The following is a 50,937-nucleotide window of genomic DNA, read 5'->3' as shown; positions in this document are numbered from 1 at the left end:
GCTCTTCCGATGGGGGGGGGGGCCGCCCCGGGGCGCCGCCGGGGGGCGCGGCCGGCCGCGCCGACCCGGCACCCGCGCGACGGGAACCACCCCCTGAGAGTCGCCGTGGCCGGAGGAGGCCCCGGGGGGCTCTACGCCGCCGCCCTCCTCAAACGCCTCGCCCCCGACCGGCAGGTCACCCTCTGGGAACGCAACGCCCCGGACGACACCTTCGGCTTCGGCGTCGTCCTCTCCGACGAGACCCTCGGCGGCATCGAGCACGCCGACCCCGTGGTCCATGCGGCCCTGGAGCGGGACTTCGTCCGCTGGGACGACATCGACATCGTCCACCGCGGCATCCGCCACACCTCCACGGGCCACGGCTTCGCCGCCCTCGGCCGCCACCGTCTGCTGGAGATCCTGCACGAGCGCTGCCGCGGCCTCGGCGTCGAACTGCGCTTCCGCAGCGAGGCCCCGCACCCGGACCGGCTGGCGCGGGAGTACGACCTCGTGGTCGCCGCGGACGGTGTGCACAGCACCACCCGCAGCGCCTATGCGGACGTCTTCCGCCCGCATCTCACCCCGCACCGCTGCCGCTACCTCTGGCTGGCCGCCGACCTCGCCTTCGACGCCTTCCGCTTCGAGATCGCCGAGACCGAGCACGGCGTGATGCAGCTGCACGCCTATCCGTTCGCGCCTGGCGCCTCCACGGTGATCGTCGAGATGCGCGAGGAGGTGTGGCGCGCGGCCGGGTTCGACACCATGTCCGAGGAGGAGTCCGTCGAGTGCTGCGCCAAGATCTTCGCCGACGCCCTCGGCGGCCGTCCGTTGCGCGGCAACAAGCCGGCCTGGACCGCCTTCCGCACCGTCGTCACCGAGCGGTGGTCGCACGGCAACGTCGTCCTGCTCGGCGACGCGGCCCACACCGCCCACTTCTCCATCGGCTCCGGCACCAAGCTCGCCGTCGAGGACGCGCTCGCCCTGGCCGCCTGCCTGGAGGAGCAGCCCTCACTCGAGGAGGCGCTGGCCGCGTACGAGAAGGAGCGGCGGCCCGTCGTCGCCTCCACCCAGCGCGCCGCCCGCGCCAGCCTGGAGTGGTTCGAGGACCTGGCCCGCTACCTGGACCAGCCGCCCCGCCGGTTCGCCTTCAACCTGCTCACCCGCAGCCGCCGGGTCACCCACGACAACCTGCGGCTGCGCGACGCCCACTTCACCGCGGCCGTCGAGCGCGAGTTCGGCTGCCCGCCCGGGACACCCCCGATGTTCACCCCGTTCCGGCTGCGCGGTCTGACCCTGCGCAACCGGGTCGTCGTCTCCCCGATGGACATGTACTCGGCCGTCGACGGCGTCCCCGGCGACTTCCATCTGGTCCACCTGGGCGCCCGGGCCATGGGCGGGGCCGGCCTGGTGATGACCGAGATGGTGTGCGTCAGCCCCGAGGGCCGCATCACCCCCGGCTGTGCCGGCCTGTACACAGGCCGGCAGACCGAGGCCTGGCGGCGGATCACGGAGTTCGTGCACACCGGGGCTCCGGGCACCGCGATCGGAGTCCAGCTCGGCCACAGCGGGCGCAAGGGCTCGACGAAGGTGATGTGGGAGGGCATGGACGAACCGCTGCCCGACGGCAACTGGCCGCTGGTGGCCGCCTCCCCGCTGCGGTACCGGCCGGAGAGCCAGATCCCGCGCGAGCTGTGCCGGGCGCACCTCACCGATCTGCGCGAACAGTTCACCGCCGCCGCCCGGTGCGCCGCCCGCGCCGGGTTCGACCTGCTCGAACTGCACTGCGCCCACGGCTATCTGCTCTCCGGCTTCCTCTCCCCGCTCACCAACCGCCGCACCGACGCCTACGGCGGCACCCTGGAGAGACGGCTGCGATTCCCGCTGGAGGTGTTCGACGCCGTACGCTCCGTGTGGCCCGGCGAACGGCCCATGACCGTACGCATCTCCGCCACCGACTGGGCCGAGGGCGGCACGAGCGCCGAGGAGGCCGTGGAGATCGCCCGGGCCTTCGCCGCGCACGGCGCCGACGCGATCGACGTGTCCACCGGGCAGGTAGTCGCGGACGAGCGACCGGAGTTCGGGCGGTCGTACCAGACGCCGTACGCCGACCGCATCCGGCACGAGGCCCGGGTCCCGGTGATCGCGGTCGGCGCCATCTCCTCATGGGACGACGTCAACTCGCTGATCCTGGCCGGGCGCACCGACCTGTGCGCCCTGGCCCGGCCCCATCTCTACGACCCGCACTGGACGCTGCACGCCGCGGCCGAGCAGGGCTACACCGGCCCCGGCGCGGTGTGGCCGGCGGCGTACCGGGCGGGCAGCCGCCGCCCGCGCACCGGCCGCACCGACGCCCCGCGGCCCCGGCTCACACTCGGGAGCTGAGCCGGTCCGCGTAACCCCAGGTCCGGCACATCGGCAGCAGCTCCGGGGCGATCTCGTCGTCCTTCGGCAGCTCACGGCCCTGCTGCACCGTGCCGGTGCGGATGTTCTCCCGCCAGTCGCCCAGGCCCCGGATCAGCCGGCCGTTGTCCTTCTTGCCGTAGTCGAGCATGCCCGGCTCGTAGTCCAGGCCGAGGAAGGTGCACAGCCGGCGCATCTCCCGCTCGGGGTCGGCGGTGATGTCCTCGTACCGCACGGTGCAGCCGTCGGCGCCGGAGCCGCGGGCCTCCTCCACGGCCGTCAGATAGGGCAGCACCTCGGCGACCGCCTTGTCGTACGGCCGCTTGACCGGGTCGCTCTCGTGCCACGACAGCGCTATCGAACCGGGGTGGCGCAGCAGGAAGACGAACCGCGCGTCGGGCCAGCAGTCCCGGACCCGCTGGAACATGAAGGCGTTGCCCGGTGTCTTCTCGACGATGAAGTCCTTGCCGGACCTGAGCAGTTCACGGTGCATCACGCGGTCCCACAGCAGATGCTCCAGATCGCCGCGCTCATGTCCGAGCGCCGACATCGCGGCCGCCGAGAGCTTGCTGCCGCAGGTGACCTCCATCCGGCCCAGATGCAGTTCGTGCAGGGCGTGCAGCCGGGAGTGCGCGCCCAGCATCATGCGCAGCAGGGTGGAGCCGGAGCGCACCGACGAGATGATGAAGACCGGTTGCCGCAGCAACCGCTCGGCCGGCAGATCCCCGGCCGACGGACACCGGTACGCGGCCGTCTCCGGCTCGGCGGGCGGGCCGGGTCTGGGCGGGCCCGGCCGGGGAGCCCTCCGCACCTGAAGGCCGGTGGTGGCGGTGAGCGCCCGGTTCAAGCTACGCATGAGACTCATGCGTCAGCACCGTAGGGGATATTTCTGAGAAGAGGATGGGAGAACCCCGCACGTTGCCCCGGGCGGGAAAAATGTGACTCAAGTCACAGGGTGGGCTGCTGCCTTGTGAAGGAGCGGATCACTGCTCGGGCACGCCCGCATAGCGCGCCCCGGCGTTCCGCAGCCGCTCGTGCAAAGCCCGGAACACCTGCGCCGAGCGGGCGCCCGGCCAGTCGGCGGGCAGCAGCCGCGCGGGCAGCCCGGGGTCGGTGTACGGCAGATGTCGCCAGGAGTCCAGGGCCAGCAGATAGTCCCGGTAGGCGTCCTCGGGCGGGGTGTCCGCCCGGCGCTCCCAGCCGCGCAGCACACGCGCGTGGCGGTCCAGGAACCGTTCGTGCTCCTTGGCGATCGCGGCCAGGTCCCACCAGCGCCCCACCGCCTCCGCGGTCGGCGTGAACCCCAGGTGGTCACCCCGGAAGAGGTCCACGTACCCGGCCAGCCCCAGCCGCCGCAGCGTGTGCCGGGTCTCCTCGTACAGCCGGGCCGGTGCGACCCAGACACCGGGCGCCGCGGTGCCGAAGCCGAGGCCGGCCAGCCGGGAGCGCAGCACATGCCGCTTCTGCCGCTCCGACTCCGGCACCGAGAACACCGCGAGCACCCAGCCCTCGTCCTCCGGCGGTGCGCCCGCGTAGATACGCCGGTCGCCGTCGTCCAGCAGCTGCCGCGCCTCGGGCGACAGCGCGTATCCGGCCGCGCCCTCGGCGGTGCGGGCGGGCAGCAGCAGGCCGCGCCGCTTCAGCCGGGACACCGACGAGCGCACCGACGGCGCGTCCACACCGACCGCGGCCAGCAGCCGGATCAGCTCGGCGACGGGCACCGGGCCCGCCGTGAACCGGCCGTACGCGCCGTAGAGCGTGACGATCAGGGACCTCGGGGCGTGCTGCACGTGCTGATCGGACACGTTGATCATCTTAGGTCGTCGGGGTCACCGCGGGTCCCCTCGGTGCGATCGGTGTGATCGGCGCCATGGGTGCGGTCGCCGTGCCGGGCGTGCTCGTCGTGCCCGGCGTGCCCGCTGCGCAGCCGGAACCGCTGCAGCTTGCCCGTGGCCGTGCGCGGCAGCGCGTCCAGGAACACGAACTCCCGGGGACACTTGTACGGAGCCAGCTCGGAGCGGACGAAGGCGCCCAGCGCCTCCGCGTCCCGCGCCGCGCCCTCCCGCAGCACCGTGTACGCCACCACAACCTGCCCGCGGCCGATGTCCGGCCGCCCGACCACCGCGGCCTCCACCACGTCCGGGTGGCGCAGCAGGGCGTCCTCCACCTCCGGGCCCGCGATGTTGTACCCGGCCGAGATGATCATGTCGTCGGCGCGGGCGACGTACCGGAACCGGCCGTCCGGATCGCGGACATAGGTGTCCCCGGTGATGTTCCAGCCGCCGCGCACGTACTCCCGCTGCCGCGGATCGGCGAGATAGCGGCAGCCGACCGGCCCGCGCACCGCCAGCAGCCCTGGCTCCCCGTCGGGCACCGGCACCCCGTCGGCGTCCTGCACGCGCGCGTGCCAGCCCGGCACCGGGAGGCCGGTCGTGCCCGGCCTGATGTGCTCGTCGGCGGCGGAGATGAAGATGTGCAGCAGTTCGGTGGCGCCGATGCCGTTGATGATGCGCAGCCCGGTGCGTTCGTGCCAGCGCCGCCAGGTGGCCGCCGGCAGGTTCTCGCCCGCCGAGACGCAGCGCCGCAGCGAGGTCACGTCGTGCCCGTCCAGCGACTCCAGCATCGCCCGGTACGCGGTCGGCGCGGTGAACAGCACCGACACCCGGTGCTCGGCGATCGCGGGCAGCAACTGCTTCGGCCCGGCCTGCTCCAGCAGCAGCGCGCTCGCCCCGGCCCGCATCGGGAAGACCACCAGTCCGCCGAGCCCGAAGGTGAAACCGAGCGGCGGACTGCCGGCGAACAGGTCGTCGGCGCGCGGCCGGAGCACCTGCGCGGAGAAGGTGTCGGCGATCGCCAGCACGTCCCGGTGGAAGTGCATGCACCCCTTGGGGCGGCCGGTGGTGCCGGAGGTGAAGGCGATCAGCGCCACGTCGTCGGCCGCGGTGTCGACCGCCGGGTACGGCCCGTCGGGCGCCGGACGGCGCAGCAGGTCGTCGGGGGAGTCGCCGCCGTAGGTGACGATCCGCAGTCCCGGCACGTCCGCCTTGGCGAGGTCGTCCACCGACCGGATGTCGCACAGGGCGTGCCCGACCCGGGCGATCTCGCACATCGCGCGCAGCTCGTGCGGGCGCTGCTGGGCCAGCACGGTGACGGCGACCGCGCCCGCCTTGAGCACCGCCAGCCAGCAGGCGGCCAGCCACGGGGTGGTGGGACCGCGCAGCAGCACCCGGTTGCCGGGCACCACCCCGAGGTCGGTGCTGAGCAGATGGGCCAACCGGTCGACACGGTCGCGCAGCTCGCCGTAGGTCCACGCGTCCCCGGAGGCGGTGCGGAAGACCGGGTGGCCGGGGGCGCCGTGGGTGAGCAGCTCGGCGGCGCAGTTCAGCCGTTCGGGGTACTGCAGCTCCGGCAGGTCGAAGCGCAGCGCGGGCCACTGCTCGGGCGGCGGGAGGTGATCGCGCGCGAAGGTGTCGACGTGGGCGGATCGGGTCGGGCCGGTCATGGCGGTTCGCCCCCTTGCCTGCGGTGGTGGGCTCTGGTGGGCTCGCACCAGGAGCGTATCGCCTTGGTGACGGCAGTCAATGGGACGCGATACGGTCGGGTGAACCGCGCGGAGAACGGGTCGGCGCCCCGCGCGGGGAACGGTCGGGTGGACCCGCGGAGAGAGGACCGGCGATGACCGCATTCTCGCTCGAACCGGCACAGACCGCCTGGTGTGCCGAGCTGCGTGCCCAGGCGGCGCAGCGGCTGCGCCCGCTCGCCGGCAAGGGCGAGCCGGGCCGCGTCAACCGGCCGCTGCTCGCCGAACTCGGCCGCCTGGGCCTCCTCGAGCGGCTCTTCGCCTCCGGCGCCCTGGACCTCTGCCTGATGCGCGAGTCCCTCGCCCAGGCCTGCACCGAGGCCGAGACGGCCCTCGCCCTCCAGGGCCTGGGCGCCCACCCGGTGCACGCCCACGGCACCCCCGCCCAGCGGGACCGCTGGCTGCCCGGCGTGAGCGACGGCACCGCGGTCGCCGCTTTCGCGCTGAGCGAGCCGGGCGCCGGATCGGACGCGGCGGCGCTGTCCCTCGCCGCCGAACCCGACGGCCCCGGCCGCTGGCGGCTCACCGGCGACAAGCGCTGGATCTCCAACGCCCCCGAGGCCGACTTCGCCACCGTCTTCGCCCGTACCACGGCCGGGGCCGGAGCCCGCGGCGTCACCGCCTTCCTGGTGCCCGCCGACCGGCCCGGCCTCACCGGGACGCCCCTGGAGATGCTCTCTCCGCACCCCATCGGTGCCCTCGCCTTCGACGCCGTCCCCGTCAGTGCCGACGACGTGCTCGGGGTACCCGACCGCGGCTTCCGGGTCGCCATGGACACCCTCAACCTGTTCCGGCCCAGCGTCGGCGCGTTCGCCGTGGGCATGGCGCAGGCCGCGCTCGACGCGACCCTCACGCACACCGCGCGCCGGGAGGCCTTCGGCGGCCGGCTGCGGGATCTGCAGGCCGTCTCCCACCAGGTAGCCGAGATGGCGCTGCGCACCGAGGCGGCCCGCCTGCTGGTCTATGCGGCCGCAACGGCGTACGACACCGGCGCCGCGGACGTGCCGAAACGAGCCGCGATGGCGAAGCTGCTGGCCACCGAGACCGCCCAGTACGTCGTCGACAGCGCCGTCCAGCTGCACGGCGCGCGGGCGCTGCAACGGGGCCATCTGCTGGAGCACCTCTACCGCGAGGTGCGCGCACCCCGCGTCTACGAGGGCGCCAGCGAGGTCCAGCGCGGCATCATCGCCAAGGAGTTGTACGCCTCCTTCGCCGAAGCCGAAGCCGAAGCCGACGACCCGGAGGACGCCGCGTGACCGCCGAGCGCATCAACCCGCCCGAGCTCGCCCCGCCCACCGGCTTCTCCCACGCCGTCACCGCCACCGGCACCCGCGTGGTCTTCCTGGCCGGCCAGACCGCCCTGGACACCGACGGCGAGGTCACCGGCGACACCCTGCCCGAGCAGTTCGCGCGCGCCCTCGGCAACCTGCTGACCGCCCTGCGCGCCGCCGGCGGCACCCCCGCCGACCTCGCCCGGGTCACCGTCTACGCCACCGACGTCGCCGCGTACCGCACCCATGCAGCCGAACTGGGCCGCATCTGGCGGGAGTCGGCGGGCCGCCGCTACCCCGCGATGGCGGTGGTGGAGGTCGTACGCCTGTGGGACGAGCGGGCACTGGTGGAACTCGACGGATTCGCCGTGCTGCCCTGACGCACGGGCCCCGGCGCCGCCAGCAGCGACCGGCGCGGACGCGCCACCGAAGGGGTGAGGATGACGGCCGCCGGCCCGGCCGCCGGGTACCAGTGGAAGCCCCCCCACCGACGAACCGACCGGGAGGCCCCCCACCATGCCCGTACGCCCCGCCCTCACCGCCCTCACCGCCCTCGCCGCCGCGCTGCTGCTGCCGGCCGCTCCGGCGGGTGCCGCATCCGCGGCGTCGTACGACACCGGGACGGTGACCGTCGACCCGACCGGCCACATCGCCGCGGACGGCACCGTCACCCTCTCCGGCACCTACCGGTGCGCCGGCGGCACCGGCCCGGTCTTCGTCAGCTCCTCCGTCGCCCAGGAGTCCGGCACCGTCCGCCACGGCATCGGCGGCACCCGCGCCGTCTGCGACGGCACCGCGCACCGCTGGGTCAACACCGGCCGGCCGTCCCCGGACACCGCCCTGCAGCCGGGGCCGGCCCGCGTGGAGGCCACCCTGATGGAGCTCCGCGGGCTCGGCGGCCTGCCGCTGCCCGGCTTCCACGCCCGCAACGCGCAGGACGTGACGCTCGTGGCGTACTGAGCAGCGCGGACGTCACCGGACCGGCCCCCCTCGTCGACGACGCAGGGGGCCGGTCCACGCGGAACATCACCCGGTAAGGTGACGCCCGCACGGGTTTGGCGCGAATCCCCACCTAATCCGCACGAAACCGATCGATCCTTGACGGATCGATTCCGCAGAAGGGCAGCAGGTGGCAGGACGTTCCGTGCGGGCGCGCGAGTGGCTGTTCACCACCCACCCGGCCCGTGCCGTCGTGATGGCCTTCGCCGCCGTGATCCTGCTCGGCACGGGGCTGCTCGCCCTCCCGGTCTCCGCCGCGGACGGCACGGCGACCGGGCTGGTCACCGCGCTGTTCACCGCCACGTCCGCGGTGTGCGTGACCGGGCTCGTGGTCGTGGACACCGGCACGTACTGGAGTGGCCTCGGCGAGGGCGTGATCCTGGCGCTGATCCAGATCGGCGGCTTCGGCATCATGACGATGGCGTCCCTGCTCGCCCTGCTGGTCTCCGGCAGGCTGCGCCTGCGCATGCAGCTCACCGCCCAGGCGGAGACCAAGAGCCTCGGCATCGGCGACGTCCGCCGGGTGCTCCTCGGCGTGGCCGGCACCACCCTCGCCGTGGAGCTCGCCGTCGGCGCCGTCCTCTCCCTGCGGCTGCGCTACGGCTACGGCGAGTCGATCGCCGACGCCGTGTACCTCGGCTACTTCCACGCCGTGTCGGCCTTCAACAACGCCGGGTTCGGACTGCACCCCGACAGCCTCACCCGCTACGCCGAGGACCCCTGGATCACGCTGCCCGTCGCCGCCGCCGTGATCCTCGGCGGTCTCGGCTTCCCCGTGCTGCTGGAGCTGCTGCGCCACCGGTACCGGCGCCGCAGCACCGGCCGCCGCAACTGGACGCTGCACACCAGGCTCACCCTGGTGACGACCCTCGCCCTGCTGGCCGTCGGTACCGTGCTGACCTGCGCGCTGGAGTGGACCAACGCCGGCACCCTCGGGCCGCAGGACTGGTCCGAGAAGCTGCTGAGCGGGTTCTTCCACTCGGCGATGTCGCGGACCGCGGGCTTCAACTCCCTCGACATCGGCGCGATGCACCCCTCCACGCTGCTGCTGACCTGCATGCTGATGTTCATCGGCGGCGGCAGCGCGGGCACCGCGGGCGGCATCAAGGTCGGCACCTTCGCGGTACTGGCCGTGGCGATCATCGCCGAGGTGCGCGGCGAACCCAACTCCGCGGTCCTGGGCCGCAGACTCGCCCCGCACGTGCTGCGCCAGGCGCTGACGGTGGCGCTGCTCGGCGTCGGCCTGGTGATGAGCGCCACGCTGGCCCTGCTCAGCCTGACCTCGCTGCCCTTCGAGGCGGTGCTCTTCGAGACCGTCTCCGCCTTCGGTACCGTCGGCCTGTCCACCGGCATCACCGCCGACTTCTCCGACGCCGGACAGCTGATCCTCGTCCTGCTGATGTTCGTCGGCAGGCTGGGCCCCGTCACCCTCGTCTCGGCGCTCGCCCTGCGCGAGCGCGTCCGCCGCTACGAACTGCCCGAGGAGCGACCCGTCATTGGTTGACCACCTGAACTCCCTGCGCCGGCTGCGCGGCAAGCGCCGCGCCGGGAAGAGCGCGCGGGCCGCCCGGCCGGCCGCCGACCAGCGGATCGCCGTCATCGGCCTGGGCCGGTTCGGCAGTTCGCTCGCCAACGAGCTGATGCACCACGGCTGGGACGTCCTGGGCATCGACACCGACCCGCGCCTGGTGCAGAAGTACAGCGACGGCCTGACCCACTCGGCGGTCGCCGACTCCACCGACCCCGAGGTGCTGCGCCAGCTCGGCGTCCACGAGTTCACCAGCGCCGTCGTCGGCATCGGCACCGACGTCGAGGCGTCGATCCTGGTCAGCTCCAATCTGCTGGACGCCGAGGTGCCCAACATCTGGGCCAAGGCCATCAGCCGCCAGCACGGGAAGATCCTGGAACGGCTCGGCGTCCACCACGTCGTCCTCCCCGAGCACGAGATGGGTGAACGCGTCGCCCACCTGGTCGCCGGCCGCATGCTGGACTTCATCGAGTTCGACGACGACTACGCCCTGGTCAAGACCATCGCCCCGGACCCGGTCACCGGCGTCCCGCTGGGCCGGAGCCAGGTCCGCAGCCGCTACGGCGTCACCGTCGTCGGCATCAAACGCCCCGGCGAGGCCTTCACCTACGCCAGCGCCGACACGGTGGTGCAGAAGGGTGACGTCATCGTGGTCACCGGCAAGACCCGCGCGGTGGAGACCTTCGCCGACCTGAGCTGAGCCGGACCGGCAGCCGCGTCACGGGCAGCCGCGTCACGGCAGCCCGTCGGTACGGCGGCGTCCCGGCCCCGGGGCGAACTCGACCAGGAGCAGCGCGGAGTCGTCGGCACCCGGCCGCCCGCTGAACGCCTGTACGTCCGCCCGCAGCAGCCGCAGCGCGGACTCCAGCCCCGGGGCCGCCAGCGCATCGCCCACCCGCTCCACCACCGGGTAGAACCGCCCTTCCGGGTCCCGGGCCTCGCTCAGCCCGTCGGTGTAGAAGAGCAGCCGCGCGCCCGCGGACAGCGGCACCCGCACGCTCGACGGCTCGGCGTCGGCGAGCGCCGTCAGACCGAAGGGCGGGGCCGGCGCACGGGGCTCGACGAGTTCCAGCGTGCCGTCGGCTCGGCGCAGCACCGGGGCCGGATGGCCGTAGTTGATCAGGACGACCTCCCCGGCGGGGCTCAGCTGCGCCAGCACCCCGGTCACGAAGCGGTCACCGTCGGTTCTGCGCTCCAGCGCGCTGTCGATGCGCTCGCCGACCTCCTCGAGCCGGTCCCGGTCCGCGGCGGCCTCGCGGAAGGCCGCCAGCACCGCGGCGGCGCCCCGTACCGCGCCCAGCCCCTTGCCCTGCACGTCGGCGATGATCAGCCGGACGCCGTACGGCGACGGGACCGCCTCGTACAGGTCCCCGCCGATCCGGGTGTCCTTGCCGGCCGAGGTGTAGCAGGCGGCGATGCGTGCCGGCCCGATCACCGCGGGTACCGGCGAGAACAGCACGTCCTCCAGGGTGTCCGCGACCGTCCGGACGTCCACCAGCTGCTGCTCCGTGCGCAGCCGCATTCTCGCCGCGTACACACCGGCGAGGGTGACGTAGACGATGGCGGCCAGGGCCACGTACACCCGGGTGTGCCCGATGAGCCCGGAGACCGCCCCGGTGGTCACGCACAGTGCGCCCGCGACCGCGCCCATGGCCACGACATGGCGTACGGTGCCGTGTGCCGCGGCCAGGGCGGGCCCCACCGCGTAGACGGGCAGCAGGCCCAGGCTGGGACCGACCGCGGCGTCGAGGACCGCCACGACGGCCATGACCGCGACCGGAAGCAGGTTCGCCGCGTCCGGACGACGGGGTCTGCGGAGTGCCATCCGGCCGCCTCCCTGGTTCCGGGGCGGACGCCTGTGTCCGTGTCCGGCGCAGGGCGTCCGTCGGGCCCGGCGCCGCCCGGTTGTCGCACCGCGTCGCCGCTACCAGCTTACGAACCCGGGGCCCCGCGCACGCGCCGGGACCGCGGGGGGCCGCTCGCCGCCTCGGCCGGCTGCCCGGCACGGTCCTGTACGGCGTACAAGGCGTCGCCGGTGTCCCGGTCGCCTCCGCTCGGCGCCCAGGGGGCGACCGGGCGGCGGAGGATTCCCGCCAACTGTTCGAACGAGAGGCACCATCGACTGTTCGCCCCCCGTTCAGCAACAGTCCCTAACGTCCCCGCATGCCAGACACATCCGACGCCGCGCCGGCAACGGTGCCGCGCCCCCGGGCGACCGCAGCCACGGGAACGACACTCGTCAGCTATGTGCTGCCGGTGTTCGACGAACAGGACGGGATACGGCGCTTCCACGACGAACTGGCCGCCGCCCTCCGCACCCGCCCGGAGCTGTCGTTCGAGCTGGTGTACGTCAACGACGGTTCGGCCGACGCCTCGTTGGCGATCCTGCGCGACCTGGCCAAGAACGACCCGCGCGTGCGCATAGTCGACCTCGCGCGCAACTTCGGGCACCAGATGGCCATCACCGCCGGACTGGACGAGGCCCGCGGTGACGCCGTGATCGTGATGGACACCGACCTGCAGGACCCGCCGCGGGTGAGCCTCGAACTGATCGACGCCTGGCGGGACGGCGCGGAGATCGTGCACGCACGGCGCCGCTCCCGCCGGGACACACGGTTCAAGCGGGCCACGGCCGCCGCCTACTACCGGGTGCTCCGGGCCTGCACGGAGGTCGACATCCCGCTGGACACCGGGGACTTCCGGCTGCTGGACCGGCGGGTCGCCGACGAGCTGCGCCGCTACCGGGAGCGCAGCCGGTTCGTGCGGGGCATCGTGGCCTCGATGGGCTTCACCCAGACCGAGGTGTTCTTCGACCGCGACGAACGGTTCGCGGGGGAGACCAAGTACCCCCTGCGGAAGATGGCGCGGCTGGCAGTCGACGGGATGACCGGCTTCTCCACGGTCCCGCTGAAGCTGATCACCCGGCTGGGGTTCGCCGTCCTGACCCTGTCCTTCGCGGGCATCGTCTACGCCCTGGCGATGAAGGTGTTCCGGCCGGACATCACCGTGTCCGGCTGGACGATGCTGATGGTCGTGGTGCTGTTCCTGGGCGGGGTGCAGATGCTGTCGCTCGGGGTGCTCGGCTCCTACATCGGGCGGACCTACAGCGAGGCGCAGGGCCGGCCCCTGTACATCGTCCGGCAGGTGGTGCGCCATGACGGCGACTGACACGCCCGCCCCGGCCGAGGAGCGCCCCCGCCCGCTGCGGCAGCTGGCCGGCTACACCCTCGTCGGCGGCACCGGCGTCGCCCTCGACCTGGCCGCCTTCGCGCTGCTCCACAACGTGCTCGGCTGGCACGAGCAGCTCGCCAACGGCGTCGGCACCACCCTCGGCATCACCAACAACTTCGTCCTCAACGCGGTGTTCACCTTCGACAGGCGCGACCGGCTGCTGCGGCGCTTCGTGCGCTTCTACGCCGTCGGGATGTGCGGCATCGCGCTCACCTTCGGGCTGCTCTGGCTCTTCGCCGGCCGGCTCGGGACCGACCCGAACCTGGTCAAGGCCGCCTCCCTGCCGCTGGTCCTGGCGGTGCAGTTCCTGCTCAACCGGAAGTGGAGTTTCGCGTGAACCTGGGCATCATCGGCGCCGGCGCCACCGGGCTGACCGCCGCCTACGACGCGGTCAGGGCCGGGCACTCCGTCACGGTCCTGGAGGCGGCCGACGAACTCGGCGGGCTGGCCGCGTCGCTGACCGTGCAGGGCACCCCGCTCGAGCGCTACTACCACCACATCTTCCGCTCCGACCACGCCATGATCGAGCTGATCGAGGAGCTCGGCCTGGGCGGATCCCTGCGCTTCCACAAACCCACCACCGGAATCTTCCGCGGCGGACGGCTGCGCCCCTTCAGCACGCCTGCACAGATGCTGCGCTTCCTGCCGCCGCTGCCCGCGCTGCGGTTCGCCGTCTCCTCCGCCGCGCTGAAGGCGGTCCGCAGAGGCGAGCGCTTCAACGACCGCACGGCGCTGCGCTGGCTGCGCCGCTGGGCCGGGCGGCGGGCCACCGAGGAGATCTGGGAGCCGCTGCTGCGCGGCAAGTTCGGCGACCGCGCCGAGGAGGTGTCCATGGCCTGGCTGTGGGCCCGGGTGCACTGCCGCACCTTCGAACTGGGTTATGTGCACGGCGGGTTCGAGCAGGTGTACGCGGCGCTCGCGGACGCGGTCGCGGCCCGCGGTGGCAAGATCGAGTTCGGCAAGCGGCTGGAGCGGATCCGGCAGGACGGCGACACCGTCACCGTGACCGCCGGGGACGGCTCCTCGTACGGCTTCGACCGGCTGATCGTCACCACCCCGCAGCCGGTCCTCGCGCGGGCCGCGGGCCTGCCGGACGACGACGTGCTGTGGCGCAACCAGTACCTGGGCGCCACCTGCTTCGTGCTGGAGCTGGACCGCAGCCTCGTCCCGTACTACTGGCTCAACGTCAACGACACCGACTTCCCGTTCCTCGCCGTCGTCGAGCACACCCGGATGGTGGACCGGGCCGAGTACGCCGGCCGGCACATCGTGTACGTCGGCAACTACGTACCCCGCGACGACTGGCGCTTCACCACCGACCCGGAGGACCTGCTGCGCGCGTACACGCCCTGGCTGCAGCGGCTGAACCCGGACTTCGACCCCTCCTGGATCACCGACTGGCACTTCTCCCGCGCCCCCTGCGCCCAGCCCGTGGTCACCCCGGAGTACCGGGCGCTGATCCCGCCGCACGAGACGGCGATGAGCAGGGTCACGCTGGCCACGATGGCGCAGGTCTACCCCCAGGACCGGGGCCAGAACTACGCGGTGGAGATGGCGCACCGGGTCACCGAGCGGCTCGGCCTGCGGTGACCCCGGCCCGCGGTGACCCGGTCTGCGGTGACCGGGGCGGCCTGCGGTGACCCGGCGTGCCGCGCGCGGTCACCGCAGGCGGCACAGCACCAGCCGGTCCACCGGCGCCGGCGGACAGTCGTAGCGCTCCTCGATCCGCCGGGCCAGCCCCCGGTCCACCCTGGCCGGCGGGAACCAGCCGCGGTCCAGCACCGCGTACTCCGGCGGGTCCTCGTCCAGACAGCGGGCGTTCTCGGCGTAGCTGTCGAGGGTGCCGACGTCCGGAAGATAGCGGGTGCGCTGCAGGAACGTCGGGATCGGGTAGCGGCACGGCGAGGCGTGCCCGACGAAGTACGCCACGTCGCCGAAGGCCAGGTACTGCACCGGTGCCCCGTCCGGCAGCCGCCGCCGCAACTCCGCCGCCGCCCCGGCCTTCGCCTCGGAGGTCCGCAGATAGTCCGCGTTGGTCGGACCCACCCGGCCGCGGTCCATCAGATGCGGGGAGGCCGGCCAGACGGTCACCGCGACCAGGGCCACAACGGCCGCCCCCGGCACGGCGGGCGGCAGCCGGAACCCGGCACCGCGGCGGGCCGCCCGCAGGTCGAGCAGGGCGGCGCCCACCGCGACGAGCCCGGCCGCCCACACCACCGCCGAGCGCTGCAGCGCCTGCGGCGCGGCGGAGTACAGCGGCGTGAGGACGGCCGCGGCGGCACCGGCCGCCAGGAAGCACACCGGTGCCCGCCCGTGCACCCCGTACCACCGGGCCACCGCCAGTCCCCACACCGCGGCCGCGGCCACCGGAAGCGCGGCGGCGTGGTAGACGAACCAGTTGCCCTGCACCACCACCGCGCCCAGTCCCACGGCGGCTGTCGCCACCGCCACCAACGCCCACCGGGCCCGCTCCCGCCGGTCCGGCAGGCAGACCAGCAGCAGAAGCAGCGCCGCGGGCAGCAGGAGCAGCACCGGGCTGAGCACCGCCCGGTCCGCGAGGAAGTCGACCGACCGGGCGAACAACTCCCCGGGCCGCACGCCCTGCCGGGACAGCGATCCCTGGTTGATCCGCGGCATGTCCCGGATCCACTGCCACTCCCGGGAACCCTGCCACAGGCTGAACCCGAGCAGCACCGCCCCGCACGCCCCCGTCGCCGCGGCGAGCAGCAGCGCACGCATCCGGTCGACGGCGAACAGCACCAGCAGCGCCATCAGCGCGGTCGCCGCGGTGGAGTACTTCATCAGCACCGCCAGGCCCAGCGGCACCGCCCCGAGCGCCACCGCGGGCAGCGGCCGCTCCACGGCGAGCACCGCGGCCACCGCCAGGACCGACAGCAGCGCGGCCGTCCACTCCGGCTGCAGGAAGTCGGTGCGCGGCGCCAGCGCGAGGACCAGGGCCACCACGGCGCCGGTCGGATCCGCATCCCGCCCCGGCAGCCCGCGCCGCCGCAGCGCCGCCCGCAGGGTCAGGCCGGTGGCGAGGCACAGCAGCACGCCGACGGCCCGCAGAATCGCCTCGCGGACCGCAGTCGGACCGGCCGTCAGCTGATCGAGGCCGTATATGAACCACCGGTAGAAATAGGGCCGGTGGGTGAAGATCTCCGACGGCGAGAAACCGGCCGTCTCACCGCTGCGCAGGCACGCCAGCAGATACCGGATGTCCCCGTGCAGCCGGGCCGTCATCACGGAGTACACCAGCAGCCCGGCCGCCGCCGTAGCGACGGTCACCCACGCAACAGGGGCCCGGCGTCCGGCCCGTGAGCGCGATATCAGCACCTTGGTCACGAGGGCGGACATTAACAGCAGACCGGGAATTGCCTTTCACAGTCGAGTGATTCATTTTCCGGACACCTTGAATTGTCCTGGAATTCGTGCGGAAATCCCCCGCCAGCACCCGGTGCATCAAGGATCCGACGCACGGTCGTCGCCGCGGATCCGGTGGCGGCACGGGGATGAGAGCCTGACCGAACATCGCCGGTCACCGTCCGGGTGACCGGCGCACCCGGCTAGCATCGGCCCCGTTGTGCGATCTAGGACTGGGGACGAACGAGAGTGACGGACGAGCGAGTTGTCATCGTGACCGGCGCCGGCTCGGGCATCGGCGAGGCCACCGCCAGACTGCTGCGCGAGGGCGGCCACCACGTGGTCGCCTCCGGACGCCGGGCCGAACCCCTGCTCCGGCTGGAGAAGGAGACCGGGGCCCTCGCCTGCCCCTCCGACGCGGGTGACCCCGCCGCCGTCGAGGGCCTCGTCCGCACCGCCCTCGACACCCACGGACGGCTCGACGGGCTGGTGCTCAACGCCGGCATCGGGCGCGGGGGAACGGCCGGGAACCTGTCGTCGGAGGACTGGGACGAGGTGATGCGCACCAACGTCACCGGGCCGATGCTGCTGCTGCGCCAGGCGATGCCGCACCTGCTGCGGACCCGCGGCGCGGTGGTCGGCGTCGCCTCGGTCTCCGCTCTGCGCAACGGCACGGCCAACGCGCCGTACGCCAGCTCCAAGGCCGCCCTGCTGCAGCTGTGCCGTTCCGTCGCCGTCGACTACGGGCGCCAGGGGGTGCGCGCCAACGTGGTGTGCCCCAGCTGGATCAGGACCGAGATGGCCGACCGCCGCATGGCGCGCTTCGCGCAGGAGGCCCACCTGGGGGACGGCGGTGCGGAGGCCGCCTACCGGGAGGCGACCCGGCTCCTGCCCGCGGGCCGGCCCGGGGAACCGCGTGAGGTCGCCGAGGCGATCGGCTGGCTGCTCTCCCCGGCGGCGTCCTTCGTCAACGGAGCGGTGCTTCCCGTGGACGGCGGGGCGACCGCCGTCGACCCGGGCACCGTCGCCTTCGACTTCCGGGTCGAGCCGCGCGGCGGTACCGCAGTCTGACGCTCCGTCGCCGCATCCGCCGCATCCGCCGCATCCGCCGCATCCGCCGCATCCGCCGCATCCGCCGCATCCGCCGCATCCGCCGCATCCGCCGCATCCGCCGCATCCGTCGGCCGGGCCGGTCGCCCGTCACCCGCGCCGGGCCCGGAGGGGGTCCGGCGCGGGGCCCGTCGATCCGGGCGGTCCGGTTGATCCGGTCGCTCCGGTTCGTTCGGTCGGGCCGGCCGCCGGGGGCCACATCCGGGCGATCGCCAGGAGCGTCGCCGGGCTGCCCCGGTCGACACCGGGCAGCGGACACGGCTCGGACGGCGCCGCGCCGCTGAGCCTGGCCCGTCGGGCCCGGTCCAGCGCCCCGGCAAGTGCCGCCGCGGTACGTCGCTCGCCGTGCAGCCCGGCCAGGCCCGCCTCCCGGTACGCCGTCTCGTACGCGTCCGGCCGCACATGCTGCTGCAGTTCGAGCAGTGCGTCGTAGGTCTCGATGATCTGCCGGTGCGCCTGCAGCGCCGGCCGGGACCGCGGGCACAGCACCTCCCGCACCCGGCTCTGTTGCGGACGGGCGAGGGCCACCTGGGGCACCGCGACCACAAGATCGCGCCACAGTGGCCACAGCCGCCAGACGGTCCGCAGCGCCGCCGCAGAGCGGGCCAGTGAGGTGGCCGTCGGCGCCAGCAGCGAGGCCGCCCGGAAGAGGCCGTGCACACTGATGACGATCGACAGATAGGGCAGCAGGCCCGGCATGCGCACGAAGAGATGGAACAGATACCCGGCCCAGAACACCAGGGCCAGCGCACTGCCCACCGCGAACAGCCGTAGGGACCACACGAGGTCACGGTCGTCCGTCCGGCGGCTGTACGGCCAGCAGACGACGACGGCGGCGGTATCACCGATCAGATGCGAGACGACGAGGACCAGCCAGTACAGGGACTGCGAGGTGGCCGGCGACTGCGCGGGCGACGCCGCGCCGCCCTGGCCGGAGCCCAGCAGATCCAGGGCGAGCAGCGAACCCAGCGCCGCCACCAGTCCCACGACCACGAGCACCCGCAGATGCCGGGTCCGGGTGGCGTCGACGATGAAGAGCAGCACCAGTCCCGCGCTCAGCACGCCGATCAGATTGCGGGCCAGCGCGACCGCGTGCGTGGTGGCGCCGAGATCGGTCAGCCAGTGCACCACCTTTGGCTGGAACAAGGTGGTGGCGACCGCCGCGGTGAGGACCGTGAACCACAGCCCCCGCTGGTTCGGCAGCCGCAGCGCGGGACACGCCCGCCAGACCAGGGCGATCCACATGGCGGCCAGACCGCAGACCGCCGCCAGGTCCGCCAGCTCAGTCGCGGTCATCGACCGACACACCCAGGAAGGAACCGAGCCGCCCCAGCGCACCGGCCGGGCGCCCGGTCTCCCCGGCGCTCTGGATCAGGCTGGCGATCATCTCGGCCTCCTGTTCCTCGCTGCTGGTGTAACTGGTACGGGCCATCAGCCGTTTGACGTCCTGCGCCCGGAGCTCGCCCGGCGACGGACCGTCGAGGCCACCGGGGTCGGCGGGGTCGGCGGTGCCGCCGCGGTGGTGGTCGCAGAGGACATGGCCGATCTCGTGGAGGATGATGTGCTCCCGGTGCAGCGGCGCGGTCCGGGGCTCGTAGAAGATGTGGTCGCCGTCGTCGGTGCCCAGCCACAGCCCGCAGACCCCGTGCACCGCGAGCTGTTCCGGCAGCTCGTGGAGGACGACCGGACGCCCCCTGAGCTCCTCCACCCGCTTGACGACCGCGTCGAAGGGCAGCCACGGCTCCACTCCGAGATCACGCAGCAGGGCCGTGCACCGGCGCTGCAGCTCCAGATACTCACCGGTCGTCCTCACTCGCCGTCCTTCCTCCCTCCGACGGAGACAGCACGGGGGAAGGACACCTTGGATCCGACTCCGAAGTGCACCGCCGCCACGCGCCCATGACGACCGGTCGCGTGTCTTCCCGGCCCGCCGCGGGGTTCCCAGCCTCCCCCCGACCCTAACCACCGTCCCCCCGCCGTGACCAAGGTCAGCCCCGCCTCCCACCCGGCTTTGGCTCAAACTCTGTCATCGTCGGGGCAGTGGCTGTTCGGCCCAGATGACCTTGCCTCCGGTGGTGTACCGGGTTCCCCACCGGTCGGCGACGGACGCCACCAGGAACAGTCCGCGCCCGCCCTCGTCCGTGATCGCGGCGTGCCGCAGATGGGGCGAGGTGCTGCTGGAGTCGGCCACCTCGCAGATCAGTGAGCGGTCCCGGACGAGCCGGAGCCGGATGGGGCCGGTGGTGTAGCGAATCGCGTTGGTGATCAGCTCGCTGAGGATCAGCTCCGTGGTGAACCCCAGGCTGTCCAGGTCCCATGCGGCGAGCCTCTCGGAGACGGCCTCGCGCATCGCGGACACGGCGGACGGGTCGGACGGCACGTCCCAGTCGGCCACCTTGGTCTCGTCCAGGATCCGGGTGCGGGCGACGAGCAGCGCGATGTCGTCGCGCGGCCGCTCGGGCAGCAGCGCCTCCAGCACGGCGTCGCAGGTCTCCTCGGGTGCCGCCGGCCCGGCCGCCAGGGTGCTGCGCAGCAGGTCCAGCCCCGTGTCGATGTCCCGTTCCCGGTTCTCGACGAGACCGTCGGTGAACAGCACCAGCCGGCTGCCCTCGGGCAGCTCCCACTCCACCGTGTCGAAGGGCAGTCCGCCCAGGCCGAGCGGGGGTCCGCCGGGCAGTTCGGGGAACTCCACGCTGCCGTCCGGGCGGACCACGGCGGGTCCGGGGTGGCCGGCGCGTGCCATGGTGCATCGCCGCGAGACCGGGTCGTAGATCAGGTAGAGGCAGGTGGCGCCCGTGATCGCCCGCGCGTCGTCGTCGGCCTCCTCCTGGTCGATCCGGGTCACCAGCTCGTCCAGATGCCACAGCAGCTCGTCGGGGGACAGGTCGAGGGCGGCGAAGTTGTGCACCGCGGTACGCAGCCGCCCCATCGTCGCCGCCGCGTGCAGGCCGTGGCCCACCACATCGCCGACGACCATGGCCACCCGGGCTCCGGAGAGCCTGATGACGTCGAACCAGTCGCCGCCGACGCCGCCCATACCGGCATGGGCGGGCAGATAGCGATGGGCGACGTCGAGTGCCTGCTGCTCCGGCAGCACGCTGGGGAGCAGGCTGCGCTGGAGGGTGATCGCCGTGGTGTGCTCGCGGGTGTAGCGCCAGGCGTTGTCGACGGCCAGCGCGGCCCGGGCGACGAGCTCCTCGGCGAGGGAGACGTCCTCGGCGTCGAACGGCTGGGGCCTGCGGGACCGCCAGAACGTCACCACGCCCAGGACATCGCCCCTGGCCTGCAGAGGAACGCTGATCATCGAGTGCAGCCCGTACTGCACCATTCGGCGGGCCCGGGGCGGATCCTGCTCCTGCCAGCCCGAGAAGGTGGTCAGGTCGGCCTCGAGCACGCCCCGCCCGCTGTGGAAGCCGGCGGCCTGCGGCGTGGCCGGAACGAAGTCGATCACGGAACCGAGCGGATAGAGCGGAGCGTCGTCCTGGACGCCGGAGACGGCGATGCGCCGCATCGGGTAGGTGCTCGTACCCGCGTACCTGAGGTCGTCGCCGGACAGCACCCGCTCCAGCAGGTCCACGGTCGCGAAGTCGGCGAACTGCGGAACCGCGAAGTCCGCCAGCTCCTCGGAGGTCCGCACCACGTCCAGGGTGCTGCCGATCCGCAGTCCGGCCTCGTACACCAGCCGCAGCCGGGCCCGCGCCGCGTCCGCCCGTCCGGTGAGCTCCTCGAGTTCCGTGGTGTCACGCAGGGTGGCGACCGTGCCCGGCGGGCCGTCGCCCTGGTCCGTGGGGCGCTGGTTGATCGCCAGCAGCCGGTCACCGGACAGGTGCACCTCATCCGTGGCCGGGCTCCCGGAGCACAACAGCTCGGTCAGCCGCGGGCTGAGCCCCAGATCCACCACCGGGCGTCCTTCCATACCGGTCGTGGGCAGGCCCAGCAGCCGGCACGCCTCGTCGTTGGCGAGCACCAGGCGGCGGTCCCCGCCGACGATGATCACACCCTCCCGGACGGCGTGCAGCACCGCGTCGTGGTGCTCGTACATCCGCGTCATCTCGGCCGGGTCCAGCCCGTGGGTCTGGCGCCGCAGCCGCCTGCTGATCAGCCCCGTGCCGACGACCGAGGCGAGCAGGGCGGCCCCGCCCGCACCGAGCACGACGGGCAGCTCGCGGTCGGCCGCACCGCTGACGTGCTCCACCGTGATCCCGGCGGTCACCGTCCCGATGACACTGCCGGAGTCGTCGGTGATCGGAACGATCGCCTGCACCAGGGGGCCGATGGTGCCGGTGATCCACTCGACCACGACCTCACCGTCCTCCAGCACCGGTTCGATGGTGCCGACGAACTCCCGGCCGATCCGGTCGGGCAGCGGGTGGGTGTAGCGGATCGCGTCCTCGTTCGTCACGACGATGAAGTCCACGTCCGTCGCCCGCCGGGCCGCCTCGGCCGCCGGCTGCAGCTCCGCGGAGGGGTCGGAGCTGTTCATGGCCTCGACGATGCCCGGAGACTTCGCGAACGTCTCGGCGACGGACAGGGACAGATTGCGCGCCTCGTGCCTGACGTCGCTCCGGGACTGCAGAACCAGCGCGAAGACCGTGGCCACGACGAGCAGCGCCACGATCGCGACCTGGAGAAGGAAGACCTGCCCGGCGACCGTGCGGAGGCTCTCGATCGGGCGGCGGCGAAGGCCGGAGACGGACCCGGCCGGACGGCTCTTCCGCCGGTCGGGGCGACTGATCCAAAATTTTCGGACCATATTCCTTTCTACCATTGCCCGGCTTCCGTTCGTCCAGGAGTCAGGGACGGTGCAGGCAGGACCCGATTGCCGGAGGCGGTGCCGCAGAACCGCTCCGCCCGCACCGGTCGGGAGGACGCTAGTGAGGCGGTACATGCGGCGTCACCGAATCTGAGCAGAATCTGAGGAATTTCGGCCGGGAACCGGTCGGGTATCCGGGCAGAGGCATCGACAAGCGCCTACTCGGCGGTAGGGAAATGCCGATCCCCGGGCGCGGCCGATCTCCTGTGTCCGCATCTTGGAAGCGGTCTTGACGCGGTTCACGGAATCGGAGTGGATTCACCCCCACGGTGCGCGTCCGAGCGATTCACGAACCTCAGGGAGCCGGGATGAGACTGCTGCTGGTCGAGGACGAGAACCACGTGGCCGCCGCGGTGTCGGCGATACTGACTCGGCACGGATTCACGGTGGTGCACGCCTCCAGCGGCTGGGCGGCCATGGAGGCCCTGATGGCGCCGGACAGCGACCCGTTCGATGTCATCCTGCTCGACCTCGGCCTGCCGGACCAGGACGGATACGAGGTATGCGGCAGGATCCGAAGATGGACCGGCACCCCGGTGATCATGGTCACCGCACGCGCGGACATACGGTCCCGGGTGCACGGCCTCGACCGCGGTGCCGACGACTACGTCGTGAAGCCCTTCAACACCAGGGAACTGATCGCTCGCATCCACGCCGTCAGCCGGAGGGCCGCGGCTGCGGAGGGCGGCGACGTGCGAGGGAACGACCTTCTGCTCGGCCCCGTCCGGGTCGATCTGACATCCCGCCAGGTGAGGGTGGACGGCTCGGTGGTGCACCTGACGCGCAAGGAGTTCGACCTGCTCGCACTGCTGGGACAGCGGCCCGGGGTCGTCTTCCGTCGGGAGCAGATCATCAGCGAGGTGTGGGAGAGCCGTTGGGAGGGGGCCGAGCGTACCCTCCAGGTGCATGTGGCGTCCCTTCGGGCGAAGCTGCGGACGCCGGAGCTCATCGGGGTCGTCCGCGGGGTGGGCTACCGCCTCGTCCTCCCGGAGCGGTAGGACGGCACGGCGGGACGGCGGGCCTGCCTCACTTCACGACGACGCCGATGCCGGGGGCGGGCTCGTAGTTGTAGTTGGCCGGGCTGAAGTTGTCGAGAACGGCCCGGTACCAGGACTCGTCGTCGACCATCTTCTCGAGGGCGCTGTTTATCCCGTCGACGAGGGCGGTGTTGCCCTTCTTGACGCCGATTCCGTAGTTCTCGTTGCTCAGCCGAAGTCCGGCGATCTCGAACTTGTTCACGTACTGGTCCTGTGCGGCATATCCGGCGAGGATCGCGTCGTCCGTGGTCACCGCGTCGACGTCACCGTTCTTGAGTGCCTCGAGGCATTCGGAGTAGGAGTCGACCTCCGTGAGCTCCGCATTCGGGGCCAGGTTTTTCTTGACGTTCTGCGCGGAGGTGGAGCCGGTGACCGAGCACAGCTTCCTGCCGTTGAGGTCAGCGACTTCCTTGATGTCGCCGCGGATGCGGATCAGCAGATCCTGGTGGGCCAGCAGGTAGGGACCCGCGAAATCGACCTGTGCCTTGCGGGCATCGGTTATGGAATACGTGGCGACGACGAAGTCGACGTCACCGGAGTTGAGCGCGGTCTCACGGTCGGCGCTTCTCGTCTCCTTGAACTCGATGTCATCCTTGTCGTAGCCGAGTTCTCTGGCCACGTATCTGGCGACATCCACGTCGAAGCCCGTGAACGATCCGTCGGTCCTCTCCAGTCCGAGGCCCGGCTGGTCGAACTTGATGCCGATCCTGACTCGCTCGCCGAGACCGTAGTCCTGCTCTTCGGAGCAGCCGGTGGCCGTGACGGTGAGCGCGAGCGCGGAGGCGGAAGCGGCGACGGCCATTCGAGACTGCATGAGGTGTTTTTCCCTTCGTTCGACGGCACGACGGGGCAGCTGATCTGCCGCACGGCTTGCCACCGAACGCGAGCCCCTGGGCCGCGCCCCGTCGTGCTCGGGTTGGGGGGAACCTAAGCACACGCGGTGCGCGCAGCGGCAGACGATTTGAGCTGGATTTGAGCATCGGATGACGGCTTACACGTGCAGCTCCTCGTGACCCTTGATCCACCTGTGTACGGCTCCCATGAGCCAGAGATGCTCCTGTCGGATCGTCCAACGATCCACTAGTGTCCGGGCACCACCCTCGTTGCAGCGGCCCGCTCGGGGTCGGTCGGCTGGCCCGTGCTCCTGGAGCAGATGAACGGGAACGCGCCCGCGGTCCTCCGATCGGGCATGCTCGCCGGATTCTGCGGCACGCTCTGCAGTCGATGGCGGCCAACTTCAACATCGTTCCCGCCACACTCCTCGAACTGAAGGACCAGTACGGGGTGATCAAGGCGCAGATCCCGACGGCCGGGGCCTCCTCGGCTGCAACATCGTGATCATGGCAATGTTCGCGTTCTGGCGAGCCGTCGCGACCCGGCGGAGCGGATCAATCCGTCATGGCAGGCCGTCGAACTGCTCCCTCGGACGCTGCCGGAGGGCCTGAGGGTCGTGGCCGAGGAGTTGCCGTGCGTCTTCGGCGACTCGATCGTCCGGCTGCGCGAGACGATCGAGCGGACCGAGCCGGAACCCGTGGTCTGCGTCGGCCAGGCGGGCGGGCGTACCGGACTGACCGTGGAACGCGTCGCCGTCAACATCGAGGACGCCCGCATCCCCGACAGCGCCGGGGCCCAGCCCGTCGACGGGCCCGTCATCGACGGCGGACCGGCGGCGTACTTCACCTCCCTCCCGCTCAAGGCCTGCGTCGCGGCCGTACGCGCGGCTGGGGTGCCCGCGGCCGTGTCCAACACGGCGGGCACCTTCGTGTGCAACCACGTCGCCCACGGTCTGGGCCGCCTCGCGGCGACCCGCTCCCCCTCGATCCGAGGGGGCTTCGTGCACCTGCCGTGGGCACCGGAGCAGGACCTCGACCGTGCCGAGCCCTCCCTGCCCGTGCTGCCGATGGCCGAGGGCTTGCGCGCGCCCCCCTGACCGCGGCGCACACCACCGAAGACATCCGGGTCACCGAGGGCGCCACACACTGACGGCCGTCCGGCCGCTGGTTGCCGACGGGGTCGGCGCAGACGCGTACGGACCCGCGCTCGGCGGCGGCCGGGCCCCGTCGGGGGACGCCCGCCGTTCGGTCAGGTAGCGCCGGCGGAGGCGGGAGAAGGCGGTGGGGCTGGGCCGGTGCGGCAGGAACTCCTTGATCCGCCGGGCGCATTCGCCCGGGCTCGCGGTACTGGTGTCGAACTCCAGGTCGTAGTCGCCGTGCCGGTGCACCAGGCCGTACTGGTGCGCCGCAAGGCCCGGAGGGCGGTCACCCCGGGCCTGCTCACGGCGGGCCAGTTCGTCCAGCGGACAGTGGATGCCGATGAACAGGACGTCCTCGGGCCGCAGCACCGTCAGACAGTCGAGCAGTCGCCACGGCTCGCTCAGCACATGGTCGACCACGATGTCGTTGCCCGCCTCGGCCATGGCCGCGATCGAGCGGTGGAAGCCCAGCCGGGTGCGCCGCAGCGCGGCGTCGAGCTCCTCTGCTCCGAGCTCGCGCCTGCTGCGCATCGCGTTGAACGCGTCGACTGCCAGGTGGAAGAAGACACCGTCGTCCAGGACGCTCAGAAGCTCGCGCGCGATGCTCGACTTCCCTGAGCTGGACGTTCCGTTCAGGAAGATGATCCGACCAGGTGTCATACCCGCATGATCACATGGTGCTGCCCCGGCGCAGCGCGGGCAGCGCGTCGATCTCCGCGCAGGCGTGCGGCGACAGCAGGGGCGGGGTGACGGCAACGCCCCCGGCGTCACGTGCCGTGGTCGTGTCGTGGACGGGAACGGGAACGGGGACGGCGACGGGACAGGGACAGGGACAGGGACAGGGACGGGCGCCGGGGACGGGGGATGTACTCCGGCGCCCGCCGGTTCAAGGGGAGGCGGAGGCCGTCGTGCGGCCGGACTCCAGGTCGAGCAGGAACCGCTTGGCCGCGACACCGCCCGCGTATCCGGTCAGGCGACCGCCCGCGCCGACGACCCGGTGGCAGGGCAGCATCACGCACAGGGGGTTCGCGCCGAGTGCGGTGCCCACCGCCCGTGCGGCCCGCGGCCGTCCGAGCGCGGCGGCCAGCTCGGCGTAGGTGCCCGTCACCCCGTACGGAAGGAGTCCGTCCAGCCGTTCCACGGTCGCGCGGCTGAACGGTGTGGCCAGGCGGAGGTCCGTCGGTGCGGTGAACGAGCGGCTGCGGCCTCCGAGGTACGCGTCCAGCTGGCGGCACGCCTCCTCGAGGATCCGCAGCTGGGCGGGGGCGGCGACGTCCGCGTCCACTACGGTGAGGCCACCTCGGGTGATCCGGGCCACCGCTTGTTCGCGGTCGTCGAAGGCACACAGCACCAGGGCGTCGTCGGTGGCCGAGAGGGTCAGGGGGCCCAGCGGGGTGTCGTGCGAGGCGAGTGCCGCGGTGGGTGGGGTGGGCATGGGAGGACCTCTCTGTGGTGCTCTGTGGCACGCCGGGTCAGACGGTGATGGGCCGACAGCTCTTGCAGGCCCGGTAACCCGCCTCGCGGGCGTCCTGCGCGGTGCGGAAGTGCACCCGGTGCCGAGGAGTGATGCGCCGGGCGTGGGCGCAGGTCGGGTGGCAGTAGACGTAGGTGGTGTCGCTGCCGAGGAACACCGCGCCGGCCCGGGACAGCTCCGTCACCCGGCGCATGTCGATGTGCTCGGCCCGGCGCAGGGCCGCGCCGGCCTTCGGCAGGTACGCGGCGTCGCAGGGCGATCCGTTGTCGTGCGTGACCCGGTGGCAGGGTATGAGCACGGCGACCGGGTTGGCCGCCAGCGCGCGCAGGACGTCGGAGGCCGAGGGCGGAGTGTCGGCGTCGGCCTCGCGGGCGATCCAGCTGAGTGGCCGCAGCTGCCCCGCGGGGATGTTCCGGACGGCCTCCAGGATCGCGCGCTGCTTCTCCGGCAGACCCGGCAGGTGGATCGCCAGCCGTTGGGCCCGGCCCGTCCGCAGCGCGGGGATGAGCCCGGGCAACGGCTTGCTGCCCGGGATCGCCGAGCGACCGGTGCGCGCGCGGTGCAGCTCCTCGAAGGCGGTCCCGGTCAGGCCCGCCGAGTCCAGGCAGGCACCGGTCACGGCCTGTGGGCTCGCAGCCACGAACAGTCCGCCCGCGGCGGTGTCGAGGCGTACATAGCTGTCGTAGCGGTCCTCGGAGACGCCCACCCGGCGCAGCACGCGCAGCGCGAAGTCCTCCGGTGCAGCCGATGCGAGATCCGGCAGACGCCGCGTGACCGCGTCGCCGCTGCCTTCGTTCACATCGTCACCTCCTTCAGCGCTGCCGGCTGCGGCTCGAGCAGGCGCCGCAGGCCGGCCAGCCCACGGGAGACCTGCGCCTTGGCGGTGCCGACCGCGCAGCCCTGCACCTCGGCCACCTCTGTGTAACTCATTCCGATGACATGGTGAAGCACGACCGGTATGCGATGGTGCTCGGGTAAGGCCGACAGTGCCGTGACAAGGCGGGACCGGTCCTCCGTCGTCACCGCACGTTCCTCCGGGCCGGGGCTGTGGTCCGGCCAGACGTCCATGGTCTCCTCCACGGGCAGCCCGGCCGTGACCGGACGCCGTTTCCGTGTGCGGACGTGATTGCGCCACACGTTCGCTGCGATGGTCATCAGCCACGCGCGGGGACGCAGCTCACGGCGCCGTGCGGGGGCGTACCCCTGCAGGGCCGTGTAGGCGCGCAGAAACGTGTCCTGCCCCAGGTCGTCCGCCTCGGCGGGGGAGCCGGAGACCCGGTACAGGAACGCGTGCACCGCCCCGGCGTGCACCCGGACCAGCTCGGTGAAGCCGGCGTCGAGGTGCGCCGCCAGGAGATCGGTCAGCTGCTCTGCCTCGTTGTCCATCATGGAAACGAACACCGTCCAGCGGCAGGGTGTTGCAGACATGCGGGCGCGGTCATCGTCGGACGGCCGGAGCGTCCAGTGCCGAGCTGCCGACCAGGACCGCCTGATACAGGCGCTGCATCCGGGGGACGGGCTCGATCCCCAGGGTGTCGCCGAGCGCCCGGCGCAGGCCGTGGAAGACGTCGCCGGCGCGTTTGCGCTCGCCGGAGCGGTACAGCGCCACCATCAACTGAGCGTGCACGTTCTCGTGGGTGGGGTGGCGCGCGGCCAGATCACTCAGCTCCTCGACCAGCTCACGATGCTTGCCGAGCGCCAGATCGGCCTCTATGCGCTGTTCCAGTACCCCTTGCCGGGTCTCCGCCAGTTCCGCGAGGTGCGGTGAGCTGAGGGGGCCCGCGCTGACGTCGGACAGTGCGGGCCCGCGCCACTGCGCGAGTGCCAGGGCGAACGCCTTCGACGCCGTCCGGTCGTCCCCGGCGGCGGCTGCCAGGCGTCCCAGCTGGGTCAGCTCCGTGAACCGGAAGCGGTCGAAGTCGGTCGTCTCGAGGGCGAGCTGATATCCCTGGTTCCTGGTGAGGAGCAGGTGGCTGCGGTCCCTGTGGGGGCCGCGCAGGGCCTGCCGTATGTGGAGCACGTAGGTCTGGAGCGTGGACATCGCGCTCTTGGGGGGAGTCGACCCCCACAACTCGGTGATGCAGTCGCTGGCCCGCACCATCTGCGGCGCGTGCAGCATCAGGAATGCGAGGAGCTGGCGCGGTTTCGGCGCGCTCGGTACCAGATTCACCTCAAGATCGGACAGTAAGAGAGGGCCGAGAATACCTGAGTTCATGAAGGGTTCCTATCCTCGTCATGACGCAACACTTCGAACTGGCATTCTATTTCCGGATAAGAATAGGTGGGCGTCGCATCGGCGTCAAACAAAAGAGAGGTGGATATGAATCAGGTCGGCCGAACGATTCTCTTCCCGGTATTCACGCTCGAGGGCGACCGCCGCCGGAGCGCACCCGAGTCGGGCTCCGGGGCTCCCGGGCCGCGCGGTGGCCACTCCGCGCGGCCTGCGCGTGACGGCCCGGGTGCCGACGTCCGTCGCTCTGACTTGTCGTCCATACTGAGACAAACACCGTCCAGCGGCAGGGTGTTGCAGGGGCGCGGGCGTGTTCGTCGTCGGACGGCCGGAGCGTCCAGCGCCGAGCTGCCGACCAGGGCCGCCTGATACAGGCGCTGCGCCGTACCGGTGTCGAACCGAAGGGCGGGTGATGAGGAATCAAATCGGCTGACCGATTTCTTCCCGGTGTCCGGGCGGGTGGTCCGGCGGCTGTTCGACCCGCGGCGTCCGGGTCGTGGGCACCTCTGATGCGGGCGGTCGGCCGTTCCCCGAGCGCGCGCCGTAGGACGACTCGGGCCCAGGCCCGTCAGGAGACGACGACGCGGCCCCGGCCCGCCAGGGGCCGGGGCCGCGTCCGGGGGGACGGCTACCGCCCGGCGGCCCGGCGCAGCGCGTCGACGCGGTCGGTCCGCTCCCAGGTGAAGTCGGGCAGTTCGCGGCCGAAGTGCCCGTAGGCGGCGGTCTGGGTGTAGATGGGACGCAGCAGATCCAGGTCGCGGATGATCGCGGCCGGGCGGAGGTCGAAGACGTCCGTCACGGCCTTCTCGATGGCGGTCTGCGGGACGGTGGCGGTACCGAAGGTCTCGACGAAGAGACCGACGGGTTCGGCCTTGCCGATGGCGTAGGCGACCTGTACCTCGCACCGGGAGGCCAGCCCCGCGGCGACGACGTTCTTGGCGACCCAGCGCATGGCGTAGGCGGCGGAACGGTCGACCTTGGAGGGGTCCTTGCCGGAGAAGGCACCGCCGCCGTGGCGGGCGTAGCCGCCGTAGGTGTCGATGATGATCTTGCGGCCGGTCAGGCCGGCGTCGCCCATCGGGCCGCCGACCTCGAAGCGGCCGGTGGGGTTGACCAGCAGGCGGTAGCCCTCGGTCTCCAGCTTGATGCCCTCATGGGCCAGTTCGTCCAGGACGTGCTCGACGACGTGCTCACGCACATCGGGCGTGAGCAGGGAGTCCAGGTCGATGTCACCGGCGTGCTGGGAGGAGACGACGACGGTGTCCAGGCGCTTGGGCTTGCTGCCCAGGTACTCGATGGTGACCTGGGTCTTGCCGTCCGGGCGCAGGTAGGGCACGGTCCCGTCGCGCCGGACCTCCGACAGGCGCCGCGACAGGCGGTGGGCCAGGAAGATGGGCAGCGGCATCAGGCTGGGCGTCTCGTCGCAGGCGTAGCCGAACATCAGACCCTGGTCGCCGGCACCCTGGAGGGCCGGCCGGTCGTCCCTGGCCGACGAAGCGCCGTCGACCCGCTGTTCGTAGGCGGTGTCCACGCCTTGGGCGATGTCGGGGGACTGCGCTCCGATGGAGACGGACACGCCGCACGAGGCGCCGTCGAAGCCCTTGGCGGAGGAGTCGTAGCCGATCTCCAGTACGGCTTCGCGGACGAGGGCGGGGATGTCGGCGTACGCGCTGGTGGTGACCTCGCCCGCGACATGGACCTGACCGGTGGTGATCAGGGTCTCCACCGCGACGCGGGACGCGGGGTCCTGGGCGAGGAGGGCGTCGAGGACCGTGTCGCTGATACGGTCGGCGATCTTGTCGGGATGGCCTTCGGTGACCGATTCCGAGGTGAAGAGCCGGGCAGGCATGAGAACTCCAGGGGTCGGGACGACGGGGCGTGCATCAGGACGTGCGGTGACGTTCCAGGGCGTGGTCCACCAGGGAGGCGGCGGCGCCCGTGTACGTGGCGGGATCGAGCAGCTCCGCCAGTTCCCCGGGGTCCAGTGAGGGCCCGATCCGGGGGTGTTCGGCGAGGATGTCGGCCAGGGGCCGCCCGGTGCGCGCGGCCGTACCGGCCGACTCGGACAGCAGCCGCTTCACCGTGGCCCTGCCGAGCCTGGGTGCCAGGACCGCGACGATCCGCTCGGACGACATCAGGGCGCCGGTCGCGGCCGCGTTGGCCCGCATCCGCTCCTCGTGGACGACCAGCCCCTCGCACAGCTCGACGGCGGTGTGCGAGGCACCGCCCGCCAGCCGCAGGCACTCCCGCAGCAGCAGCCACTCGGCGTGCCAGACACCGCCCGAGCGCTCGTCCTCGGCCACCAGGCACTGCGTCAGCGCACCCGCCAGCGCGGGCACCTGGAGCGCGGCCGAACGGATCAGGGTGGCCAGCACCGGATTGCGTTTGTGCGGCATGGCCGAGGAGGCGCCGCGCCCGGCCACGGGCGGCTCGGCGACCTCACCGACTTCGGTGCGGCCCATCGACTGCACGTCCACGGCGATCTTCCCCAGCGCCCCGGTCACGAAGGCCAGGGCCGAGGCCGCGTCGGCGACGGGGGAGCGCAGCGCGTGCCAGGGCAGCGGGGCCGTGGCCAGTCCGGTCTCGGCCGCGAACGCCTTGGACAGCGCCGTCGCGTACGCCGCCGGGTCCGCGGCCGGCGCGCCGTCCACGGCCGAGTACTCGAGATAGCCGGCCAGGGTGCCCGCCGCACCGCCGAGCGAGACCGGCAGCCGGCCGTCGAGCAGCCGGTCCACGCGGCCGGCCGCCTCGCGCACCAGCAGTCCCCAGCCGGCCGCCTTGAGCCCGAAGGTGGTGGGAACGGCGTGCAGGGTCAGCGTCCGCCCGGCCATCAGCGTGTCCCGGTGCCGTGCCGCCAGCCGGTCCAGCGCCGTCGCGGTGCGCAGCAGGTCGGCGTGGACCAGGCGCAGCGCCCGGTCGCAGACCAGCATGGCGCCGGTGTCGAAGATGTCCTGACTGGTCGAACCGCGGTGCACGTACTCGGCGGCCTTCGGGTCCTCCTCGGCTACGGCGGCGGTGAAGGCGCGGACCAGGCCCACCACCGGGTTGGCGCTCTCCCGTGCCTCGACGGCGAGCCGGCGCAGGTCGAGCCGCTCCGCGCGGGCGGCCCTGGTGATCGCCGCGGCGGCTCGCGCCGGCAGCGTGCCGAGTCCGGCCTGGGCGCGGGCCAGCGCCGCCTCCGCGTCCAGCATCGCCTGGATCCAGGCCTCGTCGCCGACCGCCCGCTCCACCGGGGTGCCCGCCCGTACCGGGGAGAGCAGCCCGGTGTCCGGTCCCGCCGGGTGTGCCGTCATACCGGTGCCTCCGTCAGTGTCTTGCCGGAACGCCGCCGGGAGGCGCCCGCGCGGGCGGGGGTGAGGGCCAGTACCGCCCGCGCGATGGCGTCGGAGTCGCCCAGGGTCACCGAGTTCACGCCTGGTCTGATGCCGGCCGCCGTCACCCAGTGCACCGCCTCCGTCGGCACCCCGTACGCGAAGCGCCGTGGATGCCTGCGGCCGTAGGCGTCGACCAGGTGGTACGGGCGCTCCGTGACCTCCAGCCCGCCCGTCTCGTAACTCGTGCCGCACGCACCGGGGATGCGGAACGGACGGCACTGCCCGGTGGACAGCAGCCCGCGCAGCAGCGGATCGCAGGTCCGGCGCAGGTCCGGTTCCGGCAGGCGGGCCTCGACCAGTACCCTGGCGCGCACGGGAGCGCCCCCCACCACGTCCGACTCGGCGACGAACGCTCCCGTCGCGGCGTCGATGCGCACCCTCATGCCCGGCCCGATCAGGTCCAGGACACCCGCCTCGGACAGCGCGATCAGCTCCTCGATGCGCGAGAAGGGCGGGCCGATCGACAGGAAGGCGTTGAGCGGGGTGTACCAGCCCTCGACCTCGTCCCGGTAGGAGTTGCCGTCCAGGCCGCCGTGGTCGAGGGCCAGCCGCACCTCGTTGCGCAGATCGCGCAGCACGTCCAGCGCCGCCTTGAGCGGCCCGCTCACGTTGCCCGCACGGGCCTCGCGCACGTCCTGGCGCAGGTGCTCCAGCATCCAGCGGCGGAACTCCGCCCGGTCGGCGAACTCCCCGTCGCCGTGCGGCCGGAAGATCCGCTCCCAGTCCCACCGCTCGTCCGGTGCGATGCGGTACGCGTCGAGCAGCTCGTCGGTGCGGGCGGAACCCTCGGGCAGCGAGACGAACCGCTCGACGAACTCCGTCCGTTCGGCCTCCCGGCCCCGCGCGGCCAGCAGCGCCCCGTAGTAGACGCTCTCCACCTCCCGGGCGATCAGAGGCCACAGGTCGGCGCCGAAGTACACGCGCTCGCCGTCCACCGCGCGTTCCCGCAGCGCCGCGACCACCTTCTCGGTCAGCACGCGCGGCTCGTGACGGCCGTGCGCGCCCTTCTCGTTGGCGCCGCGGGCGTGGTAGGGGATGCCGCGCCGGGAGCCCGCGACGATGCGCGGCTCCCGGCCCGAGGGGCGGTAGGCGAGGCGTTCGCCGACGCGGTCGAAGCGTCCGCCGCGGCCCAAGGTGAGCAGCGCCATGTGGTCGAAGAAGTTCAGGCCGAGGCCGCGCAGCAGCACGGTCTCGCCGGACCGCACGTCCGACAGGTCCAGGTCGGCCGGGTTGGCCGGCAGGACGTGCAGCAGCCCGTGGGCCCGCGCGCGCTGCGCGAGCTGCCGCTGGTCGGAGGAGACGTCGGTCGGCACGTGGCCCTGGGAGAGCACGACCGCGTCGAGGCCGTCGAGGACCTCCCCGTCGGACAGGACGACCTGCTGCGCGCCGTCCCCGGGCCGCTCCCGCAGGGCGACGGCCCGGGCCTGGTGGACCCGCACCCGTACGTGCGGCGGCGCGCCGGACACCACCCGGGCGAAGACGTCTTCCAGGTAACGGCCGTAGAAGGCACGGGACGGGTAGTCGTCCGGGCCGAGCCGGCGTGCCTCGGTGAGCACGGCCTCGTCGTAGAGCGTCGCCTCGCCGGACCCGGAACCGAGCGTGCGCGACCAGGCGTACAGGCTGGGGCCCGGCTCGACGGGGCCCTCCATCTCCACGCTGGCGTCGGTGAACGCGGTCACCTGTGAGGCGACGGTGTTCATCAGCAGCACACGCGGCTGTCCGGTGCGCCACACCCGCCCGGCTCCGGGACGGTAGGGGTCGACGACGTGCACGGTGACCGCCCGGTGAGCGGGCGCGGAGCGTTCGTTGGCGCACAGCCGCTCCAGTACCGACAGACCGCGCGGTCCCGCACCGACGAGGCACAGGTCGAGGTCACCGCTGGGCATAGGTGTACTCCATGGGGTCAGGGGAGGGCAGGGACGGGGGAGCTGCCTCCCACCGGTGCGGCGACCAGCAGACTCGTCTCGAGGGTGAGGGAGTGCACGCTCTCCAGGCGCAGGCCCGCGGCACCCAGGACGGAGCGGTAACCGTCGAGGGTGCGCTCGCGGCCGCCCGCGGCCATCAGCAGATGCATGTCCCACAGCAGCGGCAGCACGGGCGCCGTGTCGCCGGTGGCGACGACCCTCTCCAGCACCAGCAGCCGACCCGTGTCCGCCATGGCCTCGCGGATGTTGGCGAGGAGCGTCACACATCGTTCGTCGTCCCAGTCCTGCAGCACCCGGGACAGCAGGTACACGTCGTTGCCCGCGGGGACCTTGTCGAAGACGTCGCCCGCGACCGTCTCGTAGCGGTGGGCGCCGATGGCGGCGCTCAGGTGCCGCTCGGCCACCGGCAGCATGTGCGGCAGGTCGAAGACGGTCCCCGTCAGGTGGGGGTGGGCCTGGAGCACCGCCGACAGCAGCAGGCCGCTGCCGCCGGCCACGTCGACCACGGTCTGCGCCCGCGTGAAGTCGAAGGCCGCCGCGGCCTCGGGGAAGAACACGTTGCCCGCGTTCATGGCGCGCAGGAACCGCGGTCCCGCGTCGGGCTCGTCGCGCAGATAGGCGTGCAACGAGGTGCCGAAGGCGTGCTCGAAGCCGGAGGTTCCGGTGCGGATCGCGGGCACCACCGCACCCCAGGCGCGGTGGAACTCCTCCCCGTAGAGCAGCACCATGTCGCGCATGGACTGTTCGCCGCCGGTGACGAGGAGTGCGCCCACGTCGGTGAGCCCGTAGCCCTCCTCCTCGTCGCCGGTGAACACCCCCAGTGCCGTGAGCAGCCGCAGCAGCCGCGCGAGGCCGTCCTCACTGGCGCCCGTGCGTTCGGCCAGCTCCGGGACGGTGCCGTGCCCCGCGGCGACGTGGTCGGGCAGGGACAGGGCGGCCGCGGCGTGCAGGGCCTGGGCCCGCCACGTGCCGGTGATCAGATCCACCACCTGACGTGCCGCCGTCGTCTCGCTCCGGCGCATGATCAGACCTTCCGTACGGGGGCGGACACGGCGAGCGCGGGGTCGCCGGTGCGGGACAGGGCGGTGGCCAGGCGTTCGCGCAGCAGGCGCTTGAGGACCTTGCCCGTGACGCCCACGGGGAGTTCGGAGCGGTCGGCGGCCAGCAGCAGCCCGCCGAGCGGTGCCAGGCCCGCACGGGCCAGGGCCGTGTTGCACGTCTCGAGCAGCGGGGCCGCATCGCGCGCGGTGCCGTCGGCGAACAGAACGACCGCCAGGGGACGGGAGTGGCCCGGGGAGCCGGGATCGTCGACCGCCACGACCGCCGTGTCCAGCGCCTGCGTGGCGAGCAGGACGACCTCCTCCACCGGGAGGCTGTGCACCGGCCCGTCGACGGTGTGGATCACGTCGGGGGTGCGGTCGAGGTGGTACCAGGTGCCGTCGCTGTCGCGGCGCATGATGTCGCCGGTGAGGAAGTACCCGTTGACCTTCGACTCCTCGGTCAGGTCCGGCTGGTCCAGGTAGCCGGCGGTGATGCTGGGGGTCTGCACTCCGAGCCGGCCGGCCTGCCCGTCGGGCAGTTCCCGGCCCCGCTCGTCGAGCACCGCGGCCTTGCGCACCACCTTGGCGGGCAGTCCGATGTGGCGTGCGTACCGGGTCGTCTCGGGCGTGTAGGCCTGCTTGAACAGCACCATGCCCATCTCCGACGACCCGAGTCCGTCGAGGTAGCGCGAGCCGTTCAGCACCTTTCCGTTCTCGGTGCGTCGGCCCAGGGCGATCAGCGGGCGGATGTGCCGCTCGTGGGAGGCGTCGCCCATGCCGTGCCAGGTGTGGATGTGCCGGCCGGCCTCGGGAGCGATCTCCTCGGTGGGTATCTCGGCCAGGGTGAGCGGGAAGGCCAGCACGGTGGTGGGCCGGAACAGGTTGACCGCCCGGGCCACGGCCCCGCCGCTCGCGTCGTCCAGGATCAGCGTCGGGATGCCGAGCAGGATCGCCAGGCTGAGATAGCTGATGCCCGCCGAGTGGCTGTGCGGCAGTGCCGTCAGCAGCCGGTCGGAGCGCAGCGAGGGGAAGGACCACAGCCGTTCCCGCTTGCCGGCGAAGAACGAACCGTGGTGGAACACCGGGGCCTTGGGCCGGCCGGTGGTGCCCGACGAGTGCGAGATCATGATCAGGTCTTCGTAGGCATGCCGGTGCGGGAAGCCGGGCAGCGGCCGGGGCGGCAGCGGAGTGGTGACGGCGAGCGAGGCTATGTCCGCGACCTCGGGCGTGGCCTTCCCCGGTGCGTCCGACTCCCATGCGTCCGCGAGGCCCTTGAGCAGGTCGCCGTCGCCCACCAGCACCGTGACCCGGGTGCGCAGGAAGTACTCGGCGGCCGTCGCCGGGGCCATCCTGGGGTTGCAGTGCACGGCGGCGGCGCCGAGTGCCGTGACGGCGATGTGGTGGATCAGGCCGAGCAGCCCGTCCCGAGTGTGCAGGCCCACGTGCGTCCCGGGCCGCACCCCGCGGCCGCGGTACCAGTGGGCGTAGCGGATCACGGCGACGCGCACGTCGTCCAGGGACATCGCCCTGGGCTCGTCCGTCACCCAGGTGGGGGAGGACACGTCGGGGTGGAACAGCAGCGGACGGTCCCGGTCACGGGCTGTGCGCCACGCGTGCCAGAAGAAGTTCCCCGCCCCCAGATCCCGGTCTGCATGGAGGCGCAGGCGTTGCGCGACGGACCTGTGTGTGCCCAACAGGAACATAGGAATACCTCACACTCCGCAGTGATGCTCCGAATTCTTCGATCACCGGTGAGACATCGCGGGCCGTGATACCCCAGCGGTTCGGTAAAGGGTTCGTGGCGGAGTCTCCAACTGGCTGCTAAAGGGCCGATGGAAAGCCGCCCAGGTCGCCGATCTTGCTTCGTTCTTCAGAGCGGGTTGCAACGATCGCACCGGTTCGATCAGGAGAAGGCTGGAGGCCGTGTCGGATGGACGAACCGCTGACAACCCCGGTCGCCGTGGTCGGCGGCGGTCCGGTCGGATTGATGCTCGCGCTGTTGCTGGACCGGCAGGGCGTGTCCTGCGTCGTCCTCAACTCCCAGACCGGCGTGCCCGACCAGCCGCGTGGCAGCACCCACAACGCGCGGACCATGGAGCACTACCGCACGCTGGGACTTGCCGAGCGGGTCCGCGGGCTCGGGCTGCCCGCCGGTCACTCGGCCGGCATCTCCTTCTTCACCCGCTACAACGCGCACGAACTGGCCCTGCTGCCCTGGCCGGGCAGCGGCGAGGTGCTGCGCCGGCGGGTCGCGTCCGACCGCACGGACCCGTCCCCCGAACCGATGCACCGCGCGAACCAGATGTACGTCGAGCGGCTGCTGTTCGACCACGCCGCTTCCCGGCCGCGCATCACCCTGTGCTACGGCTGGACGGTCACCGCCCTGCACGAGAGCGCCGAGCACGTCGATGTCGTGGCCGAACGCGACGGCACTCTACGCGCGTTCCGGGCGGCGTTCGTCGCGGGCTGCGACGGCGGGCACAGCCTGGTCCGACGCCACCTCGGCGTCCGCTACCAGGGAGAGGGCGCCCTCGACCAGGACATACTCGGGCGCCGCTCCACCGCCGCCCACCTGCGGGCGCCCACGCTGTACCGGGACTTCCTGCGCGGCCGTGGCGCGTGGAGCAACTGGGTCGTCAACGCGGACCTCGCGCTGAACCTGATCGCGCTCAACGGTGTGGACGAGTTCTTCCTGCTCACCAGCTCCGTCGACCCGGACGCGGCGACCGACGCGGAGCTGGTTCGGCTGGTGCAGCGGGCGGCGGGAGAACCCCTGCCGGTCGAGGTGCTCAGCCACCGGCCCTGGACCGCGGGCGCGGCACTGGTCGCCGAGTCGTTCGGCACCGGCCGCATCCGGCTCGCCGGTGACGCCGCGCACCTGTTCACGCCCAACGGCGGCTTCGGCATGAACACCGGTGTCGACGACGCCGCCAACCTCGCCTGGAAACTCGCGGCGGCCGTGCAGGGCTGGGCGGGCCCGGGTCTCCTGGACACCTACGGCATCGAGCGCCGGCCGGTCGCCCTGCGCAACACCTCGGCGGCCCGGACCCTCGGCCGGGGACTCGGCGCCGTCGACCGGCCCGCCTGGCTGGAAGCGGACACCGCCGCCGGCGAGGCCGCCCGGGCCAGGACCGGAGCGGAACTCGCCGAGTACGGGATGCGCACCCTGGACACTCTCGGGGTGCAGCTGGGCGCCCGATACGACGGCTCCCCGATCGTCGCCGGAGACGGGTCCGGGCCGGTGCCCGACTCCTTCGCCGTGTACACGCCCTCAGCAGTGCCGGGCGGCCGTGCACCCCACCTGTGGCTCGACGACCGCCGTACGGCCGGCAGTTCGCTGTTCGACCGGCTCGGCCCCGGGTTCACGTTGCTGCGGCTCGGCCCGGGTGCGCCGCGGGCCGGACGGATCGAGGCCGCGGCCCGCGCCCGGGGCGTGCCGCTGCGGACCCTGACGCTCGACGATCCGCTCGCGCGTGAGACGTACGAGCGCGATCTGGTGCTCATCCGCCCCGACCAGCACGTCGCCTGGCGGGCCGACCGGGAGCCCGGCGACCCGGCGGCCCTCCTGGCACTGGTCACCGGGGGGCTGCACGGGACGGCGGCGAGACGGTCACCGGCCATGGCCCGCGGGCGGTGGTGACCGAGCGCAATCCAGGTCCGCGTGCCGGGACCGGCAGAGCCTGAGTGACGGTAGAATCCGCGCGGATCGCGACATTTTGACCGGGTGCTCCAAAGGGATGGCCTCCTGCTGGCCTGCCCGGGCAACGATGGGGGAGTCATATGGAATTTCGCGTTCTCGGCCCACTGAGTGTGTGCGACGACGAAGGCCGCCACAGAACCCCGACCGCGCCGAAACAACGGCAACTGCTGTCGCTCCTGGCGCTCAACGCGAACCACGTCGTGTCCGTGGGGCAGATAGTCGAGGAGATATGGGAGTACCGGCCGCCGTCGAGCGCGGTCGCGGCGGTGCACACCTACGTCATGCAGCTGCGCCGCTCCCTGGACGGGGCCCGGCGCGGCCCGGGCCGCAGCCCCGGCCGGCTGCAGACCCGCGAGCAGGGGTACGTGCTGAAGGTGAACGCCGGTGAACTGGATCTGGACCGCTGCGAGCAGCGGATGCGGGCCGCGCGCGCCACGCTGGAGGCCGGCGGGTACGCCGAGGCCGCCGAGCAGCTGCGCGCCGCCCAGATGATGTGGACCGGGCCGATGCTCGTCGACGTGCCCACCGGCCCGCTGCTCAGGGCCGCCATCGAGGTCGTCGAGCGCGACCGGCTCGACGCCGTGGCCCAGCGCCTGGGCGCCGAGCTGCGTCTCGGGCGGCACCACGAGATCCTCGGCGAACTCACCGCCCTGGTGCACCAGTACGGTACGCACGAGGACCTCGTCGCGCACCTCATGCTCGCCCTGTACCGGTCGGGCCGGCAGGCCGACGCACTGATGGCCTACCACCGGCTGCGGGCCCGGCTACGGGAGGAATTCGGCACCAAGCCGTCGGCGCGGCTGCAACACCTGCACATGCACATGCTTGCCGGGCACCCGCGGCTGGAGCCTCCCTCAAGCACGCGCTGCCGGCAGTCGCTCAACCTGCTCGCCGAGCGCACCGTGTCCGTCCCGCGCGGCCCGGTCCGCGACGACGGACTGGTCGGCGTCTGACGTCGGTGTGACCGACGCGAGGCCGGAGACGTGCGGGCGGCGGCCGGGCAGCCAGAGCAGGGCGCCCACCAGCGCGGGCCCCATCAGCAGGGCCGCCGCCCCGAACGCCTGCCCCGCCCCGGCGGCCACTCCGGTGCCACGGCCGCACACCGCCACCGCGAGCACCGTACCCAGCGCGGTCCCGAACTGCCCCGTGCACTGCACCAGGCCCGCCGCCAGCCCCGCGCCGGCACCCCGGAACCGGGACAGTGCAACGACCTCGCACGACATCCAGATCAACGGAAGACCCGCGCCGGCCAGGACCAGCCCCGGCAGCATGCCCGAGACGTACCCCGAGACGTGCGAGCGGCCGGCCAGCGTCCCCAGGCCGGCCCCCAGGAGCAGACAGCCGAGCGCGCACGGCAGGCGGGCGCCGTACCGGTCGAGCAGCGCGCTGCAGGCCCGGCCCACGATGAAGATGCCCCCGACCATCGGCAGCAGGGCGACTCCGGCGCCCGGCGCACCGAGACCGTAGGTGTCGCGCAGCCGCATGCCGCCGAGGAAGGCGACGGGTGCGGCGGCCGTCGACACGAGCAGGATGCCGGCCGCCCCGCACACCAGGTTCCGGTCGCGGAGCAGGGATCCGGGCAGCAGGGGGTGGGGACAGGTGCGTTGCCGGTACGCGAAGACGGCTGCCAGCACCGGCACGCCGAGCGCGGCGTACGCCGCGTACCGGTCCGTGCCGTGCGCGGCCAGCCGCACCAGGGCGTACACGGCCGCGAGCAGAGCGCCGGTGAGCGCGGCTGCCCCGGCCAGGTCGAGGCGGACACCGCGGGTGCGGGGCGGGTCGGGCAGCGGGGTGCGGCGGGCCACCGCCAGGGCGACGGCGATCACGGGGACGTTGAGCCAGAAGGCCCACCGCCAGTCCAGGGCGCCGACCACGAGACCGCCGCAGAGCACACCGGCCACCGAGCCGACGCCGCCGGCGCCCGCCCACAGCGCCAGGGCCCGGGCGCGCCGCTCCGGTGCCGCCGCCGTCACCAGCAGCGACATCGCGGCGGGTACGAGCACGGCGGCCGCCAGCGCCTGCCCGGCGCGTCCGGCGACGAGGAGCGGGCCGTTGGGTGCGGCGCCGCACACCGCCGAGGCCACGGCGAAGGCGCCCATGCCGTGCAGGAAGAGACGCCGGGCCCCGGCCAGGTCCGCCAGCCGGCCGCCCAGCAGCTGGAGACCGCCCACCAGCAGCACGTATATGTGGGTCACCCATTGCACGGCGTCGAGCGGCATCGACAGGTCTCGCCGGATGTCGCTGAGGGCGAGCGTCACGATGCCCGCGTCGGCGTTGGCGAGCAGGGGTGCGAGGACGGCCAGGGCGATGAGCCGGCGGTCCGGACGGGGCGGTGCGCCCTTTCGTGAGCGGGCAGGGGCGGAAAAGGCCATGACGACTCCCGGGTTGGCGCCGGTGCCGTCGCGCGGGCCCCGGAGCGGGGCGGACGGGCACGAGCAGCCCGCGACCTGCCGTTCGGACCGGCGCGGAGCAGGAAGCGGGTCCTGGTGCGGTCGGCGTGGGGTGCAGACGGAGGCCCACGCGGAGCGGTGGCGGCCGGCGTCGGCGACGCGGCAGGCGTGGTTGCCGGGGCGGGCGAGCCCGGCGATCCGGACGGGTTGGCCCTGGAGCCGTGGGACGACACGGCGGGGCAGGACAAGGAAAGGGGGGCGCGGGCGAGGCCCGCGACGGGGGACGCCGCGGAGGCCCGCCGACGGAATGCGGGGCGCTGCTGAGATCCGCGGGAAGACAGTGGCGCCACCGCGGGCGGCAGGGCCGGGACCGGCGGTGCCGCCCGGGATCCAGGCCGGGACGAGCCGGAAGTCCGGCGGGTCCCCGCGGCGGGCCGGCGGCGGGTCACCGGAGCGGCGGCAGCCGGGGAGAAGCTGCCGACGGCGCACACGGCCCGTCCGGGCCAGGTCACCGCACGCCGCCGGCGGGTCGTGCCACGTCCTACGCCCGGCCGCCGTGCGGCGGCCGGGCACGGGCGGGGGCCGGGATTCACCGGCCCCCGCGCACGGTGGTGCTCAGAGCTCCTTGAGGAGCCCGCCGTCCACGACGAACTCGGCGCCCGTGGTGCTGCCGGAGCGCGGCGACGCCAGCAGCACGACGGCGTCGGCCACCTCCTGCGGCTCGACGAAGCGGCCCGTGGCCAGGTTCAGCATCTCCGGGACGACGCTGTTGATGACGTTGTCCTTGTCGGTGCCGGCCTGCGAGGCGATCATGTCGGCGACGCCGCCCTCGTCCGTCCACCACGGCGTCCGCACCACACCGGGGGAGACCGTGTTCACACGGATCCCCTGAGGTGCGAACTCGCCCGAGAGCACCTTGGTGACGTTGCTCAGGGCGGCCTTCGAGGCGCCGTAGTCGACGTTGATCGGCGAAGGCTGCCGGGCGTTGCCGGAGGAGATGTTCACGATCGCGCCGCCGCCGCGCTCCAGCAGGTGCGGGATGGCGGCACGGACGGCGCGCACGGCCGAGAACAGGTTGAACTCGAACATGGCACGCCACTCCTCGTCGGAGGCGTGCAGGAACGAGCCGCGCGGCAGGGTCACACCGGGCGGCGGGCCGCCGGCGTTGTTCACCAGGATGTCGAGCCCGCCGAACTGCTCCACGGCGCGGGCGACGACCTGCGCCGGCGCGTCCTCGTCCATGAAGTCGGCCGGGACGTGCACGAGGTTCGGGCCGGCCAGGGCATCCAGCTCCGGGGTGCTCTTGCGGGACGTCGCGACGACCTTCGCGCCCTCCTCGAGGAGCGTGCGGACGACGGCCAGGCCGATGCCCTTGGAGGCGCCGGTCACGACGGCGACCCGGCCGGAAAGCTGCAGATCCATAGGGTTCCTTCTCGATGGTCGGCCCCGCCCCGAGGTGGGGGAGGAGCGCGGTGCGATGTGCTCTCGTCAACGGAAACACCGCCGTGCCCGAAGGTGTTGCAGGCGGTGCTCACCGGGCCCCCGCGGAGTCAGCGGTGCCAGCGCATGACCTCCTCCGGGAGCTCCTCCAGCTCCGCGATCTCGGACGGCTTGCGATCCATGTACCGCGGATCGCACCCCTGGTGTCCCAGCAGCCGGGCCACCGGGGCCAGCACGGTGAACAGGGCGCGCTGCAGCACCCACGGCGGCGAGGTGAACCGCACCACGTCCCCGAACTCCAGCGTGGTCACCGCCTGCTGCAGCAGCCGGGGCATGCCCTCGGGCGTGGTCTTGCCGTCCTGCGCGAGCCCGAACAGCTGGCGCAGCACCAGCTGCTCGAAACGGTCGCTGTTCTTGCGCACCTCGCAGATGTGGAAGGCCTGTTCGCCGCTGCAGTTCCACCAGCGGTGCTTGATGCCGGGCTGGATGAGCACGCTCTGCCCGGGCTTGTCGAGGGTCACCTGGCGCCCGCCGATCAGGAAGGCGACCTTGCCCCGCACCAGCGTGAAGCGTTCCTCGCTCACCGGGTGCAGGTGCTCGCCCGACACCGCGCCGCCGGGCTCGGAGTACACGTCCATCACGGTGCGCGCCCCGCCCGTGTGCGAGGACGGCGTTCTGATCACGACCCGCTCCCTGCACCGCGGGTTCTCGTACACCTCACCGACGCCGACCGTCACCGGCCCGCCTCCTTCCGCCATGGCGAATTCAGCCTGGACTCCGATGGTGGCGATCGGTGGGCCGATCGACACTCCCCATCTTGCGGTCGTATCCCGGAATCAGCCGTTCAGGGATGTGATCGCAAGATCCGGGGTGTTTTCAGCGATGGCTGATTCGTACTGTCGCGGCCCAGGAGAGCGCGTGAATCGGTGCGCCGAGAATGGCGAGAACGGGAGACGTTGAGGTGCGCGACAACAATGGGATGGGCCGCAGGCGGTTCTTCACGTCCGCCGCGGCGCTGGGCGGCACGGCCGCCGTGGGCGGGGCCCTCGCCGGGCAGGCGGTGGCAGCCGGCGAGGAGGCCGCGACCGGCACGTTCGCCCCGGTGACGGTGACGCCTGCGGACGCTCAGTACGGCGAACTCGTGCACGGCATGAACAACCGCTACGTCGGTAGCCCCGAGGCCGTCCAGATCGTGGACGACGTCTCCCAGGTGGCGGGCGTGGTGCGGGCGGCCGCCGCCGCCGGCAAGCGCCTGACCGTGCGCTCCGGCGGGCACTGCCTGGAGGACTTCGTCTTCAACCCCGAGGTCCAGGTGGTGCTCGATCTGTCTCAGCTCAACAAGGTGTACTACGACGCCCGGCGGCGCGCGTTCGCCGTCGAGACGGGCGCCCAGCTGCTGGACGTCTACACCCTGCTGTACCAGGTGTACGGCGTCACCGTGCCCGGCGGAATCTGCTACTCCGTCGCGGCCGGCGGCCACGTCAGCGGCGGCGGCTGGGGCCTGCTGTGCCGCCAGCTCGGCCTCATCATCGACTACCTGTGCGCCGTCGAGGTGGTCGTGGTCGGCGCCGACGGCAGGGTGCGCACCGTCGTGGCGACCGACGATCCGAACGACCCCGACCGCGAGCTGTGGTGGGCCCACGCGGGCGGGGGCGGCGGCAACTTCGGCGTGGTCACCCGCTACTGGTTCCGGACGCCCGGTGCCACCGGCAACGACCCGAGGAAGCTGCTGCCCCAGCCGCCCCGCGAGGTGTACCTGGTGGCGCAGGCCTGGCCGTGGGAGAGCATGACCGAGGCGAAGTTCTCCCGGCTGGCACAGAACTACGCGCGCTGGTTCACCGCGCACAGCGCCCCGGGAGCCCCCGAACTGGCCCTGGCCAGCTTCCTCGTGCTGACCCACAGGTCCGCCGGCCAGATCGCCATGGTCACCCAGGTCGACGCCACCGTCCCGCACGCCCGCCGGCTGCTCGACGGCTACCTCGCCGCGATCGGCGACGGCGTCGACGTGCGGACGGCGGCCGTCACCCGCCAGTTCGCCGAGTTCGGCCCGATGGCCGGTTACGCCCGGCCCCGCAAGCTGCCGTGGCTGGAGGCCACCCGCTACCTCGGCACCACCAACACCAACCTCACCGACCCGACCTTCCGTCAGGAGTACAAGTCCTCGTACATGAACGCGGCCTTCCCCGACCGCCAGCTCGCGGCGCTCTACAAGCACCTGACACGCACGGACGTCACCCTGCCCGGTGCCTCCATCACCCTCAGCTCCTACGGCGGCGAGGTCAACCGGCTCGCGCCGTCGGCCACCGGCTATCCGCACCGCGAGTCGTTCTTCAAGATGATGTGGATGTCCCTGTGGAACGACCCGGCCGAGGACGCCGCCTACATAGCCTGGAACCGGCGGTGCTACGCGGAGGTCTACGCCGACACCGGCGGTGTGCCCGTGCCCAACGGCGTCACGGACGGCTGCTACGTCAACTACCCGGACAACGACCTGAACGACCCCAAGTACAACAGGTCGTCGACGCCCTGGCACGCGCTCTACTACAAGGGCAACTACCCGCGGCTGCAGCGGGTGAAGAAGAAGTACGACCCGACGGACTTCTTCCGCCACGCCCAGTCCGTGCGCCTGCCCTGACCCTGACCCACGGGTGAGGCCGCCCCGGCGCTCCCCGGGGCGGCCTCACGCGTGCAAGGTGCGGAACTCAGCGCTTGACGGCGAACGTCAGCCCGTCCGCGTAGGGGATCATGCTCAGCTCCACCCGCTCGTCGTGGTGCAGCCGCGGGTTGAAGGCGCGCAGCGCCTGCGTCTCGGAGTCCTGGGCGGACTCGTCGAGCAGGGCGCCGTGCCAGAGCACGTTGTCGACCACGACGAGGCCGCCGGGGCGCAGCAGTTCGAGCGCGTACTCGTAGTACGCCGTGTAGTTCTCCTTGTCCGCGTCGATGAACACGAAGTCGAACGTGCCGGCGGCGTTCTCCTCCTTCAGCAGCCGCTCGAGGGAGGCCCCGGCGTCGCCTATGCGCAGGTCGACCTTGTCCGCGACGCCCGCCCGCTTGCAGTGGTCGAGCGCCATGGCGCCCCACTCCTCGTTGATGTCCAGCCCCACCACCCGGCCGTCGGCCGGCAGCGCGAGCGCCGTCGACAGCAGGCTGTAGCCGGTGAACACGCCGACCTCGAGAGCCCGCCGGGCCCCGGTCGCCTTCACCAGGGTCCGCATGAACTGGCCCTGCTCCGGTGAGATCTGCATCAGGTGCAGCGGGAGCTGCAAGGTCTCCTCGCGCAGTCTGCGCAACAGGTCGGGCTCGCGCAGCGAGACATCGGCGACGTAGTCCTGGAGTGCGTCGGTCAACTCGACCTGGAGTCTCATGGTGGGCCACCTCGTGTCGGGTACTCGAATCCGCGAAGGAATTACAGGCGCCGACCCGCCCCGGTGTCAATGACTTTCGGCCTCCTGGATATTGCGCAGAAATGCCCGCAGTTTCCCTGGACCGATCCTTCAGTGACCACCGGCACAATGCCCCCTGAGAGAGCGCCGAATTCGAGGGATCATTTCTTTTCGAGGAGTGCCGATGAGCGACCTGCGACGCCGCTTTCGCGACTGCCTCGGCCGGTTCGCCACGGGTGTCACCGTGGTCACCGTCGAACACGGCGACGGCGTGCACGGCGCCACGGTGGGCTCGTTCACCTCCGTCTCCCTCGAGCCCCCGCTGGTGATGGTGTCCCTGGACCGGCGCAGCCGGATGTGCGACCTGCTCACGGGCGCGTCGTCGTTCGGCGTGAACGTCCTCGCCGCACACCAGCAGGACCTGGCCCTGCACTTCGCGGGCCGGCCACTGCCCGCGGACACCCCCGTGTCCTGGGACCCCGACGCGGCCGGGCCGCGCCTGGCCGACTGCGCCGCCCACCTCGACTGCGTGCCCTGGGCCGCGTACGACGGTGGCGACCACGTGCTGCACCTCGGGCGGGTGCGGGGCTTCACGGCCTGGGACGCGGAGCCGCTGGTCTTCCACGGCGGGGCCTTCCGCCTCCTGGACACCGCGCCCGGCCACCACGCGTGGGCGGGCACCCTCGACGGACCGGCGGACGGCGTGTGGTCGTCGGGAACCGCGGCGCTCCACATCCCGCTGGGTCACTGACCGCCACGACCGGACAAGGACACACCATGACGCTGCAGCAGGGCGAGGCCTCCGCCTCCGCACCGGCTCCCCGCACCACCCGCCCCCTGACCGGCGACGAGTACCTGGAGAGCCTGCGCGACGACCGCGAGGTCTACATCTACGGCGAACGGGTCGACGACGTCACCAGGCACCCGGCGTTCGCCAACCCCGCCAGGATGACGGCCCGTCTGTACGACGCCCTGCACGACCCGGCCCGCCGTGACGTACTGACCACCCGCACCGACACCGGGAGCGACGGGTACACCCACAAGTTCTTCCGCACCCCGCGCACCGTCCAGGACGTCGTCGAGGACCGCGAGGCGATCGCCGAGTGGGCCCGCCTGACCTACGGCTGGATGGGCCGCAGCCCGGACTACAAGGCGGCCTTCCTCGGCACGCTCGGTGCCAACTCCGACTACTACGCGCCGTTCCAGGACAACGCGCGGCGCTGGTACCGCGAGTCCCAGGAGAAGGTGCTGTTCTGGAACCACGCGATCATCCACCCGCCGGTCGACCGGCACCGCCCGTCCGAAGAGGTCAAGGACGTCTTCGTGCACGTGGAGAAGGAGACCGACGCCGGCCTCGTCGTCAGCGGCGCCAAGGTCGTGGCCACCGGCTCGGCCATCACGCACTACAACTTCATCTCGCACTACGGACTGCCGCTCAAGCAGAAGGAGTTCGCGCTGGTCGCGACCATCCCGATGGGCGCGCCCGGCCTGAAGCTGATCTGCCGTCCCTCCTACACCGCGACGGCCGCCGTCATGGGCAGCCCCTTCGACTACCCGCTCTCCTCGCGCCTGGACGAGAACGACACCATCTTCGTCCTCGACAAGGTCCTCATCCCCTGGGAGAACGTCTTCCTCTACGGCGACGTCGACCAGGTCAACGGGTTCGCCCCGAAGTCCGGCTTCATCCCGCGCCTGACCTTCCACGGCTGCATCCGCCTCGCCGTGAAGATCGACTTCATCGCCGGGCTGCTGGCCAAGGCCGTCGAGATGACCGGCACGAAGGACTTCCGCGGCATCCAGGCCCGGATCGGCGAGGTGCTCGCCTGGCGCAACATGTTCTGGGCCCTGACCGACGCCGCCGCCCGCAACCCCGAGGAGTGGAACGACGGGGCACTGCTGCCGCGCCTGGAGTACGGCATGGCATACCGCTGGTTCATGACCATCGGCTACCCGCGGATCAAGGAGATCATCGAGCAGGACGTCGCCAGCGGACTGATCTACGTCAGCTCCAGCGCCGAGGACTTCAAGAACCCCGACGTGCGCCCCTACCTCGACAAGTACGTGCGCGGCTCCAACGGCTACGACGCCGTCAGCCGCGTCAAGCTGATGAAGCTGCTGTGGGACGCGGTCGGCACCGAGTTCGGCGGCCGGCACGAGCTGTACGAGCGCAACTACTCCGGCAACCACGAGGCGGTGCGCAGCGACATCTACCTGACCCAGGCGGAGACCGGCCAGCTCGACGCGTACAAGGGATTCGCCGAGCAGTGCCTGCAGGAGTACGACCTCGACGGGTGGACGGTCCCCGACCTCGACTCGTTCCCGGACCTGCGCGGCGCCAGGAAGAACTTCTGGCACTGAGATGACCCCCGTCCCCTCCGCGGTGCGGCGGCGCCCGGGCCCGGCCCTCTCCGCCCTCTTCCTGGCCGCCTTCGTCATGGGCAGTGCCGAACTCGTCGTCGTCGGACTGCTGAAGCTCGTCGCGGGGGACCTCGCCGTTTCCGTGGACACGGCGGGCACCCTGGTCACCGCGTACGCGCTGGGCATCTGCGTCGGCGGTCCGCTGCTGACGGCGCTCACCATCCGGATCCGGCGCCGCACCCTGGTGTGGACGTCCCTGGCCGGCTACGTCGCCGGCAACCTGCTGGCCGCCCTGGCCCCGGGCTTCGGCACGCTGCTCGCGGCCCGGGCCGTCACCGGGGCACTGCAGGGACTGTTCCTCGGGGCGGCTTTCACGGTGGCAGCCGCCCTGGTGCCGCCCGAGCGGGCCGGGCGCGCCATCTCCGTGGTCTTCGGCGGCATCGCCGTCTCCACCGCGCTCGGCGTTCCGCTCGGCACCCTGGCGGCCCAGCACCTCGGCTGGCGCGCGGCGTTCACGGCCATCGTGGTTCTCGGCGCGCTGGCGCTGCTGGCGACGGCGGTGTGCGTCCCGCCGGTCGACGGCTCGGGCACGGGCGGCCTGTGGGCGCAGTCCAGGCACGCGCTGGCGCCCCGGGTGCTGGCCGTGCTCGGCGTCGGTTTCCTGCTGCTGGGAGGCCAGTTCGCCGCGTTCACGTACATCACGCCGTTCCTGGAGGACGTCACGGGAGTGTCCGGCGCCTGGCTGACCGTCTTCCTCTTCGCCTACGGCGCCGCGACGGCCACCGGTACGTTCGTGGGCGGCTGGGCCGCGGACCGGGACGCGGCGCGCACGCTCGTCGCGGCGAACCTCGCCCTGGTCGTGGCGCTGGCCGTCCTGCACGTCGCCGGCGCCTCCCGGGTCCTGGTGGCGTGCGCCCTGGTGCTGTGGGGGGTGGTCGGGTTCGGCCTGGTCCCCTCACTGCAGTACCGGGTCGGACTGCTGGCCGGCCCCGGGCGCGACCTCGCCTCGACGCTGCCGGCGTCCGCGGTCAACGCGGGCATCGCGGTCGGGGCGGTGGCAGGCGGTGCGGCTGTCTCGCACGGCGGTGCGGCGGACGCGGTGCTCACCGGACTGCTGGTGTGCGCCGCGGCGCTGCCGGCGACCTGGGCGTCGGGGCGGCTGCGCCCGGCGGCCGGGCGGCAGCCGGCCGTCGCGGTGGCAGAACCCCGCTCGCAGGGCTGAGCCCACTCCCGGGCCCACATGCGTCTGCGCGTCCTCCCGGCCCGGGCGGCGGCCCGGTGGCGGCGAGGTGCCGGCGCGGTGCAGCGGGGCCGGCCACGGGCCCGCCGGTCGGGCTACCCGCTCCGAACGGGGGCCGTCGCCACCGTGCGCCGCAGACGCACCGCGAGCGCCGCCGGCACCGCCCGCCGTACCCGCACGGTGAGGGCCGAGCGTCTTATGCGCAGGGGCAGTTCCCGGGCGAGCTGCGGGGGCTCCGCCTCGCTCACGGCCGCGGCGACGGCGGCGGCGAAGTCGTCGTCCGCGCGCACCAGCCGGGCATGCTGGAACATCGTGTGGAGCCGGTGCAGCAGAGCCGGGACCTCGTCCCCCGTCAGCACCCCGCACACGCCCTTGTCCGTCGCCGCGACGAGCACCGGCCCCAGCGACGAACCCGCCACCGTGTACCGGATGTCCGTGCCGTCGCCGCCCGAGCGGTACGCCTTCGGGGTCATGCCGAGGATCTCCGTCGCCGCCGCGTAGAAGTGACCCCCGGAGTTGAACCCCGAGCTGTACATGGCGTCGGCGACGGTCCCGGACAGCGGCAGCGCCTCGCGCACCCTGCGGGCACGCGCCGCCGCCAGGTAGGCGTGTGGTGTGATGCCGGTGAACGACTTGAACAGGCGGTGGAAGTGGAAGCGGCTGTAGCCGACCTCGCGGGCCAGCTCGTCCAGGCTCGGCGGCAGCGGCGCCTCGTCGATGATCCGGCAGGCCCGGGCGACCGCCTCGGCCGCGGCGGCGTGCCGGTGGGAGTCGTCGGGGCAGCAGCGGCGGCAGGGGCGGTATCCCTCGGCGCGGGCGGCCTCCGGGGCCGGGAAGAACCGGACGTTCTCGCGTCGGGCCAACCGCACCGTGCACGAAGGACGGCTGTAGACGCCGGTTGTGACGACCACGTAGCAGAAGTGGCCGTCCGCGCGGGCGTCGCGGTCCCGCACGGCCTGCCAGCGTGCCTCGTCAGAGGTGTACAGCGTTGCGGCGGTCGTCGTCACCGTCATGCTCCGTGCCTTCCACTCGTGGAGGAGAGGTCGTTTCTCAGGGCGCTCCGGCGGGTGGTGCCGCTGACGGAGGGGAAGGGTCCGCAG

The 50,937-nt window shown here is 72.6% G+C and carries 41 protein-coding genes and 2 pseudogenes; 19 read left to right on the top strand and 24 right to left on the bottom strand.

Translation table 11 applies throughout. From position 1 onward, the window contains the following. Positions 1-9: 9 nt before the first annotated feature. On the top strand, positions 10-2,361 hold the full coding sequence (locus V5O46_RS05105; RefSeq protein WP_332883215.1) for a bifunctional salicylyl-CoA 5-hydroxylase/oxidoreductase: 2,352 nt from the start codon (positions 10-12) through the stop codon (positions 2,359-2,361). Here the strand turns inward: V5O46_RS05105 and V5O46_RS05100 are convergent. The 3 genes from V5O46_RS05100 to V5O46_RS05090 form a co-directional block, all read right to left on the bottom strand. Further along, positions 2,345-3,244, bottom strand: a complete 900-nt coding sequence (locus V5O46_RS05100; RefSeq protein ID WP_332883184.1) for a sulfotransferase family protein — start codon at positions 3,242-3,244, stop codon at positions 2,345-2,347. The two genes, V5O46_RS05105 and V5O46_RS05100, sit on opposite strands and share 17 nt — an antisense overlap. A gap of 118 nt (positions 3,245-3,362) precedes the next feature. Beyond that, positions 3,363-4,193 carry a PaaX family transcriptional regulator gene (locus tag V5O46_RS05095; RefSeq protein ID WP_332883183.1) on the bottom strand — a complete coding sequence of 277 codons (831 nt, stop codon included), beginning with the start codon at positions 4,191-4,193 and terminating at the stop codon, positions 3,363-3,365. After that, complete coding sequence (locus V5O46_RS05090; protein ID WP_332883182.1) at positions 4,190-5,881, bottom strand: AMP-binding protein; 1,692 nt, start codon at positions 5,879-5,881, stop codon at positions 4,190-4,192. Before V5O46_RS05090 ends, V5O46_RS05095 begins: the two co-directional genes overlap by 4 nt. 173 nt (positions 5,882-6,054) lie before the next feature. Here V5O46_RS05090 and V5O46_RS05085 point away from each other — a divergent pair, with 173 nt between their 5' ends. From V5O46_RS05085 to V5O46_RS05065, 5 genes are all read left to right on the top strand, one after another. Beyond that, complete coding sequence (locus tag V5O46_RS05085) at positions 6,055-7,215, top strand: acyl-CoA dehydrogenase family protein (RefSeq protein ID WP_332883181.1); 1,161 nt, start codon at positions 6,055-6,057, stop codon at positions 7,213-7,215. Continuing rightward, positions 7,212-7,610 (top strand): RidA family protein, encoded by a 399-nt coding sequence (locus V5O46_RS05080; protein ID WP_332883180.1) that lies wholly within the window; start codon positions 7,212-7,214, stop codon positions 7,608-7,610. Before V5O46_RS05085 ends, V5O46_RS05080 begins: the two co-directional genes overlap by 4 nt. 136 nt (positions 7,611-7,746) lie before the next feature. Further along, positions 7,747-8,190, top strand: a complete 444-nt coding sequence (locus V5O46_RS05075; RefSeq protein WP_332883179.1) for a DUF6299 family protein — start codon at positions 7,747-7,749, stop codon at positions 8,188-8,190. A 169-nt stretch (positions 8,191-8,359) separates the two neighbouring features. Beyond that, positions 8,360-9,733, top strand: a complete 1,374-nt coding sequence (locus V5O46_RS05070; protein ID WP_332883178.1) for a TrkH family potassium uptake protein — start codon at positions 8,360-8,362, stop codon at positions 9,731-9,733. Next, complete coding sequence (locus tag V5O46_RS05065; protein ID WP_332883177.1) at positions 9,726-10,457, top strand: potassium channel family protein; 732 nt, start codon at positions 9,726-9,728, stop codon at positions 10,455-10,457. Before V5O46_RS05070 ends, V5O46_RS05065 begins: the two co-directional genes overlap by 8 nt. Positions 10,458-10,490: 33 nt before the next feature. Here the strand turns inward: V5O46_RS05065 and V5O46_RS05060 are convergent, their stop codons facing one another. After that, entirely contained in the window at positions 10,491-11,582 is a 1,092-nt protein-coding gene (locus V5O46_RS05060; RefSeq protein ID WP_332883176.1) for a PP2C family protein-serine/threonine phosphatase, read from the bottom strand. A gap of 338 nt (positions 11,583-11,920) precedes the next feature. On the opposite strand from V5O46_RS05060, the gene V5O46_RS05055 reads away from it, so the two are divergent. From V5O46_RS05055 to V5O46_RS05045, 3 genes are read left to right on the top strand one after another with little or no spacing between them, the layout of a single operon-like run. Then, positions 11,921-12,925 (top strand): glycosyltransferase family 2 protein, encoded by a 1,005-nt coding sequence (locus V5O46_RS05055; RefSeq protein WP_332883175.1) that lies wholly within the window; start codon positions 11,921-11,923, stop codon positions 12,923-12,925. Continuing rightward, a complete protein-coding gene (locus V5O46_RS05050; protein WP_332883174.1) occupies positions 12,912-13,325 on the top strand; it encodes a GtrA family protein in 414 nt (137 codons plus the stop codon). Before V5O46_RS05055 ends, V5O46_RS05050 begins: the two co-directional genes overlap by 14 nt. Continuing rightward, positions 13,322-14,578 carry an NAD(P)/FAD-dependent oxidoreductase gene (locus V5O46_RS05045; protein WP_332883173.1) on the top strand — a complete coding sequence of 419 codons (1,257 nt, stop codon included), beginning with the start codon at positions 13,322-13,324 and terminating at the stop codon, positions 14,576-14,578. Before V5O46_RS05050 ends, V5O46_RS05045 begins: the two co-directional genes overlap by 4 nt. A 69-nt stretch (positions 14,579-14,647) precedes the next feature. On the opposite strand, the gene V5O46_RS05040 is transcribed toward V5O46_RS05045, so the two are convergent. Next, positions 14,648-16,333, bottom strand: a complete 1,686-nt coding sequence (locus V5O46_RS05040; protein ID WP_332883172.1) for a hypothetical protein — start codon at positions 16,331-16,333, stop codon at positions 14,648-14,650. Between the two features lie 267 nt (positions 16,334-16,600). Here V5O46_RS05040 and V5O46_RS05035 point away from each other — a divergent pair, with 267 nt between their 5' ends. Continuing rightward, positions 16,601-17,422 carry an SDR family NAD(P)-dependent oxidoreductase gene (locus V5O46_RS05035; protein WP_332883171.1) on the top strand — a complete coding sequence of 274 codons (822 nt, stop codon included), beginning with the start codon at positions 16,601-16,603 and terminating at the stop codon, positions 17,420-17,422. 129 nt (positions 17,423-17,551) lie between these two features. Here the strand turns inward: V5O46_RS05035 and V5O46_RS05030 are convergent, their stop codons facing one another. From V5O46_RS05030 to V5O46_RS05020, 3 genes are all read right to left on the bottom strand, one after another. Further along, positions 17,552-18,757 (bottom strand): MAB_1171c family putative transporter, encoded by a 1,206-nt coding sequence (locus V5O46_RS05030; protein ID WP_332883170.1) that lies wholly within the window; start codon positions 18,755-18,757, stop codon positions 17,552-17,554. Continuing rightward, positions 18,744-19,274, bottom strand: coding sequence for a regulator component (locus tag V5O46_RS05025; RefSeq protein WP_332883169.1), 531 nt, complete (start codon positions 19,272-19,274; stop codon positions 18,744-18,746). Before V5O46_RS05025 ends, V5O46_RS05030 begins: the two co-directional genes overlap by 14 nt. A gap of 213 nt (positions 19,275-19,487) precedes the next feature. Further along, the gene (locus V5O46_RS05020) at positions 19,488-22,229 is read right to left on the bottom strand and encodes a SpoIIE family protein phosphatase (RefSeq protein ID WP_332883168.1); all 2,742 of its coding nucleotides are present in this window, start codon (positions 22,227-22,229) and stop codon (positions 19,488-19,490) included. 353 nt (positions 22,230-22,582) lie between these two features. On the opposite strand from V5O46_RS05020, the gene V5O46_RS05015 reads away from it, so the two are divergent. Further along, on the top strand, positions 22,583-23,272 hold the full coding sequence (locus tag V5O46_RS05015) for a response regulator transcription factor (RefSeq protein WP_332883167.1): 690 nt from the start codon (positions 22,583-22,585) through the stop codon (positions 23,270-23,272). Positions 23,273-23,300: 28 nt separating this feature from the next. On the opposite strand, the gene V5O46_RS05010 is transcribed toward V5O46_RS05015, so the two are convergent. Beyond that, a complete protein-coding gene (locus V5O46_RS05010; protein ID WP_332883166.1) occupies positions 23,301-24,125 on the bottom strand; it encodes a glutamate ABC transporter substrate-binding protein in 825 nt (274 codons plus the stop codon). Positions 24,126-24,428: 303 nt separating this feature from the next. Here V5O46_RS05010 and V5O46_RS05005 point away from each other — a divergent pair. Then, positions 24,429-24,669, top strand: a pseudogene (locus V5O46_RS05005) (5-oxoproline transporter, DUF979 family subunit); the annotation flags it as partial. Then, positions 24,669-25,294, top strand: a pseudogene (pcp, locus tag V5O46_RS05000) (pyroglutamyl-peptidase I). The pseudogenes V5O46_RS05005 and pcp, both read left to right, overlap by 1 nt. On the opposite strand, the gene V5O46_RS04995 reads toward pcp, so the two are convergent. The 10 genes from V5O46_RS04995 to V5O46_RS04950 all read right to left on the bottom strand — a co-directional run bounded on the left by V5O46_RS04995 (position 25,272) and on the right by V5O46_RS04950 (position 37,029). Beyond that, on the bottom strand, positions 25,272-25,943 hold the full coding sequence (locus tag V5O46_RS04995) for a chloramphenicol phosphotransferase CPT family protein (RefSeq protein WP_332883165.1): 672 nt from the start codon (positions 25,941-25,943) through the stop codon (positions 25,272-25,274). The pseudogene pcp and the gene V5O46_RS04995 overlap by 23 nt on opposite strands. A gap of 226 nt (positions 25,944-26,169) precedes the next feature. Beyond that, positions 26,170-26,718: a methylated-DNA--[protein]-cysteine S-methyltransferase gene (locus V5O46_RS04990; RefSeq protein WP_332883164.1), complete on the bottom strand. Its 549-nt coding sequence runs from the start codon at positions 26,716-26,718 to the stop codon at positions 26,170-26,172. A gap of 37 nt (positions 26,719-26,755) precedes the next feature. Next, complete coding sequence (locus V5O46_RS04985; RefSeq protein WP_332883163.1) at positions 26,756-27,556, bottom strand: MGMT family protein; 801 nt, start codon at positions 27,554-27,556, stop codon at positions 26,756-26,758. Continuing rightward, positions 27,553-28,143 carry an RNA polymerase sigma factor gene (locus tag V5O46_RS04980; RefSeq protein WP_332883214.1) on the bottom strand — a complete coding sequence of 197 codons (591 nt, stop codon included), beginning with the start codon at positions 28,141-28,143 and terminating at the stop codon, positions 27,553-27,555. Before V5O46_RS04980 ends, V5O46_RS04985 begins: the two co-directional genes overlap by 4 nt. Before the next feature lie 52 nt (positions 28,144-28,195). Next, a complete protein-coding gene (locus tag V5O46_RS04975) occupies positions 28,196-28,927 on the bottom strand; it encodes an AfsR/SARP family transcriptional regulator (RefSeq protein WP_332883162.1) in 732 nt (243 codons plus the stop codon). A gap of 688 nt (positions 28,928-29,615) precedes the next feature. Further along, complete coding sequence (gene metK / locus V5O46_RS04970) at positions 29,616-30,836, bottom strand: methionine adenosyltransferase (protein ID WP_332883161.1); 1,221 nt, start codon at positions 30,834-30,836, stop codon at positions 29,616-29,618. A gap of 34 nt (positions 30,837-30,870) precedes the next feature. Then, positions 30,871-32,280: a class-II fumarase/aspartase family protein gene (locus V5O46_RS04965; RefSeq protein WP_332883160.1), complete on the bottom strand. Its 1,410-nt coding sequence runs from the start codon at positions 32,278-32,280 to the stop codon at positions 30,871-30,873. Continuing rightward, entirely contained in the window at positions 32,277-34,247 is a 1,971-nt protein-coding gene (locus V5O46_RS04960; RefSeq protein ID WP_332883159.1) for an FAD/NAD(P)-binding protein, read from the bottom strand. Before V5O46_RS04960 ends, V5O46_RS04965 begins: the two co-directional genes overlap by 4 nt. A gap of 17 nt (positions 34,248-34,264) precedes the next feature. Beyond that, positions 34,265-35,308: a methyltransferase gene (locus V5O46_RS04955; protein ID WP_332883158.1), complete on the bottom strand. Its 1,044-nt coding sequence runs from the start codon at positions 35,306-35,308 to the stop codon at positions 34,265-34,267. Positions 35,309-35,310: 2 nt separating this feature from the next. Next, a complete protein-coding gene (locus V5O46_RS04950; protein WP_332883157.1) occupies positions 35,311-37,029 on the bottom strand; it encodes a class I adenylate-forming enzyme family protein in 1,719 nt (572 codons plus the stop codon). A gap of 227 nt (positions 37,030-37,256) precedes the next feature. Here V5O46_RS04950 and V5O46_RS04945 point away from each other — a divergent pair, with 227 nt between their 5' ends. Next, positions 37,257-38,966 (top strand): FAD-dependent monooxygenase, encoded by a 1,710-nt coding sequence (locus V5O46_RS04945; RefSeq protein ID WP_332883156.1) that lies wholly within the window; start codon positions 37,257-37,259, stop codon positions 38,964-38,966. 140 nt (positions 38,967-39,106) lie between these two features. After that, complete coding sequence (locus V5O46_RS04940) at positions 39,107-39,979, top strand: AfsR/SARP family transcriptional regulator (protein ID WP_332883155.1); 873 nt, start codon at positions 39,107-39,109, stop codon at positions 39,977-39,979. Here the strand turns inward: V5O46_RS04940 and V5O46_RS04935 are convergent. From V5O46_RS04935 to V5O46_RS04925, 3 genes are all read right to left on the bottom strand, one after another. After that, positions 39,881-41,398, bottom strand: a complete 1,518-nt coding sequence (locus V5O46_RS04935; protein WP_332883154.1) for an MFS transporter — start codon at positions 41,396-41,398, stop codon at positions 39,881-39,883. The two genes, V5O46_RS04940 and V5O46_RS04935, sit on opposite strands and share 99 nt — an antisense overlap. A gap of 633 nt (positions 41,399-42,031) precedes the next feature. Beyond that, positions 42,032-42,838 carry an SDR family NAD(P)-dependent oxidoreductase gene (locus V5O46_RS04930; RefSeq protein ID WP_332883153.1) on the bottom strand — a complete coding sequence of 269 codons (807 nt, stop codon included), beginning with the start codon at positions 42,836-42,838 and terminating at the stop codon, positions 42,032-42,034. A gap of 128 nt (positions 42,839-42,966) precedes the next feature. After that, the gene (locus V5O46_RS04925) at positions 42,967-43,593 is read right to left on the bottom strand and encodes a cupin domain-containing protein (protein WP_332883152.1); all 627 of its coding nucleotides are present in this window, start codon (positions 43,591-43,593) and stop codon (positions 42,967-42,969) included. 224 nt (positions 43,594-43,817) lie between these two features. Here V5O46_RS04925 and V5O46_RS04920 point away from each other — a divergent pair, with 224 nt between their 5' ends. Continuing rightward, positions 43,818-45,491, top strand: a complete 1,674-nt coding sequence (locus tag V5O46_RS04920) for an FAD-dependent oxidoreductase (RefSeq protein ID WP_332883151.1) — start codon at positions 43,818-43,820, stop codon at positions 45,489-45,491. A 67-nt stretch (positions 45,492-45,558) separates the two neighbouring features. Here the strand turns inward: V5O46_RS04920 and V5O46_RS04915 are convergent, their stop codons facing one another. Next, entirely contained in the window at positions 45,559-46,221 is a 663-nt protein-coding gene (locus V5O46_RS04915) for a class I SAM-dependent methyltransferase (protein WP_332883150.1), read from the bottom strand. A gap of 202 nt (positions 46,222-46,423) precedes the next feature. On the opposite strand from V5O46_RS04915, the gene V5O46_RS04910 reads away from it, so the two are divergent. From V5O46_RS04910 to V5O46_RS04900, 3 genes are read left to right on the top strand one after another with little or no spacing between them, the layout of a single operon-like run. Next, positions 46,424-46,990 (top strand): flavin reductase family protein, encoded by a 567-nt coding sequence (locus V5O46_RS04910; protein WP_332883149.1) that lies wholly within the window; start codon positions 46,424-46,426, stop codon positions 46,988-46,990. Positions 46,991-47,016: 26 nt separating this feature from the next. After that, a complete protein-coding gene (locus V5O46_RS04905; protein WP_332883148.1) occupies positions 47,017-48,597 on the top strand; it encodes a 4-hydroxyphenylacetate 3-hydroxylase family protein in 1,581 nt (526 codons plus the stop codon). A 1-nt stretch (position 48,598) separates the two neighbouring features. After that, positions 48,599-49,819, top strand: coding sequence for an MFS transporter (locus V5O46_RS04900; protein ID WP_332883147.1), 1,221 nt, complete (start codon positions 48,599-48,601; stop codon positions 49,817-49,819). 113 nt (positions 49,820-49,932) lie between these two features. Here the strand turns inward: V5O46_RS04900 and V5O46_RS04895 are convergent, their stop codons facing one another. After that, on the bottom strand, positions 49,933-50,850 hold the full coding sequence (locus tag V5O46_RS04895) for a bifunctional transcriptional activator/DNA repair enzyme AdaA (protein ID WP_332883146.1): 918 nt from the start codon (positions 50,848-50,850) through the stop codon (positions 49,933-49,935). Between the last annotated feature and the right edge of the window lie 87 nt (positions 50,851-50,937).

Origin of the sequence: Streptomyces poriticola, from assembly GCF_036689765.1 — a bacterium.
Lineage (GTDB): Bacteria > Actinomycetota > Actinomycetes > Streptomycetales > Streptomycetaceae > Streptomyces > Streptomyces poriticola.
This window is presented reverse-complemented; position numbering and strand designations above follow the sequence as displayed.

What these genes read in the sequence shown, in the direction of transcription:
- V5O46_RS05105 (WP_332883215.1), top strand. Translation starts at nt 10, where the DNA reads ATGGGGGGGGGGGCCGCCCCGGGGCGCCGCCGGGGGGCGCGGCCGGCC.
- V5O46_RS05100 (WP_332883184.1), bottom strand. Translation starts at nt 3,244, where the DNA reads ATGAGTCTCATGCGTAGCTTGAACCGGGCGCTCACCGCCACCACCGGC.
- V5O46_RS05095 (WP_332883183.1), bottom strand. Translation starts at nt 4,193, where the DNA reads ATGATCAACGTGTCCGATCAGCACGTGCAGCACGCCCCGAGGTCCCTG.
- V5O46_RS05090 (WP_332883182.1), bottom strand. Translation starts at nt 5,881, where the DNA reads ATGACCGGCCCGACCCGATCCGCCCACGTCGACACCTTCGCGCGCGAT.
- V5O46_RS05085 (WP_332883181.1), top strand. Translation starts at nt 6,055, where the DNA reads ATGACCGCATTCTCGCTCGAACCGGCACAGACCGCCTGGTGTGCCGAG.
- V5O46_RS05075 (WP_332883179.1), top strand. Translation starts at nt 7,747, where the DNA reads ATGCCCGTACGCCCCGCCCTCACCGCCCTCACCGCCCTCGCCGCCGCG.
- V5O46_RS05060 (WP_332883176.1), bottom strand. Translation starts at nt 11,582, where the DNA reads ATGGCACTCCGCAGACCCCGTCGTCCGGACGCGGCGAACCTGCTTCCG.
- V5O46_RS05055 (WP_332883175.1), top strand. Translation starts at nt 11,921, where the DNA reads ATGCCAGACACATCCGACGCCGCGCCGGCAACGGTGCCGCGCCCCCGG.
- V5O46_RS05050 (WP_332883174.1), top strand. Translation starts at nt 12,912, where the DNA reads ATGACGGCGACTGACACGCCCGCCCCGGCCGAGGAGCGCCCCCGCCCG.
- V5O46_RS05030 (WP_332883170.1), bottom strand. Translation starts at nt 18,757, where the DNA reads ATGACCGCGACTGAGCTGGCGGACCTGGCGGCGGTCTGCGGTCTGGCC.
- V5O46_RS05020 (WP_332883168.1), bottom strand. Translation starts at nt 22,229, where the DNA reads ATGGTAGAAAGGAATATGGTCCGAAAATTTTGGATCAGTCGCCCCGAC.
- V5O46_RS05015 (WP_332883167.1), top strand. Translation starts at nt 22,583, where the DNA reads ATGAGACTGCTGCTGGTCGAGGACGAGAACCACGTGGCCGCCGCGGTG.
- V5O46_RS05010 (WP_332883166.1), bottom strand. Translation starts at nt 24,125, where the DNA reads ATGCAGTCTCGAATGGCCGTCGCCGCTTCCGCCTCCGCGCTCGCGCTC.
- V5O46_RS04995 (WP_332883165.1), bottom strand. Translation starts at nt 25,943, where the DNA reads ATGACACCTGGTCGGATCATCTTCCTGAACGGAACGTCCAGCTCAGGG.
- V5O46_RS04990 (WP_332883164.1), bottom strand. Translation starts at nt 26,718, where the DNA reads ATGCCCACCCCACCCACCGCGGCACTCGCCTCGCACGACACCCCGCTG.
- V5O46_RS04980 (WP_332883214.1), bottom strand. Translation starts at nt 28,143, where the DNA reads ATGGACAACGAGGCAGAGCAGCTGACCGATCTCCTGGCGGCGCACCTC.
- metK (WP_332883161.1), bottom strand. Translation starts at nt 30,836, where the DNA reads ATGCCTGCCCGGCTCTTCACCTCGGAATCGGTCACCGAAGGCCATCCC.
- V5O46_RS04965 (WP_332883160.1), bottom strand. Translation starts at nt 32,280, where the DNA reads ATGACGGCACACCCGGCGGGACCGGACACCGGGCTGCTCTCCCCGGTA.
- V5O46_RS04960 (WP_332883159.1), bottom strand. Translation starts at nt 34,247, where the DNA reads ATGCCCAGCGGTGACCTCGACCTGTGCCTCGTCGGTGCGGGACCGCGC.
- V5O46_RS04955 (WP_332883158.1), bottom strand. Translation starts at nt 35,308, where the DNA reads ATGCGCCGGAGCGAGACGACGGCGGCACGTCAGGTGGTGGATCTGATC.
- V5O46_RS04950 (WP_332883157.1), bottom strand. Translation starts at nt 37,029, where the DNA reads ATGTTCCTGTTGGGCACACACAGGTCCGTCGCGCAACGCCTGCGCCTC.
- V5O46_RS04945 (WP_332883156.1), top strand. Translation starts at nt 37,257, where the DNA reads ATGGACGAACCGCTGACAACCCCGGTCGCCGTGGTCGGCGGCGGTCCG.
- V5O46_RS04940 (WP_332883155.1), top strand. Translation starts at nt 39,107, where the DNA reads ATGGAATTTCGCGTTCTCGGCCCACTGAGTGTGTGCGACGACGAAGGC.
- V5O46_RS04935 (WP_332883154.1), bottom strand. Translation starts at nt 41,398, where the DNA reads ATGGCCTTTTCCGCCCCTGCCCGCTCACGAAAGGGCGCACCGCCCCGT.
- V5O46_RS04930 (WP_332883153.1), bottom strand. Translation starts at nt 42,838, where the DNA reads ATGGATCTGCAGCTTTCCGGCCGGGTCGCCGTCGTGACCGGCGCCTCC.
- V5O46_RS04915 (WP_332883150.1), bottom strand. Translation starts at nt 46,221, where the DNA reads ATGAGACTCCAGGTCGAGTTGACCGACGCACTCCAGGACTACGTCGCC.
- V5O46_RS04910 (WP_332883149.1), top strand. Translation starts at nt 46,424, where the DNA reads ATGAGCGACCTGCGACGCCGCTTTCGCGACTGCCTCGGCCGGTTCGCC.
- V5O46_RS04905 (WP_332883148.1), top strand. Translation starts at nt 47,017, where the DNA reads ATGACGCTGCAGCAGGGCGAGGCCTCCGCCTCCGCACCGGCTCCCCGC.
- V5O46_RS04900 (WP_332883147.1), top strand. Translation starts at nt 48,599, where the DNA reads ATGACCCCCGTCCCCTCCGCGGTGCGGCGGCGCCCGGGCCCGGCCCTC.
- V5O46_RS04895 (WP_332883146.1), bottom strand. Translation starts at nt 50,850, where the DNA reads ATGACGGTGACGACGACCGCCGCAACGCTGTACACCTCTGACGAGGCA.